At 64.3% G+C, this 53,101-nt stretch carries 63 protein-coding genes and 1 riboswitch (1 of these 64 cut by a window edge); of the genes, 33 read left to right on the forward strand and 30 right to left on the reverse strand.

What is annotated here, in order from left to right; all coding sequences use genetic code 11:
• Nucleotides 1-236 precede the first annotated feature (236 nt).
• The 3 genes from CK230_RS30390 (at nt 237) to CK230_RS30400 (ending at nt 3,831) form a co-directional block, all read left to right on the forward strand.
• A complete protein-coding gene (locus CK230_RS30390) occupies nt 237-2,381 on the forward strand; it encodes an ABC transporter ATP-binding protein/permease (protein ID WP_245430112.1) in 2,145 nt (714 codons plus the stop codon).
• 376 nt (nt 2,382-2,757) lie between these two features.
• Nucleotides 2,758-3,165 (forward strand): DOPA 4,5-dioxygenase family protein, encoded by a 408-nt coding sequence (locus tag CK230_RS30395; RefSeq protein WP_095820473.1) that lies wholly within the window; start codon nt 2,758-2,760, stop codon nt 3,163-3,165.
• Nucleotides 3,166-3,312: 147 nt separating this feature from the next.
• Nucleotides 3,313-3,831 carry a hypothetical protein gene (locus CK230_RS30400; RefSeq protein ID WP_141246156.1) on the forward strand — a complete coding sequence of 173 codons (519 nt, stop codon included), beginning with the start codon at nt 3,313-3,315 and terminating at the stop codon, nt 3,829-3,831.
• A gap of 395 nt (nt 3,832-4,226) precedes the next feature.
• On the opposite strand, the gene CK230_RS30405 is transcribed toward CK230_RS30400, so the two are convergent.
• A complete protein-coding gene (locus tag CK230_RS30405; RefSeq protein ID WP_095820475.1) occupies nt 4,227-4,577 on the reverse strand; it encodes a hypothetical protein in 351 nt (116 codons plus the stop codon).
• Nucleotides 4,578-4,784: 207 nt separating this feature from the next.
• Nucleotides 4,785-5,417, reverse strand: coding sequence for a hypothetical protein (locus tag CK230_RS30410; protein ID WP_095820476.1), 633 nt, complete (start codon nt 5,415-5,417; stop codon nt 4,785-4,787).
• Between the two features lie 133 nt (nt 5,418-5,550).
• Here CK230_RS30410 and xth point away from each other — a divergent pair, with 133 nt between their 5' ends.
• Together xth and CK230_RS30420 are read left to right on the forward strand one after the other, a co-directional pair.
• Nucleotides 5,551-6,321: an exodeoxyribonuclease III gene (gene xth, locus CK230_RS30415; protein WP_095820477.1), complete on the forward strand. Its 771-nt coding sequence runs from the start codon at nt 5,551-5,553 to the stop codon at nt 6,319-6,321.
• 81 nt (nt 6,322-6,402) lie between these two features.
• On the forward strand, nt 6,403-6,726 hold the full coding sequence (locus CK230_RS30420; protein ID WP_095820538.1) for a YciI family protein: 324 nt from the start codon (nt 6,403-6,405) through the stop codon (nt 6,724-6,726).
• Nucleotides 6,727-7,063: 337 nt separating this feature from the next.
• On the opposite strand, the gene CK230_RS32920 is transcribed toward CK230_RS30420, so the two are convergent.
• Together CK230_RS32920 and CK230_RS30430 are read right to left on the reverse strand one after the other, a co-directional pair.
• On the reverse strand, nt 7,064-7,417 hold the full coding sequence (locus CK230_RS32920; RefSeq protein WP_141246157.1) for a hypothetical protein: 354 nt from the start codon (nt 7,415-7,417) through the stop codon (nt 7,064-7,066).
• 3 nt (nt 7,418-7,420) lie between these two features.
• Nucleotides 7,421-7,621: a hypothetical protein gene (locus tag CK230_RS30430; protein ID WP_095820479.1), complete on the reverse strand. Its 201-nt coding sequence runs from the start codon at nt 7,619-7,621 to the stop codon at nt 7,421-7,423.
• A gap of 221 nt (nt 7,622-7,842) precedes the next feature.
• Here CK230_RS30430 and CK230_RS33900 point away from each other — a divergent pair, with 221 nt between their 5' ends.
• Nucleotides 7,843-8,214, forward strand: a complete 372-nt coding sequence (locus tag CK230_RS33900; RefSeq protein WP_245430113.1) for a hypothetical protein — start codon at nt 7,843-7,845, stop codon at nt 8,212-8,214.
• Complete coding sequence (locus CK230_RS30445; protein WP_095820480.1) at nt 8,211-8,435, forward strand: DUF768 domain-containing protein; 225 nt, start codon at nt 8,211-8,213, stop codon at nt 8,433-8,435. The genes CK230_RS33900 and CK230_RS30445 overlap by 4 nt, the downstream gene beginning before the upstream one ends.
• Before the next feature lie 235 nt (nt 8,436-8,670).
• Here CK230_RS30445 and CK230_RS30450 read toward each other — a convergent pair whose 3' ends face one another.
• The 4 genes from CK230_RS30450 to CK230_RS30465 all read right to left on the reverse strand — a co-directional run bounded on the left by CK230_RS30450 (nt 8,671) and on the right by CK230_RS30465 (nt 12,720).
• The gene (locus tag CK230_RS30450) at nt 8,671-8,916 is read right to left on the reverse strand and encodes a MoaD/ThiS family protein (protein ID WP_095820481.1); all 246 of its coding nucleotides are present in this window, start codon (nt 8,914-8,916) and stop codon (nt 8,671-8,673) included.
• Nucleotides 8,917-9,115: 199 nt separating this feature from the next.
• Nucleotides 9,116-11,380 carry a xanthine dehydrogenase family protein molybdopterin-binding subunit gene (locus CK230_RS30455; protein ID WP_095820482.1) on the reverse strand — a complete coding sequence of 755 codons (2,265 nt, stop codon included), beginning with the start codon at nt 11,378-11,380 and terminating at the stop codon, nt 9,116-9,118.
• A 3-nt stretch (nt 11,381-11,383) separates the two neighbouring features.
• Nucleotides 11,384-11,860, reverse strand: a complete 477-nt coding sequence (locus tag CK230_RS30460; RefSeq protein WP_095820483.1) for a (2Fe-2S)-binding protein — start codon at nt 11,858-11,860, stop codon at nt 11,384-11,386.
• Entirely contained in the window at nt 11,860-12,720 is an 861-nt protein-coding gene (locus CK230_RS30465; protein WP_095820484.1) for a xanthine dehydrogenase family protein subunit M, read from the reverse strand. Before CK230_RS30465 ends, CK230_RS30460 begins: the two co-directional genes overlap by 1 nt.
• A gap of 557 nt (nt 12,721-13,277) precedes the next feature.
• On the opposite strand from CK230_RS30465, the gene CK230_RS30470 reads away from it, so the two are divergent.
• A complete protein-coding gene (locus CK230_RS30470) occupies nt 13,278-13,625 on the forward strand; it encodes a VanZ family protein (protein ID WP_095820485.1) in 348 nt (115 codons plus the stop codon).
• Nucleotides 13,626-13,733: 108 nt separating this feature from the next.
• Entirely contained in the window at nt 13,734-14,714 is a 981-nt protein-coding gene (locus CK230_RS30475) for a GlxA family transcriptional regulator (RefSeq protein WP_095820486.1), read from the forward strand.
• A gap of 68 nt (nt 14,715-14,782) precedes the next feature.
• Here the strand turns inward: CK230_RS30475 and CK230_RS34140 are convergent, their stop codons facing one another.
• Complete coding sequence (locus tag CK230_RS34140) at nt 14,783-15,154, reverse strand: hypothetical protein (RefSeq protein WP_176480286.1); 372 nt, start codon at nt 15,152-15,154, stop codon at nt 14,783-14,785.
• Nucleotides 15,155-15,598: 444 nt separating this feature from the next.
• Nucleotides 15,599-16,435 (reverse strand): hypothetical protein, encoded by an 837-nt coding sequence (locus CK230_RS30485; RefSeq protein WP_141246158.1) that lies wholly within the window; start codon nt 16,433-16,435, stop codon nt 15,599-15,601.
• A gap of 886 nt (nt 16,436-17,321) precedes the next feature.
• Here CK230_RS30485 and CK230_RS30490 point away from each other — a divergent pair.
• The 4 genes from CK230_RS30490 to CK230_RS33910 all read left to right on the forward strand — a co-directional run bounded on the left by CK230_RS30490 (nt 17,322) and on the right by CK230_RS33910 (nt 20,641).
• Nucleotides 17,322-17,603, forward strand: a complete 282-nt coding sequence (locus tag CK230_RS30490) for a hypothetical protein (protein ID WP_095820488.1) — start codon at nt 17,322-17,324, stop codon at nt 17,601-17,603.
• A gap of 103 nt (nt 17,604-17,706) precedes the next feature.
• Nucleotides 17,707-18,651, forward strand: coding sequence for an EamA family transporter (locus CK230_RS30495; RefSeq protein ID WP_095820489.1), 945 nt, complete (start codon nt 17,707-17,709; stop codon nt 18,649-18,651).
• 88 nt (nt 18,652-18,739) lie between these two features.
• Nucleotides 18,740-18,985, forward strand: a complete 246-nt coding sequence (locus CK230_RS30500; protein WP_095820490.1) for a hypothetical protein — start codon at nt 18,740-18,742, stop codon at nt 18,983-18,985.
• Nucleotides 18,986-19,087: 102 nt separating this feature from the next.
• Nucleotides 19,088-20,641, forward strand: a complete 1,554-nt coding sequence (locus CK230_RS33910; RefSeq protein ID WP_245430114.1) for an alpha/beta hydrolase — start codon at nt 19,088-19,090, stop codon at nt 20,639-20,641.
• An 18-nt stretch (nt 20,642-20,659) separates the two neighbouring features.
• Here the strand turns inward: CK230_RS33910 and CK230_RS30510 are convergent, their stop codons facing one another.
• From CK230_RS30510 to CK230_RS30545, 8 genes are all read right to left on the reverse strand, one after another.
• A complete protein-coding gene (locus CK230_RS30510; protein ID WP_245430115.1) occupies nt 20,660-21,133 on the reverse strand; it encodes a MaoC family dehydratase in 474 nt (157 codons plus the stop codon).
• Complete coding sequence (locus CK230_RS30515) at nt 21,130-22,401, reverse strand: NAD(P)/FAD-dependent oxidoreductase (protein WP_095820491.1); 1,272 nt, start codon at nt 22,399-22,401, stop codon at nt 21,130-21,132. Before CK230_RS30515 ends, CK230_RS30510 begins: the two co-directional genes overlap by 4 nt.
• 11 nt (nt 22,402-22,412) lie before the next feature.
• On the reverse strand, nt 22,413-23,639 hold the full coding sequence (locus tag CK230_RS30520) for an NAD(P)/FAD-dependent oxidoreductase (protein ID WP_095820492.1): 1,227 nt from the start codon (nt 23,637-23,639) through the stop codon (nt 22,413-22,415).
• A 58-nt stretch (nt 23,640-23,697) separates the two neighbouring features.
• Nucleotides 23,698-24,276, reverse strand: a complete 579-nt coding sequence (locus tag CK230_RS30525; RefSeq protein WP_245430116.1) for an OsmC family protein — start codon at nt 24,274-24,276, stop codon at nt 23,698-23,700.
• A gap of 270 nt (nt 24,277-24,546) precedes the next feature.
• Nucleotides 24,547-24,801 carry a DUF1127 domain-containing protein gene (locus CK230_RS30530; RefSeq protein ID WP_095820494.1) on the reverse strand — a complete coding sequence of 85 codons (255 nt, stop codon included), beginning with the start codon at nt 24,799-24,801 and terminating at the stop codon, nt 24,547-24,549.
• A 163-nt stretch (nt 24,802-24,964) separates the two neighbouring features.
• Nucleotides 24,965-26,284 carry an HlyD family type I secretion periplasmic adaptor subunit gene (locus CK230_RS30535; RefSeq protein ID WP_095820495.1) on the reverse strand — a complete coding sequence of 440 codons (1,320 nt, stop codon included), beginning with the start codon at nt 26,282-26,284 and terminating at the stop codon, nt 24,965-24,967.
• A 3-nt stretch (nt 26,285-26,287) separates the two neighbouring features.
• The gene (locus CK230_RS30540; protein WP_095820496.1) at nt 26,288-28,054 is read right to left on the reverse strand and encodes a type I secretion system permease/ATPase; all 1,767 of its coding nucleotides are present in this window, start codon (nt 28,052-28,054) and stop codon (nt 26,288-26,290) included.
• Nucleotides 28,055-28,066: 12 nt separating this feature from the next.
• Entirely contained in the window at nt 28,067-29,491 is a 1,425-nt protein-coding gene (locus tag CK230_RS30545) for a family 16 glycosylhydrolase (RefSeq protein WP_095820497.1), read from the reverse strand.
• Nucleotides 29,492-29,844: 353 nt separating this feature from the next.
• Between CK230_RS30545 and CK230_RS30550 the strand changes: the two genes are divergently transcribed.
• The 3 genes from CK230_RS30550 to CK230_RS30560 all read left to right on the forward strand — a co-directional run bounded on the left by CK230_RS30550 (nt 29,845) and on the right by CK230_RS30560 (nt 31,268).
• Nucleotides 29,845-30,270 (forward strand): hypothetical protein, encoded by a 426-nt coding sequence (locus CK230_RS30550; protein ID WP_095820498.1) that lies wholly within the window; start codon nt 29,845-29,847, stop codon nt 30,268-30,270.
• Between the two features lie 174 nt (nt 30,271-30,444).
• Complete coding sequence (locus tag CK230_RS30555; protein ID WP_095820499.1) at nt 30,445-30,888, forward strand: SRPBCC family protein; 444 nt, start codon at nt 30,445-30,447, stop codon at nt 30,886-30,888.
• A 140-nt stretch (nt 30,889-31,028) separates the two neighbouring features.
• Nucleotides 31,029-31,268 (forward strand): hypothetical protein, encoded by a 240-nt coding sequence (locus CK230_RS30560; RefSeq protein WP_095820500.1) that lies wholly within the window; start codon nt 31,029-31,031, stop codon nt 31,266-31,268.
• A gap of 24 nt (nt 31,269-31,292) precedes the next feature.
• Here the strand turns inward: CK230_RS30560 and CK230_RS30565 are convergent, their stop codons facing one another.
• The 3 genes from CK230_RS30565 to dinB form a co-directional block, all read right to left on the reverse strand.
• A complete protein-coding gene (locus CK230_RS30565; RefSeq protein ID WP_095820543.1) occupies nt 31,293-31,997 on the reverse strand; it encodes an SDR family oxidoreductase in 705 nt (234 codons plus the stop codon).
• A gap of 321 nt (nt 31,998-32,318) precedes the next feature.
• Nucleotides 32,319-33,569, reverse strand: coding sequence for a patatin-like phospholipase family protein (locus CK230_RS30570; protein ID WP_095820501.1), 1,251 nt, complete (start codon nt 33,567-33,569; stop codon nt 32,319-32,321).
• A gap of 182 nt (nt 33,570-33,751) precedes the next feature.
• Nucleotides 33,752-35,032: a DNA polymerase IV gene (gene dinB, locus CK230_RS30575; RefSeq protein ID WP_245430117.1), complete on the reverse strand. Its 1,281-nt coding sequence runs from the start codon at nt 35,030-35,032 to the stop codon at nt 33,752-33,754.
• A 436-nt stretch (nt 35,033-35,468) separates the two neighbouring features.
• On the opposite strand from dinB, the gene CK230_RS30580 reads away from it, so the two are divergent.
• From CK230_RS30580 to CK230_RS30590, 3 genes are all read left to right on the forward strand, one after another.
• Nucleotides 35,469-35,660: a hypothetical protein gene (locus CK230_RS30580; protein WP_095820502.1), complete on the forward strand. Its 192-nt coding sequence runs from the start codon at nt 35,469-35,471 to the stop codon at nt 35,658-35,660.
• 352 nt (nt 35,661-36,012) lie between these two features.
• Nucleotides 36,013-36,243, forward strand: coding sequence for a polymerase (locus tag CK230_RS30585; RefSeq protein ID WP_095820503.1), 231 nt, complete (start codon nt 36,013-36,015; stop codon nt 36,241-36,243).
• Nucleotides 36,244-36,314: 71 nt separating this feature from the next.
• Nucleotides 36,315-36,545, forward strand: coding sequence for a hypothetical protein (locus CK230_RS30590; RefSeq protein ID WP_095820545.1), 231 nt, complete (start codon nt 36,315-36,317; stop codon nt 36,543-36,545).
• A gap of 84 nt (nt 36,546-36,629) precedes the next feature.
• Here the strand turns inward: CK230_RS30590 and CK230_RS30595 are convergent, their stop codons facing one another.
• Entirely contained in the window at nt 36,630-37,847 is a 1,218-nt protein-coding gene (locus CK230_RS30595; protein WP_095820504.1) for a pilus assembly protein TadG-related protein, read from the reverse strand.
• A 247-nt stretch (nt 37,848-38,094) separates the two neighbouring features.
• On the opposite strand from CK230_RS30595, the gene CK230_RS30600 reads away from it, so the two are divergent.
• The 4 genes from CK230_RS30600 (at nt 38,095) to CK230_RS30615 (ending at nt 40,707) form a co-directional block, all read left to right on the forward strand.
• Nucleotides 38,095-39,378, forward strand: a complete 1,284-nt coding sequence (locus tag CK230_RS30600; protein ID WP_245430118.1) for a pilus assembly protein TadG-related protein — start codon at nt 38,095-38,097, stop codon at nt 39,376-39,378.
• Between the two features lie 17 nt (nt 39,379-39,395).
• Nucleotides 39,396-39,824, forward strand: coding sequence for a TadE/TadG family type IV pilus assembly protein (locus tag CK230_RS30605; RefSeq protein ID WP_245430119.1), 429 nt, complete (start codon nt 39,396-39,398; stop codon nt 39,822-39,824).
• Nucleotides 39,721-40,257 (forward strand): TadE/TadG family type IV pilus assembly protein, encoded by a 537-nt coding sequence (locus tag CK230_RS34060; RefSeq protein ID WP_095820506.1) that lies wholly within the window; start codon nt 39,721-39,723, stop codon nt 40,255-40,257. Before CK230_RS30605 ends, CK230_RS34060 begins: the two co-directional genes overlap by 104 nt.
• 171 nt (nt 40,258-40,428) lie before the next feature.
• Nucleotides 40,429-40,707, forward strand: a complete 279-nt coding sequence (locus tag CK230_RS30615; protein ID WP_095820507.1) for a hypothetical protein — start codon at nt 40,429-40,431, stop codon at nt 40,705-40,707.
• A 111-nt stretch (nt 40,708-40,818) separates the two neighbouring features.
• Here the strand turns inward: CK230_RS30615 and CK230_RS32925 are convergent, their stop codons facing one another.
• Nucleotides 40,819-41,103 (reverse strand): hypothetical protein, encoded by a 285-nt coding sequence (locus CK230_RS32925; RefSeq protein WP_141246159.1) that lies wholly within the window; start codon nt 41,101-41,103, stop codon nt 40,819-40,821.
• Between the two features lie 363 nt (nt 41,104-41,466).
• Here CK230_RS32925 and CK230_RS30620 point away from each other — a divergent pair, with 363 nt between their 5' ends.
• Nucleotides 41,467-42,273: a hypothetical protein gene (locus tag CK230_RS30620; protein WP_095820508.1), complete on the forward strand. Its 807-nt coding sequence runs from the start codon at nt 41,467-41,469 to the stop codon at nt 42,271-42,273.
• 398 nt (nt 42,274-42,671) lie between these two features.
• Here CK230_RS30620 and CK230_RS30625 read toward each other — a convergent pair whose 3' ends face one another.
• On the reverse strand, nt 42,672-43,214 hold the full coding sequence (locus CK230_RS30625) for a J domain-containing protein (RefSeq protein WP_095820509.1): 543 nt from the start codon (nt 43,212-43,214) through the stop codon (nt 42,672-42,674).
• Between the two features lie 244 nt (nt 43,215-43,458).
• Here CK230_RS30625 and CK230_RS30630 point away from each other — a divergent pair, with 244 nt between their 5' ends.
• Together CK230_RS30630 and CK230_RS30635 are read left to right on the forward strand one after the other, a co-directional pair.
• Nucleotides 43,459-43,953 carry a cytochrome b/b6 domain-containing protein gene (locus tag CK230_RS30630; protein WP_095820510.1) on the forward strand — a complete coding sequence of 165 codons (495 nt, stop codon included), beginning with the start codon at nt 43,459-43,461 and terminating at the stop codon, nt 43,951-43,953.
• A gap of 487 nt (nt 43,954-44,440) precedes the next feature.
• A complete protein-coding gene (locus CK230_RS30635; protein ID WP_095820511.1) occupies nt 44,441-44,848 on the forward strand; it encodes a hypothetical protein in 408 nt (135 codons plus the stop codon).
• Nucleotides 44,849-44,898: 50 nt separating this feature from the next.
• On the opposite strand, the gene CK230_RS30640 is transcribed toward CK230_RS30635, so the two are convergent.
• Nucleotides 44,899-45,264, reverse strand: coding sequence for an exopolysaccharide production repressor protein (locus CK230_RS30640; RefSeq protein WP_245430120.1), 366 nt, complete (start codon nt 45,262-45,264; stop codon nt 44,899-44,901).
• A gap of 280 nt (nt 45,265-45,544) precedes the next feature.
• The gene (locus tag CK230_RS30645) at nt 45,545-46,438 is read right to left on the reverse strand and encodes a DUF1236 domain-containing protein (RefSeq protein ID WP_095820512.1); all 894 of its coding nucleotides are present in this window, start codon (nt 46,436-46,438) and stop codon (nt 45,545-45,547) included.
• Nucleotides 46,439-46,687: 249 nt separating this feature from the next.
• Here CK230_RS30645 and CK230_RS30650 point away from each other — a divergent pair, with 249 nt between their 5' ends.
• Both CK230_RS30650 and CK230_RS30655 read left to right on the forward strand, forming a co-directional pair.
• On the forward strand, nt 46,688-46,987 hold the full coding sequence (locus CK230_RS30650; protein ID WP_095820513.1) for a DUF1236 domain-containing protein: 300 nt from the start codon (nt 46,688-46,690) through the stop codon (nt 46,985-46,987).
• A gap of 226 nt (nt 46,988-47,213) precedes the next feature.
• Nucleotides 47,214-47,435, forward strand: a complete 222-nt coding sequence (locus CK230_RS30655) for a hypothetical protein (RefSeq protein WP_095820514.1) — start codon at nt 47,214-47,216, stop codon at nt 47,433-47,435.
• Between the two features lie 147 nt (nt 47,436-47,582).
• Here CK230_RS30655 and CK230_RS30660 read toward each other — a convergent pair whose 3' ends face one another.
• Nucleotides 47,583-47,930, reverse strand: a complete 348-nt coding sequence (locus CK230_RS30660; RefSeq protein ID WP_095820515.1) for a DUF982 domain-containing protein — start codon at nt 47,928-47,930, stop codon at nt 47,583-47,585.
• Nucleotides 47,931-48,221: 291 nt separating this feature from the next.
• Between CK230_RS30660 and CK230_RS30665 the strand changes: the two genes are divergently transcribed.
• The 3 genes from CK230_RS30665 to CK230_RS30675 all read left to right on the forward strand — a co-directional run bounded on the left by CK230_RS30665 (nt 48,222) and on the right by CK230_RS30675 (nt 49,218).
• Nucleotides 48,222-48,521 (forward strand): DUF1236 domain-containing protein, encoded by a 300-nt coding sequence (locus CK230_RS30665; protein ID WP_095820516.1) that lies wholly within the window; start codon nt 48,222-48,224, stop codon nt 48,519-48,521.
• A 127-nt stretch (nt 48,522-48,648) separates the two neighbouring features.
• On the forward strand, nt 48,649-48,858 hold the full coding sequence (locus tag CK230_RS30670) for a hypothetical protein (protein ID WP_095820517.1): 210 nt from the start codon (nt 48,649-48,651) through the stop codon (nt 48,856-48,858).
• A 108-nt stretch (nt 48,859-48,966) separates the two neighbouring features.
• Nucleotides 48,967-49,218, forward strand: coding sequence for a DUF2934 domain-containing protein (locus tag CK230_RS30675; RefSeq protein ID WP_095820518.1), 252 nt, complete (start codon nt 48,967-48,969; stop codon nt 49,216-49,218).
• Nucleotides 49,219-49,425: 207 nt separating this feature from the next.
• Here CK230_RS30675 and CK230_RS30680 read toward each other — a convergent pair whose 3' ends face one another.
• The 3 genes from CK230_RS30680 to CK230_RS30690 all read right to left on the reverse strand — a co-directional run bounded on the left by CK230_RS30680 (nt 49,426) and on the right by CK230_RS30690 (nt 51,519).
• Nucleotides 49,426-49,635, reverse strand: a complete 210-nt coding sequence (locus CK230_RS30680; RefSeq protein WP_095820519.1) for a hypothetical protein — start codon at nt 49,633-49,635, stop codon at nt 49,426-49,428.
• A 353-nt stretch (nt 49,636-49,988) separates the two neighbouring features.
• Nucleotides 49,989-50,333 (reverse strand): hypothetical protein, encoded by a 345-nt coding sequence (locus CK230_RS30685; RefSeq protein WP_095820520.1) that lies wholly within the window; start codon nt 50,331-50,333, stop codon nt 49,989-49,991.
• 97 nt (nt 50,334-50,430) lie between these two features.
• Nucleotides 50,431-51,519, reverse strand: a complete 1,089-nt coding sequence (locus tag CK230_RS30690) for a GSU2403 family nucleotidyltransferase fold protein (protein WP_095820521.1) — start codon at nt 51,517-51,519, stop codon at nt 50,431-50,433.
• 201 nt (nt 51,520-51,720) lie between these two features.
• A riboswitch (TPP riboswitch) is annotated at nt 51,721-51,833 on the forward strand.
• Between CK230_RS30690 and CK230_RS30695 the strand changes: the two genes are divergently transcribed.
• Nucleotides 51,824-52,447 (forward strand): YkoF family thiamine/hydroxymethylpyrimidine-binding protein, encoded by a 624-nt coding sequence (locus CK230_RS30695; protein WP_095820522.1) that lies wholly within the window; start codon nt 51,824-51,826, stop codon nt 52,445-52,447. Its footprint overlaps the riboswitch before it by 10 nt.
• A 152-nt stretch (nt 52,448-52,599) precedes the next feature.
• Nucleotides 52,600-53,101 carry the 5' portion of an ABC transporter permease gene (locus CK230_RS30700; RefSeq protein ID WP_095820523.1) on the forward strand. It continues 365 nt past the right edge of the window, so the window shows 502 of its 867 coding nt (coding positions 1-502); it begins with the start codon at nt 52,600-52,602; its stop codon lies off the right edge, out of view.

Here is a 53,101-nt window from a genome sequence, read left to right on the forward strand (position 1 = left end):
CAGTCTCTCGCCAAACCATCGCCGGTCCTCCCGGCTGGCGAGAAAACTGTCACCCATCTAATCGGTCCATTCTGTTATCTATCTATCCGGTTCGGACAATTGGCGTTTCCTCGCCCCCATGAAATGGGGGAGAGGTGGCTCGGCGCGCAGCGCCGAGACGGAGAGGGGGAGCGCCCTATGCGATTGGCCAGGGCGGCCCGCATGAAACCTTTTGATTTTTGGGCCGTTGTGGCGCGATGCCCCCGGCCAAGCGCAAACCGAAACCGGACGACAGTGCCATTGAGCGCGGTGAAAGCAAGCCGCGCCCGGCGTCGCACGCCAATGCCCCGCGCCACGAAAAGCCGCGCCAGCCGAAACCGCGCGGCGCTGCGAAACCGCGCGCGGATAAGGCTGCGGAAGACAAGCTGAAGGGCGACACGTCGCGGCAAGACAAGCCACCGGCCGGCGGCAACCCGCGCGAGGAAAAGACACCTGCCGACGCCGCGCCCGAGGCCATCGGCCATGCCGGGTCGCCGCCGCCCGAGGCCGCCGAGCCCGGCCCTCAGCTTTCGCCCGAAGAGGCCGCGCGGGCCCGCAAGAAGTATCTTCTGCGGCGCTTCTGGATCAGCGGGCGCGGCTATTGGGGTCTGCACGGCGACAGGCTGGCCTGGCCGCTGACGATCGGGCTCCTGGTGATGATCTGCGTCAATGTCGGTTTTCAGTACGGCATCAACCGCTGGAACCGCGCCATCTTCGACGCCATCGAGCAGCGCGACGCCCACACCGTCTATTGGTTGAGCGCGATCTTCCTGCCGCTGGTCGCCGGCAGCATCAGCCTGGTGGTCGCCCAGGTTTACATCCGCATGACCATGCAGCGGCGCTGGCGTTCCTGGCTGACCACGGCGGTCATCCAGCGCTGGCTGGCCAGCGGCCGCTACTACCAGCTCAACCTCGTCAAGGGCGACCACGCCAATCCCGAGGCGCGCCTGACCGAGGATCTCAGGATCGCCACGGAATCGCCCGTCGATTTCATCGCCGGCGTGCTCAACGCCTTTCTGTCGGCCTCGACCTTCATCGTCGTCTTGTGGACCATCGGCGGCGCGCTGAGTTTTTCGCTGGGCGGCTCGGTCATCACCGTGCCCGGCTTCCTCGTCGTCACCGCCGTCATCTATGCCGCCATCACCTCGACCTCGATGTTCGCCATCGGCCGCCGCTTCGTCGAGCTTTCCGAACAGAAGAACCAGACGGAAGCCGAGTTCCGCTACGTGCTGACGCGCGTGCGCGAAAACGGCGAGAGCATCGCGCTGCTGGGCGGCGAGGAGGAGGAGAATGCCGGCATCGACCGCACCTTCGCCGCCGTGCTCGGCCGCTGGGCGCGGCTCACCGGCCAGCACATGCGCACCGCGCTCGTGTCGCAAGGCTCCAGCCTGTTCGCGCCGGTCGTGCCGGTGCTTTTATGCGCGCCGAAATTCCTCGACGGCTCGATGTCGCTCGGCCAGGTGATGCAGGCGGCCTCCGCCTTCGCCATCGTTCAGGGCGCCTTCGGCTGGCTGGTCGACAATTATCCGCGCCTCGCCGACTGGAACGCCTCGGCCCGCCGCATCGCCTCGCTGATGATGTCGCTCGACGGGCTGGAGCGAGCCGAGGAGAACGACACGCTCGGCCGCATCCAGCGCGGCGAGACCGAGAACGGCGCCATGCTTGCGCTCGACGAGCTCTCGGTGACGCTCGATGACGGCACCTCCGTGGTCAAGGAAACCGAGGTGGCGATCGAGCCCGGCGAGCGCGTGCTGGTCTCGGGCGAATCCGGCACCGGCAAGTCGACGCTGGTGCGCGCCATTGCGGGCCTGTGGCCCTGGGGCAGCGGCAACGTCGATTTCCACCCGGGCAAGCGGCTCTTCATGCTGCCGCAGCGCCCCTATATCCCGTCCGGCACGCTGCGCCGCGCCACCGCCTATCCCGCCGCCGCCGACAACTGGACGGTCAAGGAGATCAATGCCGCGCTCGACAAAGTCGGCCTTGGCTATCTGAAGGACCGGCTGGAGGAAGAGGCGCCGTGGGACCAGACGCTGTCCGGCGGCGAAAAACAGCGCCTGGCCTTCGCCCGCCTTCTGTTGCACGCGCCCGACATCGTCGTGCTCGACGAGGCCACCTCGGCGCTGGACGAGAAGAGCCAGGACAAGATGATGCGGATGGTGATCCGGCAATTGCCCACGGTCACCATCATCAGCGTCGCCCACCGCGCCGAGCTGGAAGCGTTTCACACGCGCAAGATCACGCTGGAACGGCGCGAGGGCGGGGCGAAGCTGGTGAGCGATGTCGAGCTGGTGTCGCCAAAGCGCAAGCGTAGCTTGATCCAGCGGGCGCTGTGGGGAAGTGGCGCGAACGGCGGCAAGGGGTAGGGAGCGCTCCGAAGGTGTGCGCAATCGCGGAGGTCGCTCCCCCTCTCCGTCTCGGCTTCGCCGATCCACCTCTCCCCCGCCTTTGGCGGGGGTGAGGAACCCAAGCTTTCCGAAGCCGCACCCACTGCAATTGGCGTTTCCTCGCCTTCGGCGATTAGCATTTCCTCGCCCCCCGCCAAAGGCGGGGGAGAGGTGGCTCGGCGCGTAGCGCCGAGACGAGAGGGGGCAGCGCTGCCCGATGCGATTGTCCACCACGATTGGCCCGCCAAGCCTCGCCGACCTTGAACGCACCGTTGAGCGGTTCACCGTTTCCATGAAACGAAGAACCACCTAGAGTCCCGCACGACACTGGAAACTCCGGGGAGGGAACACCGAGATGAGCGAAGTAAGGCAGCTCGCCGAGATCGCCAGCTACCACGCCCACATCTATTACAGCGGCGCGGCCGAGCGCCAACACGCCGAATGGCTGCGCGAGCGCATCGGCGAACGGTTCCGCGTTCGCCTCGGCAACTGGCGCGACGAGCCGGTCGGCCCGCACGAGCAGGCCATGTACCAGGTCTCCTTCGCCACCGAAATCTTCGCCACGTTGGTTCCCTGGCTGATGCTGAACCACGGGGGCCTGAGCATCCTCATCCACCCCAACACCACCAACCCCAAGCGCGACCACCTCATCGACCCGATCTGGATCGGCCGGCCGCTGCCGGTGAAGGGCGAGGTGCTGGGCGAAGAGGACGAGGCGGAAGAGGCGCTGGAGGTGAATACGGCGCCGACGCTGGGGGTGTGAGGGGCGCCGAAGTACTGGGGGGCGGGCGCGATGCGGATTTTCTTGATTGTCGCAATGCTGGTAGTGTCGCAATTTGCCGAGGCAGGGCAGGGGCCGCCCTTTCCGCAGTTGGACACGCAAGGCTATTGCACTGCGCTAGTTTCGAAGATGCTCGTCAAGGCCGATCAGCAGGTCGAGAAGGACAAATGCCTAACGGACGAAACGACGCTGAAGGCCAAGCTTGAGCCCTTCTGGTATCTCGTCACGCCGGACGAAAACCAAAGGCTGATGCGCGATTACATGAAGGAGGTCGACTTCCAGACCTATTTCACCGTCGCGTCCTTCGTTGCCTCGGCGCTGGGCCGGGCCTGCATCGATAGGCGCGTGTCCTGCGGCCCCGGCGAACCGACGACAGAAGCCGTGTTTTCAGCCTTGAACAGCGACTCCTACTGCCATGTGAAATTCCCGGACGACAAAGCGAGTGAGCTACGCAATTGCCTGGACGGGGAAAACAAGCGCAAGGCCAATTTGGCCGGATACTGGGCCGCGGTGCGGCCTGAGACAAGAAGCTACTGCCTTCAATTTTTCCAGAGCGGAAAGTTCACACCCTTCCAGGTACTGTCCGGTTGTGTTGCCCGCGACGTTGGCGATCAATGCCTGAAGCAGACGCGCCTGTGCCGGCCTTGAGCATCCTCATCCAACACCACCAATCCCAAGCGGCCACCCGATCGACCAGATCTGGATAGGGCCGGCGTTGGCGGTGCATGAAGAGGCGCTCGGGGAGGAGGACGAGGCGGAAGAGGCGCTGGAGGTGAATACCGGGCCGGCGCTTTACGCGCAGGGCCGCGTTCTGATTGGCCGGCGCCTGTTGCCTGAGAGAGCAGCGCCCCGACGCCGGCCCGGCGAACCTGGGTCCGCCGCATATTCAAGATAGCTAAAGTAGCGGCGCCCCGATATGGCGCGATCGCATAAGCATGGCGGAGGGCCGTAGAGCGGCGTCGGATAGGGCAGCGCTGTCCGCTCTCCGCCCGCCGCGAATAAAATTTCGTGTGGGGGTTGCAGGGCTGCTGTAGGCGGCGTGGTCAGCGCCGTTTCGAAAGCCGGTCGAAATTGCGCCGCACCTGCCTGGCAGCGGGCAACAGGGCGGCCGCCGTGGCTTCCATCGCCGCCGTCCCGTCGCAAAGCGATGGGCTTTTGCCGGAAAGGACGTCAGGCCAGAAGCGCAACGCCGCTTCAAACGTCTTTGCCTGCGCCGCGAACAGCCCTTCCGTCACCGCAAGCGCCTTTTCCTGCACCGCCTGTAGCGCCTCCCGCCCATTGGGCGCATGGCTCACGGCATCCAGCACCAGCAACGGCACCCGCAAGGAGATCACCGCGGGCGCCAGCAAGAGATCACTGCCGGAGTGCTTCCTGCGTTTCCTGCGGATGGGCATGGAAAGCTAGCCTCTTGTGCTGGGGACGACGGCGAGACTACGCGCCAGTGGCGGGTTTGGTTCCACGCGAGAGTGCAACTGTTGCGGGAAAGGAGAGCGTCGATGAACGGTGATCGACAATCCGACCGCGGTCGCCCCGAAACCCACACGATCGTCAAAGTTCTCGACTGACGATCATATCCTGACGGGAGCGCGCTCCGCGCACCGTCAGCGCAAGAGGCCGTCCATATCGAAATCTTCCCAGCCTCTCAGGCGAAGCGCGTCGTCCCGGCCCCCGTCGGCGGGATTTGCGGCCCCGGCGCGCTCTTTTTGGGAGCGCTTCAGAGCCGTCCTTGCGGCGGCGCGTCTCCGGTTCTCGGCGGCTGTCGCGGCATCTTCCTCACGCCAGACAGTGACCAGGTCGCGGTCGAGCACATCCTCGATGTGGCGGGGGTCGAACACGTGGAAGGTAATCTTCCTGGCCCGGCCGCGAAGCTTCACGGTTCGCGTGCCGGCGCTCTGAAGCCGACCGTCCTTCAGCCAGCGGTGCCGCTCGCCGGACGAGATCGTCAGGATGTCCTCGACCTCGCGAGGTATGACCGGCAGGTCTTCGATGTCGCGCATGGCTTTGGAGACGATCGCGGCCGCCGCTTGAACATCGGCATCCGACCCTTCCGGCAGACGCAAGGTGAGCACTCGGGATTCGATGTGGAGGAGCTTTCGAAGGTACGCAGGAAAGCGAGCGCGTATCTCGAGGAAAATGCCCCTCGTCCGCATCGATGATCCTAAGGTGGCCGCCGGCGAAAGCGGCCACTCCGCTATCAGCTTCCCAACTGGGTCACTCTTTCGACGGGCGAGCATACCTCTAGATGAGCCTCCGATCGAGTTCGCTCAAGCCGAAACGCTGGCGAATCCTGTTGGTTGCCACAATAGTTGAACCCACTGGCGGCCCTTGCGTTGCAAGCACAGGTGAAGCCACGCGGGAGAAGCGCAGGTGACCCGGATCGCAACCTTCAACGTCAATGGTGTCAACGGCCGCCTGCCGGTGCTGCTGAAGTGGCTGAACGAGACGGACTATGACGTTGTCTGCCTCCAGGAGCTAAAAACTTCCGACGAAAAATTTCCAATGGAGGCAATACGGGACGCCGGCTTTGGCGCGATCTGGCACGGCCAGAAATCCTACAACGGTGTCGCGATATTGGCGCGCGGGAGGGATCCGGTCGAACGCCGCCGTGGCTTGCCTGGCGATCCCGATGACACGCACAGCCGCTATCTGGAAGCGGAAATCGGCGATATCGTCGTCGGTTGCATCTATTTGCCAAATGGCAATCCCGCTCCGGGGCCCAGATTCGATTACAAGCTCCGCTGGTTCGACCGTCTCGCGACCTACAGCCGATCGCTGTTGAGCGAGCGCGCGGTGCTTTGTGGTGACTACAACGTTGTTCCTACTGAAATAGACGCCGTTGTTCCGGCGCGCTGGCTGGGCGACGCCGTCTTCTTCCCCGAAAGCAGGAAAGCCTATGCCAACATGCTGAGCTTGGGCTGGGTGGATGCGATGCGTCTAATTCATCCGGGCAAGGGCATATACACCTACTGGAACTTTTCCTATCGCGGCGGCTACGACCGAAGCTCCGGCCTGCGGATGGATCATCTGCTCGTAAGCCCGTCCCTTGCGAAGGGCATTCTGGCCGCAGCTGTCGATGTCGAGACGCGTGGGTGGGAAAAGCCGAGCGATCACGCACCCGCCTGGATCGACGTCGGTTGAAAACCTTTTGCGCAATCGCAGGAAGCCTCCTTGGCAGCCGTCGCCCACGCCTCACGTCAAACCCTGAAAGGAGAGCCCGCTATGGCAAAGTTCGTTACGATCCAATACGGCGATCGGGCCGGATATGACCGCACGCCCCAACCCGTCAGGGATGCCGCTCATGAACAGGACGCGAAATTGCGCGCCGAAGGCGCCCTGATAGGAAGGGCGGGGACACCGGTACAGGTGCGCAATCCGGATGCGTCGGGAGTGGAAACTCGCGACGGTGCGTTCATATCGTCAGATCTGCCGATCGCCGGATTTGCCGTGATCGAAGCTGCTGACCTCAGCGACGCCATCGACAAAGTCTCACGCGTCCCCTGCGCGGTCGCGCATGGCGTCGTCGAGGTGTGGCCCCTAAAATGAAATCCAGGGCAGCCTTGCCTGGTATGATCCGGTAGGCGATGCCTGGTCAGCACACTCCGGCCCTCGGCCTACCTCCTCATTGGGGGTTCAACCTCCGGCGCCGGAGCGTGGCTTTTGGCGAATGAGGGATACCCGCTGGCGTCAATGTCGTGCGTGCCTGGCCTTTTCTTCGGCGCTGAGCGAGCCCCAGAGGGTGACGTCGACCAGGTTGACGCAGCACGCCTTGAGTCCTCAATCCTCATCCTCGACCACAAACGACAGCGCGATCAGGTCGTCGGTGTCGATGCCGCCATGGCCGTTGTCCAGCACGTCCGCGACCTTTTGAAAGGCCAGCATGTCATCCGTGCTGAGATTGGCTGCTCTCAGCCTGTCCTGCAAACCCGCCACCCTGGTTTCCAACGACGTAGTGATCATGCTTGGCTCCTTTACTGTCCAACGCCGCGTTCCAGACGCCCAGCATCAGGCATGAGAACACCACCGGCCCGATGAAAAGACCGATCGCCATGCCCGCGGCCGCGGCAATGCTCATGCGCTCCGCTTTCGCGGCTTTCTTTGCAGGTCCGCCATCGGCCGGGATGAAACTGAGAAGGGAAAGGTTGCGATGGTGCAGCGCGCTGTTGTCGTTTGCGGCGGCTTCGAACCGCTCCCGAAAAAGGAACTGCCGCTCGCCAAAGGGATCGCTCAGCCGCATATGTCACGCTCCCGAAAACGTCGCCTTGTGGCGTTTGAAAAGCGCCAGCTTGGCCGAGTAGCCAAGCCTGAGCTTGGTCTTGCAGGCGTCGCAGCGGAAGGTGCTCACCGCCTTGAACCAAGAGCCGTTCCTGATGATCGGCTGGTGGCAGTTCGGGCATTCATAGCGAAGACTTGCGTCCCGCAGCTCATCGGAAATCGACACTGTTCGCCTCTGCCCGGTTGTTGTTATTGCATCAGATGCCCGCCACCTGTGGGCAGGTGGCGGGCCATCCGGCAGCCTGACGATGAAGGGACTGATTGCTCGTCAGCGCAGTCCTAATGAGATCGCCGGGCTTATGTTTCACGTGAGGGACCAATGCGCCGTCGCTTGGGACCTCAGTCCCCATCAGCGGAACCTAATGTTCCCCGCGCGCTTATGGCCAGATGAGCGGGCGCGGTCTCGATTTCTTCGACAGATGGATGGCGGAGCATCTGCCGAACGTGCTGACGGACGATCCGGTCGCGGTGCGCGATCTTGCCGACGAGATGATGAAGGCGGCCGCGCGCGAGGGCATACCGGCCAGCCAGATCGACGAGGAAGTCGACAGCGTCTTCGAAGTGATCTTCGAGGCGTTGCAGCACCGCGAAGGCAGTCTGGGGGAGAGCGACCAGGCTGTCTTCGAATTGCTCTCAGGGCGCCTGGCAAGGGAAACCGGCATTACCCAGGAACAGGCCGGCGAGCTGATCGAGACGATCGGAACCGACTGGGATGCGCTTCTTCGCGAGGCGCATTTTCTGAAAGAGCAGGGCGAATGAGCGAGCGTGGCGCGGCGTTCTTTGGCCGCTGGATCACCGATAATGTGATGCGTGGCAAGGTCGGCGCGGACATCGTCTCGGTGGCCGAGTTGACGAGCAAGCTGTTCGCCGATGCCAGGGCGGCAGGTATTTCCGAGGAGGAGATCGAAGAGGAGATCGGAAGCGCATACGAAGCGATCCTGGCGGCGATAGTCGGCTCCAAGGAGACCGGCAAACCGTAAAGGTCGGACCGCCGTTCATGCCAACCGATCAGCCACCTCGCGGAACATTAGTCGTCGCTAATTATTAGTCCTCCATAGGAGGACATGCCATGCACAGCATTATCTATATTGTCGGCCTCGTCGTCGTCATTCTCGCGGTCTTGAGCTTTTTCGGGCTTAGGCGATAGGTGGTTACGCCCGGGGGCGGTCCGCGCGGGATCTGCGAAACCAGCGATGGCTGCGGGCCGCTCGCTCGCTATCCCCCCGCCAAGCGCGGCAGCAGGAAAATCTCGGCTCCGGGCGGAAGTTCCTTGCTCCAGGTATCCCGATAAATTGTCCCGTCGATCGCGACCGCAATCCCGCGGTCGATCCACGGCTCTATCCCGGGATACTGTTCCGCCAGCTTGCGGAACAGCTCCCTGATGTCCTTGGCCTCGATCTCGTGCCTGGCCTTGCCGCCGGCGACAGCGCTGAGCGAGCCCCAAAGGGTGACCTCGACCATTACCGCCTCAAGCTGCGTCGATATTCAGGTGAGGCCGGCCTGCGAACGACGGCTTCCTGCGCTTCCGGTGCTCACGTACTGCAAGTACGCTCCGCTCCGGTTCTCGGAAGCCACCTTGTCTGGTCGCTTCGCGCCCGTCTTCGACTCCGGCTCGGCCTGACCTGAATCTCAACACACCTTGCCCTAACTCGGATGCCTCTCAGCCTTCCCGCTCCGCGTCGAGCGCCGCGAGGATGCGCGGCGGCGACATCGGGATGTGGGTCATGCGCACGCCCACCGCGTTCGACACCGCGTTGGCGATCGCCGCCAGCGGCGGCACGATCGAGGTTTCGCCAACGCCGCGCACGCCATAGGGGTGGTTGGGGTTGGGGATTTCCAGGATCTGCGTGTCGATCATCGGCAGGTCGGAGCAGACCGGGATGCGGTAGTCGAGGAAGCCCGCATTCTGCAGCCGCCCGTCCTTGCCATAGATATACTCCTCGTTGAGCGCCCAGCCGATGCCTTGCGCCGCACCGCCCTGGTACTGGCCCTCGACATAGGTCGGGTGCACCGCCTTGCCGGCATCCTGCACCACCGTGTAGCGGATCACCCTGGTAGCGCCCGTCTCGGGGTCGACCTCGATGTCGCAGATATGGGTGGCGAAGGAGACGCCGGCGCCGTCGGCCACGAGCTCGCTATGGCCGGCGATCGGCCCCCCGGTGGTGCCGGACTTGGCCGCGATGTCCTTCAGCGACAGCGGCGACAGGTTGCCGTATTTCTCGCCCTTGGCGATGGCATGGCCCTTTTCCCAGACGACGTCGTCGACCGGGATATCCCACATCTGCGCCGCGCGATCCTTGAGGATCTTGATCGCGTTGCGCGCGGCCGAGATCGTCGCCATCGACGAGGAGAAGGTGCCGCGGCTGCCGTCGGTCATGTCGTTGTAGCCGAGCGAAGACGTGTCGGCGACGATCGCCTTGACGTGGCTGTAGTCGATGCCGAGCTCCTCCGCCGCCACCAGCGACAGCGAGGCGCGGGAACCGCCGACATCCACCGTGCCCACGGCCAGCGACACCGAGCCGTCCATGCCGATGTTGAGGTCCGTGCAGGTCTGGCCGCCGAAGTTGAACCAGAAGCCGCAGGCCATGCCGCGTCCCTGGTTGGCCTTGAGCGGCGCCTTCATGTGCGGATGGTGCTTCACCGCTTCCAGCGTCGGCCCGATGCCGATCGGCCCGTAGACCGGGCCGTAGGAGGCGCGGGTGCCTTCCTGCGCGGCGTTCTTGATGCGGAAGTCCACCGCGTCCATGCCGAGCTCGTGGGCGAGCTCGTCGACAGCGCTTTCCACCGCGAAGGCCGCCATCGGCGCCGACGGCGCGCGATAGGCCGCCGTCTTCGGCCGGTTGACCAGCACTTCGTAGCCGACGGTCTTGACGTTCTCGAGCTTGTAGCAGGCGAAGGCCGTCATGGCGCCGATCTCGGCCCAGGAGCCGGCATAGGGGCCGCAGCTATAGCGCAGCGTCGCTTCCGCCGCGGTGATCGTGCCATCCTTGCTGGCGCCGATCTTCACGTCGATCGAGGTGGCGCTGGTCGGGCCCGACGCGCGAAAAACCTCGTCGCGGGTCATTACCAGTTTTACGGGACGCCCGGCCTTGCGGGAGAGGGCAAGCGCCACCGGCTCGGCCCACACATGGGTCTTGCCGCCGAAGCCGCCGCCGATTTCCGAGGAGGTGACGCGCAGCTTCGAGGCTTCGAGCCCAAGCAGCTGGGCACAATGCTGGCGGTAGACGAAATGGCCTTGCGTGCAGACCCAGAGGTCCGCCGTGCCGTCGGGGTTGACGCTCGCCACGCAGGCATGCGGCTCGATATAGCCCTGATGCGTCTGCTCGGTCTTGAACGAGCGCTCGACGATGAAATCGGCCTTGGCGAAGCCGGCATGAACATCGCCATGGCCGAACTGCGTGCGCTTGGTGACGTTGGAAGGCTTTGCCGGCTTTTCCTCCAGCCCCTCGGTGAAGATCTGATCGTTGATCAGCGGCGCGTGATGATGCGCGGCCTCGTCGACATCGGTGACATGCGGCAGCACTTCATACTCGACCTCGATCAGCTTCAGCGCTTCGCGCGCGATGCGGGCATCGATCGCCGCCACCGCGGCCACCGCATGGCCGTCATAGAGCGCCTTCTTGCGCGCCATGCAGTTGTCGAGGATGTCGTACATGGCGGCATCGCCGTCGGTGAGATCCGGCAGGTCCTTCGCCGTGATCACCGCCTTCACGCCGGCGAGCTTTTCCGCCTTCGAGGTGTCGATCTTCTTGATCACCGCATGCGCGTGCGGGCTGCGCAGCACGCGGCCGACCAGCTGTCCGGCCATGTTGAAGTCGGCGCCGTAGCGCGCGCGGCCCGTCACCTTGTCGACGCCGTCGGGGCGGATCGGGCGCGTGCCGACGGAAGCGAACTGGCGTCCTGAAAAGCGCGGATCGAAATTCATGGATCAGGCTCCCTTCATCACGTTCGCCGCGTCCTGGACGGCGCGCACGATCTTGTCATAGCCGGTGCAGCGGCAGAGATTGCCGGCCAGCCCAAAGCGGATTTCCTCTTCGGTGGGCGAGGGGTTCTTCTCCAGAAGGTCCTTGGCCGCGATCAGGAAGCCCGGCGTGCAGATGCCGCATTGCAGGGCCGCATGCTCCAGGAATTTCTGCTGCAGCGGGTGCAACTGGTCGCCATGCGCCATGCCTTCGATGGTCTCGACCTTGCGCCCTTCCGCCTCCGCGCCCAGCACCAGGCAGGAGCAGACCAGGCGGCCATCGACGATGACGCTGCAGGCGCCGCAGTCGCCGGTGCCGCAGCCTTCCTTGGCGCCGGTCAGGCCCAGCCGATCGCGCAGCACTTCCAGCAGCGTCTCGTCGGGCTGGCACAGATATTCGACGGCATCGCCGTTGATCGTGGTTGATACAGCTACACCGGCCATTATTTGCCTCCCGCACGCTTGTAGGCGATAGCGGCGGCTCTTTGCGCCAGCACGCCCGCAACTTTCCGTCTGAATTCGATGGTGCCGCGCTTGTCGTCGATCGGACGGCAGGCGCCGGAGCAGATCTTTGCCAGCCGCTCCAGCGTTGCTTCGTCGAGCTTCGAACCTACCAGCACCTGGCCCGCTTCCTCGACAAGCAGCACCGTGGGTGCCGCGGCGCCCAGCGCCACGCGCGCGGTCTTGATCGCGCCCTTGTCATCCAGCGTCAGGTTGACGCCCGCGCTCACCACCGCGATGTCCATCTCGGTGCGCGGAATGAAGCGCAGATAGGCGTCGCCGGCATGCTCAGGACGCTTGTCGAGCAGGATCGCCTCGATGATCTCGCCCTTGGCCAAAGAGGTGCGGCCCGGTCCCGTCGGCACGGTCTCGACGGCAATGGTGCGCTTGCCCGAAGGCCCGGCGACGACCGCTTTCGCCGCGGCCGCCACCAGAGCGGGCACGCTGTCGGCGGCGGGCGAGGCGTTGCACAGATTGCCGGTAATGGTGCAGCGGCCCTGCACCTGTTTGGAGCCGATCAGGTTCGCCGCCTCGACCACGCCCGGCCATGCCTGCTTCAGCGCCTTGTTCTCGCCCAGCACCGCGCAGGGCACCGCGGCGCCGATCCGGAAGCCGTCGGCCGTCTCGGTGACGTCGCTCAGGCCGCCTATGCGCTTGATGTCGACGATCAGCTCAGGCTCGATGAAGCCGCCCTTCATCCTCACCAAAAGGTCACTGCCCCCGGCCAGGATGGCGGCCGGTCCTACCGCCTTGGCGAGCTCGCCAACGGCATCTTCGATTGAAAGCGGACGTATGTAACGCATCGTCTCCCCTTGGTGATCGCTTTGTCGACGACCGTTATAGAGCGTCTGGTTATAATGGCCATCCCGTTCATGCATGTCCGGGTTGGGCCAGGGCCATGCTCCAGATGCGCCCAGAGGCCGGGCCAGGGCATCACGGCCAATCGCCACTCCCAATGTTCTGCTGCAATCGCAGGTTCCGAGACCTGCTCGCCAACATCACCGGCATTGCAAGAAGGGAGATGGCGTTGCACTTTGACTATCCAGCGTCGGCGCTGCCCCTCATTGCCCTGACGGGCATTTCTCCCCGTATAGTGACGGGGAGAAAGCCGACGCCGCCGATGGTTTCGCTAATCTCTGAAGTTGCAGAATCGGCGCGCCAGCGTCGTGGCCAGCTTCCTTCTCCCCGTCACTTGACGGGGAGAAGGTGCCGGCAGGCGGATGAGGGGCGGCGCCGGCGTTGGTCATCGTCCGTCTCCGCCAAATTGCGCAGCAACGTCGGCTTCGGGCCCCGCGCGGACCGATCCCCGCCGGGCACCGGCAAATATTGTTATCGCGATCGGCGGCCTGTAAGAGCGGGCATGACCTCGATTTCCCGTCTCGCCGCGCTCGCCCTGCTGGCTCTCATAACCTTTGCAACGCTGTCGCCAATCCAGCTGCGGCCGCACCTGGGCGAGGCCAATATCGAGCGTGCTTTGGCCTACGTCCTGCTGGGGGTGGCCCTGGCGCTCGGGTTCCCGTCCCGCGTGACGCAGACCGTGCTGTTCATTTGCGCGGTGGCCGGCGTTCTCGAGGTGCTGCAACTGTTCGACCCCGGCCGGCATGCGCGGGTTGTCGATGCCCTGCTCAAGGCTGCGGCGGGCGTCGTGGGGATTGTCCTGGGGCGCTTCGTCATCGCGTGGGCGGGCCGCGCCGCCGAGCGACGCTAGAGCAATTCCTGGAAAAGTGTTGCGACGCGATGCACGTCGTATTCAGAGGGCTCGCCGCAAGGATTTCCGCATAAGCTGCGGTCGAACGATGGACGATCCCGGAAGCAGATGGCCAAGAAGTTCGCATTCCTGCTGGTGCGCGATTTCACGCTCTCGCCGCTGTCGCTGTTCATCGACACGCTGAGGCTCGCCGGCGACGAGGGCGACCGCAGCCGCCGGGTCGAGTTCGACTGGGAGATCGTCGGCGAGCGCGGCCTGCCGATCCGCGCCAGCTGCGGCGTCGAATTGCTGCCGACGAAGGCGATCGGCAATCCGCAGGATTTCGACAATGTCGTGGTGGTCGGCGGCCTGCTCGACACCAGCCGCAGGCTGAGTTCGGAAAAGGAGGCGTTCCTGATGCGCGCCGCCGAGAAGGGCGTGCCGCTCACCGCGCTCTGCACCGGCAGCTTCGTTTTGGCGCGCTACGGCCTGCTCGACGGCTACAGCGCCGCGGTCAGCTGGTTCCACATCAAGGATTTCCGCGCCGAGTTCCCCGATGTGAGCGCGCATGCCGACAGCCTCTATTCCGTCGACAGAGGCCGCGCGACTTGCGCCGGCGGCACGGGTGCCGCCGACCTCGCCGGCTTTTTCGTTTCTCAATTCATCGGCCAGAAGGCGGCGGAGAAGGCGGCCAAGATCCTGGTGCTCGACCGCATCCGCTCCAGCCGCGACGTGCAGCCGGTCGGCGACCTTTTTCCTGCCGCCGCGAGCCGCGCGGTGAAGCGGGCGCTGCTCCTGATGGAAAGCAATTTGCAGGAGACGCTCTCGGTCGCCGAGATCGCCGCCAGGATGAACTGCTCGCGCCGCCAGCTCGAGCGTCTGTTCGGTACCGAGCTCGGCATCGGCCCGATGGCTGCCTATCTGGCGCTGAGGGTGCATTACGCAAAGTCGCTGCTGGAAGGCAGCGACCTCGCCATCGGCGAGATCGCCTATCGCTGCGGCTTCCCCAATGCCGGCCATTTCAGCCGCGTCTTCCGCCAGCAGACCGGCATCACGCCGACCCATCTGAGGCACCCGAACCGGGCGACGGCGAATGACGTGGCCAGGTAGCGGTCCCTGTGCGCGACATCGGCAGGGCGGTCAACTCTGCCGCTGTCCAGGCCAATGACGGCCGGTTGCTACGTTACCGCGATCACCTTTCCCGCCGCATCGAGGCGACAGAGGACTTTCGCTTGCCGCACCTGGATGCCACCTCGGAGCGCATAATTTATCCGCACCTCGATCGGCGCCGCCAGACCCGCTTTGCGTTGGCGCATCGGACCGGCGCTGACCGCGTATACGCGCACGGCGCCAAGCGGCGTCGCGGCCGACGCGATCGCCACGCGGCACGCGCTCACGACTTTGGGCGGCGTGCCCGGCGTCGCTTTCAGCGATACCAGGGGCGCAAAAGGATAGCCCGCCGTAAACCGCCCAAGCTCACCGCCACCTGTGCTGGAAGGCTTGAGGACGGATGGCAGGCTGATCGCGGTTTTTGCGCCTGTCGCAGACAAAACGGTGGGGTCGTCGGGGGGCGCGGCGTCCGTGGTGCCTGACGTGCCGGTCCCTGTCGAAACGCCTGCGCTTGCGCTGCTTGGAGCACCGCCAACCGAAACGCCCGCGCCGGCTGACCCTGTGTCAGCGTTCGCGGACGCGCCGACACTCGTCCCACCTGCGCTCGCTGACGCACCAACGCTTACGCCTCCTGTGCCCGCTGACGCGCCAACACTTGCGCCGCCCGCACCGCCGACACTTGCCCCCACCCCCGCGGAAACACCTTGCGATCCGGCGCTCACTCCAGCGCCAACGCCAATGCCGCCGACCTTGCCACCGACATCAAGGGCCGCCGCCGGTCCGGTAGCGACTGCGATCATCATGGCGACTGCCACGTATTTGCCCATTTCGGGACCCTCCTGCGGCATGCGTTCGTGCTATCCCAATTGTGTTCCTGGCGATGGTCATTGAGGCGGGAGCGGCAGCAAGGCGTCGGGGAGCCTAATCGTCGTATCCGCCAGATCCCGTTTCGGTGATCTTGCCATCTTCGCTTTGCTTTTGCCCTGCAAGCCTGTTTGACGGACAAGTTTGCCATCCTGGCCGGCAAGGGAAACTGCGGTCGAACGAGTGCTGAGTGCGCGCTCTATTTGCGCCGTGCGGCGCGCACCTTGCGCGTTGACCAGGTCGATCGCCTTTCGCGCAGCGGTAAGGGCAACGGACATGTCGGTCAGTTTTTGACGCGCTTGCTCCAATGCTGCGCTCAAGTCGGCGGATGCTTGCTTTGCCGCGTCTCTTTCCCGACGGGCGCCGTCGAGATCGCTTGCGGCCGAAACCGCGCGGGCACGTTCCAGGTCCAATGCTTCGTTGGCATGCTTTGCGGCAGCGACCGCCAGCTGGAGGTCGGTGGCTCGCTCGGCCACGGCCAAATCTGCGCGTTTCTTTTCGGCGTCGGCGGCCTGGCGGGCCATGGCGAGTTCTTGCTCGGATTGCTCGACCTTATGCCGCTCATCGGCGAGCGATTGGTTCGCCTCGGCCAGGGACGCTTCCATGGCGCTGCGTGCTTCGTTCGAGGAAACGGCTTGTGCTTTCAGGCCTTCGATGACGCGCTGCGCCGCCTCCAGATCGAGTTTGAGGGCTTCGTTGCTCTGGTTCGCCTCATTCAGGGCTTTTGCTTGCTCCGCGGAAGTGCCGGCCAACACCTTTGCCTGCGCGCTCGCCGTACGCTCGGCGTGCTGGCTTAGGTCCAACTGAGCCTTTGTCGACGCCAGTTCGCCCCGTGCCGCAACGATCTGCTGCTGCATTTCGGCGCCATTGTCTGCGGGAGATATCGCCGCCAGGAGGAGGATGCATCCCGGAACGGCGCTCCACCTCCAGTGGCGCATGCTGAAGCGAACCCATGCCGGGCGCGTGTCGAACTCCTCGTAAGATCCATGTGTGAGTGTCACTGGCCACGGTCCTCTGTTTGCTAGGCATTCCTCGCGGTGCTCAAGAAACACGCCATAGTGACTGCGCGTGCGTGGATTAAGATTTTTCCCTGTAGCAGTTTGCCTCAAGTTGAAGTGAATCAACAACCGTGAAAAAATTGCCTTGTTTAGAATTGTTCCGACCGTTTATACCAGATACGTCTTCCGACGTACGTAGCATCATCCAAATGGACTATGTCGAGCGTGGCCGTTCCGATGTGGAACTTGTCGACGGCCGTTGACCAGCGTCGGACGGTCAAAGCGATATCATGCTCTCTTTCATACCCTGGTCGCCTCGCATGCCCGGCCTGGCCGATTGCGCCGGCGCGCAAACCAACCGGAGCTTACTGACGAGCGGCCGTTGCGCCGCCGTTTCAGCCGTCTAAGTCGCCTTCGGAGAGCCATGCCGCATTATCCCGACGCCATGCCCGGATCGAGAACCCTGTTCGAGCGCGCCAGGACGGTGATGCCGGGCGGCAATACGCGCACCACGGTCGCAACATTCCCGGTCGCTAACCGATGCGTTCTGACAAGCCTGAAGGTCTAAGATGCGAGCCTTCGCGTTAACCATCAATTAACTATCCGGTCGCCTTCAATAGAGTTCTGGAGGATACTGAGTCTGGCCGAGAGCGATGGTCTCGCGACGCCGGAATTAGAAAAGAAGCGGCGGTATCGCCGCCATCTGCCGGGGAGGCGCCCAGCATCTTTTGATGAGGAGCGCCGAATGAATATCGAGGAAGCAGTCACTGCGGCGACGGCGGCGTCGGGAGCGCTTCTCTCCTGTCTTGGCCAGCCGGTCGTGGCCTATCACATCACAGCCATCATGCGCGAAACCGACAGGAGTCATGCACGGCAGATGCAGCTCGCTCTGCTGCGCCGAAGCATCGAGGCGCTTGTCGACGACGGCCTCGAAGGCACCGAGGCCGAGCGCTTCGCATCGCAGTTCAACGGTTGCGTCGGCTCGGCCTGGGACCAGCTGCATCCGGCCGGCGACACGTCGCACTGATCTTTGGACGGTGGCCCTCCATCGCCGGCCATATGTAACAACTCCGAGATGAGGTAGAATGCCGCTTACGTCTGGGCTGGCGTTCATCGAACGGGGGCATGCAATGCAGGCGATACCGATAGCGCATCCGGCAGAGCAACCTGCCGCCGCCTTGGGCGGCTATCCCACCGCCGTCTTGTGCTGGCTGCTGTCGGCCGGGGTCTATATCGCGGCCAAATGGGTCGCGCCGGAAATGCCACCCTGGGGGTTGTGCTTCTGGCGGCTCCTGCTGGCCTGCGCCATCCTGTTGCCGATCGTGCACCGCCATCACGGCGCGATGCTGGCGCTTCTCAAATCCCGGCCGCTTGAGATCGTCGCCGTCGGCGCCATCGGCCTGACGCTTTGCCAGGGCATGATCTACCGTGGCCTGAACGACACCGACGCGACCACGGCCGGCATCATCATGGCGATGTCGCCGATCATGACCATGGTGCTGGCGCGCCTCGTGCTGGGCGAACCGCTCGGCCTCTGGAAGGCGCTCGGCGCGGTTGCCGCGCTTGCCGGCATGCTGGTGATCGTCGCGCATGGCAATATCGACGCGCTGGTGCGGCTGCGCTTCAACATCGGCGAGTTGTGGATCGTCGGCAGCGCGTTTTGCTGGGCGCTCTACACGGTGCTCCTGCGTCGCTCCAAATTCGGCCTCGAGCTTCTGCCGCTGGTGGTCCTCCTGCTCGGTGCGGGCGCGTTGGTGGCGCTGCCGTTCCATCTCTGGGAAATAGTCAACGACGAACGCTCCGCCCTGAACGGCAACGGCATGCTCGCGCTCGCCTACCTGGCCGGCCCCGGCGGTGCGCTGATGTATTATCTCTACAACAAAAGCGTCGAGACGCTGGGCGCCAGCCGGGCAAGCATGCTGCTCTATCTGCAGACGCTGTTCGTCGCCATCCTCGCCTATCTGCTGCTCGGAGAGAGCCTGCATGATTACGACCTGATCGGCGCCGCCTTCATTGTGGGCGGGGTCGTGCTGGCGACCGTCATCAAGCCGAGGACACTTCCAGCTAAGGCGTGAAGGGAGCGTCGAAGCAGCTCGCTTAACATATGTGGATGTCCGCGCCGCCGGATCGATCTATCGCCTTGGTGGGGCGGAAAGAATCGACATGGACTGCTTCACCAGGCTCGAAGCGCTGATCGATGCCGGCGGCGCCGACGCGGCCGAGGAAGCGCGTACGCTGCTCCGGCACCTGGCCGCCGGCTCACGAGCCGCTTTCGACGCGGCCGACGAGTTCCTGATCGAGTTGATGACGCTGGCCTTCCTGGTCGAGGCCGGCCTGGAAGCCTTCCATAACCCTGCGCGGCGGCTCGCGCGCCTCAGGCTCTCCCGGCTGAAGCTGCTGCTGGCCTGACGCACCAAGCTTTCCTAAATTAGCCATTTTTGCTATTGGCTGCCCTTCGCAGCGGCGGCCTCGGCCGAAGGGGACCATGGCGATCGACAAGCGCGTGAACGCATGAACGGCTCTCAGCACAGGTTGGAGCTGCGCGTGCTTGGCGATTTTCAGGTGACGCGCGACGGCCAGCCGCTTGACCTTCCGCCGTCGCGCAAGACGCGGGCGCTGCTTGCTTACCTCGCCGTCACCGCCAGGCAGCACCAGCGCGAGCGGTTATGCGAGATATTCTGGGACATCCCCGACGACCCGCGCGGCGCCTTGCGCTGGAGCCTGTCCAAGATCCGCCAGGTGCTGGACGGCGACGAATCCTCCCTCATCGCCGATCGCAACGCCGTGACGCTCAAGCTCGACACTGACTATGCGCGACTGGCGCCGCTGGTGAAAGCCGATCTGTCGTCCCGCTCGACCGAGGAGCTCGAAGCCGTCCTTGCCTCGATCCGCGGCGGCTTTCTCGCCGACCTCTCGCTCGAACGATGCTTCGAGTACGAGTCCTGGCGGCAGGCGATCGCCAGCGAAGTGGAGATCGTCGAGCTCGGCATCCTGCGCGAGCTGGTCGAGCGTCTGGCCGGTGAGCCGCGGCGAGCGTTGCCGCTCGCACAGCGCTTGCGCCGCCTCGCGCCCGGCGAGGCCGGCCTCGCCGCCGAGACAGAGGCGCTGGAGGACAAGGTCCGCTCGGCCGCCGCCCAAGCAACCGGCCGCGCGCCGCAACCTGGTTCCCACACGCCACCACAGGCGCCGCCGAAACCCGGCGCGTCAGCGCAGGATCCCGGCCGCGCCGTGCAATTCTGCCGTGCACTCGACGGCACCAGGCTCGCTTATGCCAGCACCGGCAGCGGCCCGGCGATCCTGCGCGCCGCGCACTGGATGTCGCATCTCACCTTTGACTGGGACAGCCCGATCTGGCGGCACTGGATGCGCGAACTGTCGCGCCACAACCGGCTGGTGCGCTATGACGAGCGTTGCAACGGCCTTTCGCAGCGGCATGTCATCGACATTTCGTTCGAGACCATGGTGTCGGACCTCGAATGCGTGGTCAAGGCTACAGGGCTCGACCGCTTCACCTTGCTCGGTCTGTCGCAGAGCTGCGCGGTTTCGATCGCTTATGCCATACGCCACCCCGAGCGGGTCTCGGGCATGGTCCTTTATGGCGGCTACGTCAAAGGCTGGCGGGCGCGCGGCGACGCCGGCGAGATCGCGACGCGCGAGGCCGTGGCGACGCTGATGCGCGAGAACTGGGGCAAGCCGAACCCGATGTTTCGCCAGGCCTTCTGCTCCATGTTCATCCCCGGAGCCACGCACGAGCATTTCGCCTGGATGGACGAACTGATGCTGCGCACCGTCTCGCCCGACGATGCCTGGCGTCTTCAGAACTCCTTTTCGATGATCGACGTCAGCGACCTGCTCGAGAAGGTGCGGGTGCCGACGCTGGTGTTGCACGCGCGCGACGACAACGTCGCGCCGGTCGAATCCGGGCGCACCATGGCCGCGGGCATTCCGGGCGCCCGCTTCATCGAGCTCGACAGCCAGAACCACATCCTGCTTGAAGGCGAGCCCGCCTTTGAGGAGTTCATAGACCACGTCCGCGCCTTCATCGCCGAGACGGCGGGCGCCTAACTAGGGGCCGAGAACTCTTCAGCCCTTGGCGAGCGGCACGGTGAACACCGTGGCGGTGCCGGTGAGGCAAAGCTCGCCGGCTTCGTTGCGCACCGAGGTCTCCAGCTTGGTGATCGGTTTGTCGGCACGCACTTCCTTGACCTCGACGCGGCCGGTGATCAGTTCGCCGACGCCGACCGCCTTGACGAATTTCCACGACACTTCGAGGAACACCGAGCCGGGGCCGGGGAGGTCCTCCGCCACCACCGCGTTCAGGATGCCGGAGGTGACGCCGCCCTGCACGATGAGCTTGCCGAACACCGAGGCCTCGGCTAGCGCCTTGTCATAGTGCAGCGGGTTACGGTCGCCGGTCATCTCGGCGAAGGCGTCGATATCCTGCGGCTGCGTGCGCCGCGAGCGCTCGGCGAAAGCGCCCACCTGCGGACGCCCCTTGACGACGCCGACCCAGCCGTCCTGCATCAGATGCCCATCCTTCATCAACTGCAAAGTCATGGTCTTGCTCCTGTTCGGTTGTGTGAAAGGTCGGCCGGCGGCCTGTCCTGGTTGGCCGGCGCCCGATAGGTCGAGGGCTTCGAGGCGCGGCGGACGGGCATGGGTTGCCCGGCCAGCGCCTGCACCTCTGCCTTCAGCACGCCGCTGAAGCGGCGATGCCTTTCGCCGATATCGTCGAGCGTCCATTCGAAACCGGCGATCGCGTCGGTGGTATCCAGTATCTGGTTGGCGATCATGTCGCGCTGCCGCTGCCAGATCGCGAATGCCGCCTCCGAGCCGTCGAGGATGGCCCGCGCCAGAGTTTCGGCGTCGCGCAGCGCATCGGAAATGCCATGCGAGGTGATCGGATCGCGGAAGAAGCCGGCATCGCCCACCAGCGCCCAGCCGGGGCCGTGCGGCTGGCGGATATAGCCCGGCACGCCCCGGAACGCCTGTAGCCGCGCATCCTTCGGCGCCCGGGCCGCCTGTTCCGCCAGCGCCGGTGAAAGCGCTTCCAGCACATCCATGCGGGCACGCGCGTGGCCGAGGCGGAAGCGCTGGTCGAACAGGCTCGTCGGCACCGAGGCGACGATGCAGGCGAGGCCGTCATCGGTCGGGATGAACGAGCCGGCGATCCCGTCGCGGAAATACCAGTGGTAGCCGGCGCCGGGCTCGACCGGCGCATAGCCATAGACATGGGCGGCCGACACCGCGCCGCGCCGCAAGGGCTGGGCGTCGACGCATTTTGCCACCAGCGAGCCGATGCCGTCGGCGCCGACCACGATATCGGCGCCGACCCGCAGGGATGTGCGGCCGGCGGCGCGGATCTCGATGCCGCGCACCCGGCCACGGGTGTCGGCGAAGAGATCGCCGACCGCGACTTCGTGCAGGATCTCCGCGCCGGCCTTGCGCGCCGCATCGACCAGGATGCGGTCGAGCACGGTGCGCCGCGGCGCGATCAGGCCGGGAAGCTCCGAACCGGAGGCGAGGGGGATGGTGATCTCGTTGTCGCCGTAATGGAAGGTCGTCGTCTCGATCAGCGGCGTGCCGGCCCTGAGCAGCGGCTCGAGCAGGCCCCAGCGCCACAATTGCAGCACCGCCGGCCGCATCAGCGCATGCGTCGACAGCGTGTCGGAGCCATAGGGCTTGCGGTCGATCGCCAGCACCTTGAGGCCCGCGCGGGCAAGCAGCATCGCGGTCGCCGCACCCGCGCAGCGCGCGCCGACGATGATGGCGTCGTAATGGCTGCGCTTGGGCGCGGTCATGAGAGAGATCGGGTTGCTTGCCATGGTCGTGGTCCTCAGGCCGCCTTGCGGCCGTTGCAGTCGAGATGACGGGAGATTTCGGCGGCGATCGCCTCGGCATCCGCGCCGACGCCGCCGATGAAGTTGGAATCGCGCTTGCGCAGGAAGCGGAAACCGAGCGCGTAGAGGCCGGGCACGCTGGTGATGCCGCCCTGATGCGCAAGCTCGCCATCGGCGCCGAGCGCCAGCGGCTCCAGCCAGCCGAACGAGCGCGCATAGCCGGTCGCCCAGATGATGCTTCGGATCGAACCGTCCTTCAGCGAGAGCCGCTCGCTCGAGGCCGATGGCAGCGCCACCGGCTCGGGCCGGTAGGGTATCGCCCCACCCGCGAAGCGGTCGATCTGGTCGAGCAGGCGCGCCTGCTTCGCTTCGGCTGCCGCGATGTGCTGGCCGAGATCGCCTGCGAAGGCGATCTCGCGGTCGCCGACGCCGCGCACCCGCCCGGTGAGTTCCACGCCAAGCGCCTGCAGCGTGGCGAGATCGACATCGGCCCTGTCCGGCCGGCCGGCGAGTTGCAGCGAAGGCTGGCCCCGGGCGCCTTCCGGATTGGCCAGGTCTTCTGGTCGCTGCGCCATCAGGCCCATTGCGCAGAGCCAGAAGAAGATGTCCTGGCCGCGCCATGTTCTGGGCAGGCGCGTATGCTTGCCGACCGAAAGCACAACGCGCCGCCCTGCGCGGGCGAGCTCGTCGGCGATCTGCACGCCGGAGGATGACGCGCCGACGACCAGCACGCCGCCGCCCGGCAGCTCGCCGGGCGAGCGATAGTGCGAAGCGTGGATGCTGAGCGGTCCGCGAAGGGTCTCCGCCGAAAAAGGGATGAGCGGCCGGTCGCAATGTCCCGTCGCGACGACGACCGCGCGTGCCGACCAGTCGCCGGCGCAGGTGCGCAAGGCGAAGCCGTCGCCGGTTCGCTTGGCGCCGAGGACCTCGACATTGGTCTCGACTGGCGCATGCCATTGCCAGGCGTAGCGCTCCAGGCTTTCGACGAAAGCCCCTTTGCTCATGAAGCCGTCGGGATCGCCGCCTTTGTAAGGCGAGCCGGGGAGCGCATTCAGCCAGTTCGGCGTGAGCAGCCGAAGCGAGCGCCAGCTCTGCGAGCGCCAGCGCTCGCCGATGCGGCCGCGCTCCAGCACGGCATGGTCGATGCCGGCCTGGCCGAGGCAGTGGCTGAGCGCAAGGCCGGCCTGGCCGGCCCCGATGATGACGACGTCCGCGCGTCTCATGGATCAGTTCCGTCTGAGGGAAGAGGCGGTCCGGATTGGCCCCGGACCGCCTGCAGGCTTACTGGATGGTCTTGATGCCGACGGTGACCGGCACGCCCTTGGTCAGCACGTCGAAGACCGCCGAACGGGTGCGCGACTGCTCGACCAGCTGTTGGAGCTTTTCGGCCGGCGCGTCGCCTTCGATCTCGAACGACACATGAATGTTCTGGAAGCCGTTGCGGACCTCGTCGGAAATGCCGAGGATGCCGCGCAGGTCGATGTCGCCGTCGACCGAGCACTTCACCTTGGTGAGCTTGATGCCGCGCGCGGCGGCGATGTTGGCGACGCCCGCCATCAGGCAGCCCGCCAGCCCGTGCAGCAGCCACTCGACCGGGGTCGGCGCATTGTCGGCGCCGCACAGGATCGCCGGATGGTCGGCGTCGGCATAATGCGGCTTCTCGTGCTTCTGCTCGTTGCCGGCGCCGAAGAAGCCGTTCATGACGGTCTTGCTGTGCGTGCCCTCGATCCACTCATTGTGGGCGCGGAACTGGAACTTGGCGAGCTCCGGCTGCCCGGCGACGAAATTGATCGTCGCCATCAGGTTCGGCGTGTCGACCCCGTTGAGCGGAAGCCGTGCAGGTTTGGTGTTGGGTTGCATCTTCATCTCCAAAGGTTGTTTTGCGGCTTGGTTGCCGTGACGGCCTCTGTTTGCCGATGGAGCGTTTGAACGAGAGTGGTTGCGACCGTGGAATTTTTCATACGCACACCGTGGAAATTGGCGTTGGACGTATCGTTTGAAACGAGGTGACTCACCGCTTGAGCCGATGCGCCAGAACGCAAAAACCCCGGGCGTTGGAAGGGCGCCCGAGGCTTCTCGACGGCGTGGCCGCGATCGCTGTCGCCGGTCATCCGGCATTGCGGATGTCCGTCACGTCCGTGTGGAGGCGGCGGAGAGCATGGCGGTGTAGCGGTCGATTTCCGAACGTGCGATGCCCATGTCCTTGAGCAGAAAGTCCGGCATGGCCTGCAAGGCGGCTCGATCTCTGCGCATCCTCATCGCACGGTCGAAGAACCTGAACGCGCGGCCGGCAAAGCCAATCGGGCCGGAGCCCGCACGGCCGGTTTGAAAGGCGGTATGTTCCAAAGTCGTCATCGTCGTCTCCATCTGTTGCGGCGCGACCATTCGCGTCGTCGATGGAGGGCTTGTCGCTTATGACCGGGGGAGCCAGCGTTGGAGCGGGCGTCGAAATTGCCGTGGAATCGAGCTGCTCGGCCGTTTCCACGCCGATGTGGCAAGAGCGTCTGGCCGCCCGAAATACGGCTACGCGAATTGGCGCAAAGCGCCCCTACCGCTCCCTGAACGCCCGCGCGAAGGAGTCCATCATCGGCCGCACCAGATATTCGAAGAAGGTCCGGTCGCCGGTGCTGATGAAGGTGTCGACCGGGGCGCCGGGATAAAGCTGTTCTCTCTTCACGCCGGGCGGTAAGGCGTCAGCGATCTTCAGCCTGGCGCGGAAATAGGGCTCGTGCGTGGTTTCGTCGATCAGCCGGTCGGCGGAAATCTCGCTCACCGTGGCCGGCACCTCTGGCGTGAGCCGCGCGTTGAGCGCCGACAGCCTGAGCTTCGCCTTCTGGCCGACATGCACCTGGTCGATGTCCCGCGGCCTGAGCTTTGCGTCCACCACCAGGCCCGATGACGTGGGCAGGATCTCCATGATCTTCTCGCCGGGCGCGACCACGCTGCCTTGCGCGTTGTAGGTCGAGGACACGACGATGCCCGCCGCCGGCGCGGTGATCGTCGTGCGCTTCAGCACGGCTTCCGCCGCGCGCATCTGCTCCTCGATGTCGGCGAGGTTGGTGCGCACGTCGTCGAGCTTGGTCAGCGCCTCCTCGACGCGCTGCGTGGTGGCGCGCTCGGTCTGCGCCTCGGCCTCCGCGATCTGCGTGTTGGCGGAGGCAAGGTACGCCGCCAGCGCGCCGGCCTGGCCGACAAGGTCGGCCTCCGAGCGCAGCAGCTGCGAATATTCGCTGCGGTTGGTGAGGCCCTTGCTGAGAAGGTCGGTCTTGATGCCGAGCTCCTTCTTCACCACCTCGGCTTGCTGCTCGATCGCCGCCTTCTGCGCGTTCAGGCCCTTGACGGATTCGCGATGCATCGCGACGCGCTGCGCCAGGATCGACTGTTCCGAGCGGAAGCGGGAGAGCCTGGCGTCGAACTCCTTCTGCTGTTCGCGGATCAGGTTCTGGAAATCCTGCTGGAACGGCGCTGGCGCGGGCTCGGTCATCGGCGCCAGCCGGTCCAGCCCGTCGCGCTCGGCCTCCAGCCGCGCCGCGCTGGCCTTGAGCGCGATCCACTGGCGGGTCAGCCGGTTGAGATCGGCCTCCGGAGCGGTCCGGTCGAGCAGGATGAGCTCCTGGCCTTCGCGCACGCGGTCGCCTTCATGCACAAGCAACCTGCTGATGATGCCGCCCTCGCGATGCTGGATCAGGATGTTGCCGCCGGTCGCCGCGATCGTGCCTTGCGTGATCACCGCGCCCGCCAGCGGCGCGCTCGCTGCCCAGTAGCCGAAGCCGCCGACCAGGAGCGCGATTGCCGCGTAGCCGGCAAAGGCCGTGCGGCGGAAGTCGGTGCGCGGGCCGTCGTCGAAGGTGAGGCTTGGCGCGGACATCGTCTACGACCCGTGGCGGATGGTTTGCGAGGCGCGGATGGTCGGCACGAACGAGCCGGTTACCACCGTGTTCTGCCGCGCGCCTTTGCCCTTGTCGACAGTCGACTGTCGCAGCACCTCGGCGCTCGGCCCGAACGCCTCGATGATGCCGCCGCGCAGAACCATCACGCGGTCGCAGGCGGCGGCGATGGAGGGGCGATGCGTGATGACGATCGTGGTGACGCCCGCGGCGCGGGCGGCCGCCAGTACCGCTTCGAGCGCCGTTTCGCCGGCGCCGTCGAGATGCGTGCTCGGCTCGTCCAACACCAGGATGCGCGGATTGCCGTAGAAAGCGCGTGCCAGTCCGATCCGCTGCCGCTCACCGCCCGACAGCGTCCCGGCGACCATCGTCTGGTAGCCGTCGCGCAGCGAAAGGATCAGCTCATGCGCCTCGGCGCGTTTCGCCGCTTCGACGATCGCGGCATCGTCCGCGCCTGCGTCGAAGCGGGCGATATTCTCGCTGACCGAGCCGGGGAAAAGCTCCACCTCCTGCGCCAGATAGCCGATATGCCGGCCAAGCTGGTTCTCGTCCCAGGTCCTGAGCTCGGCGCCGTCGATCCTGACCGAGCCGCCGCTTGGCCGGGCCGCCCCGACAAGCAGCCGGGCCAGCGTCGATTTGCCGGCGCCGCTCGGGCCGACGATCGCCACCGCTTCGCCGGGCTGAACCGCGAAGCTCAGCCGCTTCAGGATCGGCTCGGCGCCGAACGTGGCATCCGGAGCGATGAAGAAAAGATCCTGCGCGGCAATCGCGCCGGTCGGATCGGGCAAGGTGAGTTTGCTTGCTTGTGCCGGCTGCCCCGCAAGCGCGACCTGCAGCCGCGACCAGGCGCGCCTGGCCTCGCCCATCTGCCGCCACGAGCCGATCAGCTGGTCGAGCGGCTGCAGCGCGCGCGAAGACACAAGCGAGGAGGCGAAGATCATGCCGGCCGTCATCTCGCCCTTCAGCACCAGCCAGGCGCCGGCGCCGAGGATCGCCAGTTGCAGCATCATGCGCAGCGCCCTGGAAGCGCCGCTGAAGACGGCGTTGGCGCTGGCCGAACGGTCATGCAGCACAAGTGCGGCCGCCACATGCCGTCCCCATGCGCGCGCGGCGTTTTCCACCATGCCCATGGCGCGCAGCGTCTCGGCGTTGCGGGCAAAGGCCTGCTCGGCCCGGCTGGCCAGAGCCGAGCGCTCCGCTGAAAGCGCATCATTCCTGCCGATGGCAAGCTGGTTGGCCATGACCAGCACGACCAGCAGCGCGGTGCCGCCGAGCGTCACCCAGAACAGCACCGGATGGATGAGGTAGAGCAGGCCGAGGAAGACCGGCGCGAAGGGCAGGTCGAACAGCACCGAGACACCGCGCGAACGGATGAAGGCGCAGATCGAGGCGAGGTCGGCGAGCGGCGACGGCGCGCTTCTGGCGTCGAGCGAGGCGGCGAAGACCGTCGCACCCAACCTGTCGTTGACCATGGCCGCGACGCGCTGCGTGTAGACGGCGCGGATGGCGTCGAGGAAGCCGAGGAAGCCGAGCGCCGCGGCCGCGATGACCGACAGATAGACCAGCGTCTCGACGCTGGAGGAGGGCAGCACCCGGTCATAGACCTGCAGCAGGTAGAGCGGGATCACCAGCAGCAGCAGGTTGATCAGCAGCGAGAACAGGCCGACATCGCTGACTGCGCGCAGGAATACGCGGCGAAGGGAGACCGGCCGCAAGGCGGCCGGCGGGGTCGGAGCGCTCTCGCGCGACATCGCCCCCGCCGCCTAGGCTGTATGCTCGCCCGTGACGCTCAAATGGCTCTGCTGCAGCTCGTCCAGCGTGTAGGCGTGAATGTAGTCGATCTTCATCTGCGCCGGCGTGGCGAGATGGTCCGGCGGCGCGCCGGCCTGGCCGCCGATCGCGAGATCGACCAGCATGTACATCGGCTTGTTCATGTCGGATGGCGTCGCCGCCGCCGCGACCTGCACGCCGTCATAGGTCCAGACCAGCTTGTCCGGCGTCCACAACAGGCCATAGGTGTGGAAGCCGGCGGTATCCATGACGTTCACCGTGGAGCCGACCGTCGTGTGCTGGCCCGTCTGATTGGTGTGCGCCGTCATCAGCAGCGAATTCGGCTTCTGGCCATACATCTCCATCACGTCGAGTTCCGGCGGCCACGATCCGTCTTCCGGCAGCAGCCAGAAGGCCGGCCAGGCGCCGGCGTTTTCCGGCAGGTCGGCGCGCATTTCGAAATAGCCATAGGTCTGCGAGAACGAGTCATGCGTGGTCAGGAGGCCGGAGGTGTATTCGTAATTGTTGATCAGGGGCTTGATGTCGGCCGATGCCTGCGCCGCGGTGATGGTGAGCACGCCATTGTCGATGCTGAACGGATGCACCGAGCTGGTCGGCGCGTAATTGGCGTCGATATACCATTGCAGCTCGTTGTTCCGGACCAGTGTGCTGCCGTTCGCCGCGCCCCACCAGAAGTTGGTGTCCCAGGTGCCGCCCTGGCTGTTGTTAAGGTTCAGCGTGTTGAACTCGTCGCTGAAGGACAGCGTCATTCCGGACTTGTCGATCGGCAGCTGGAACTGGCTGGGCTGGAACTTGTCGATGGTCGTGTTCTTGAATTCGAGGATCTCGCCCGATCCGAGGTTCAGCACAACATTAGGCCCCGCCTGGATCATGCTGTCGTGGATAGCGGCGAACGAAGTGAACCCGTAGCCATCGAGCCGCACGGCGTCGTTCGAGGCGAAATTGAGGATCGAGTCGCTGCCATTGCCCTTGGCGATGATGAAAATATCGGCGCCGCCGCCGCCGTCGATCAGCACATCGTTGCCCGCCCCTCCGTCGATCGTCTGGCCGCCCCCCGTGGCGGTGATGATGTTGTCCAGCGCATTGCCGAAGGCATAGTTGTGAGCGTTGGTGACGACCAGGTTCTCGACATTGTTCGGCAGCGTGTAGCTCATCCATGTGTTGATGGTGTCGACGCCCTGGCCGGCGTTCTCGACCACCTTGTTGCCCGCCGAATAGAGGTAATAGATGTCGTCGCCTTGGCCGCCATACATGGTGACGTTGACGCCGCCGGAGGCCCAGATTGAGTCGTTGCCGCTGCTGCCGTTGAATGTCGGTCCGGACGTTGCCGAAAACCAATGATTGGAGGCGCCGCTGTAATAAAGAGGAACGCCTATCGCGTTGACGACGAAGCCCATCGGACACTCCTTCCTCGGTGGCGGCTGATTTCAGGCCAACCTGCAAAGCCGGCCTATGGTTCCAAGAAATCGCGTCACAGTACAGATAAAAAATTACCGTTCATCGATTAATGATTAGAAATGATTATGATAAGGTGCCTCTAATGCAATTTAAGCGCGATAATTACACCTAGAATTACTCAATTTTACTCAATATTGCGAGGCTCATGCTGAAATATTGGGCAAGATGCTGCTCGTGGCCACAATTGACGTGCGCGGCCGCGCGCGCGATGAACGAGGGCTGAGTCGCCAAGCGCGACGGTGGACATTCGAGCCGGAATGCTATCTCCATTTCCGCTGCTGGGGAGAATGTGATGCGCGTTGAATTTCACGGACTGCAGTTCGAGCTTTCGCAAGGATGGGAAGACATAACCGGCGACTTGGAACGCAGGTGGCCGCCGACATTGGCCGGCCCCCTGGTTGGCGGGGTGCTTCAATTCTCGGTTGCCCGGTATAAGAGCGGCAAGCTGCCCAACGTCACCATCGGTGATTTGCGCCGGATGCTCCTCGGGTATTGTACAAATCTGGCCCGCAAGTTCCATGAGCCGGTTGAGAAGGCTGGACGCATCAACGCAGTTGAGCGCGTGTCCAACGACGGAGAAGAGTTGCTTGCGGTGTGGCATCTGTCGAACGGACGCGACGTCGTTCTCGCCACCTACATCGGAGCGAGTCCGAGGAATCCGCAAACCGGAAATGAGCTGAGCCAGGCTCGGCAGCTGGTGGAGTCGATCGAGTTTTGATCCTTCGGAATTGAATCGTCCGCTGGCGCCTCGCCCATGGCATAGACTTCTGAACGCCGCCGTCAGTCCGCTGGCGACGGCCTCGTCGAGGCAAAAAATCTGACAGCCTCTGTCGGGTCGGCTGGGGGCCGCCCGTCCTTGGGGCATCGATCAACTAGGGAAGGATATCGAGACATGCCGAGCACCATCCACCTGCACCGCGTCCTGGCGACCAAGCCGGAGAAGGTCTACCGCGCATTCGTCGAAGCCGATGCACTGGCCAAGTGGCTGCCGCCGAACGGCTTTACCTGCACGGTGCATGAGTTCGAGGGCAAGGTCGGCGGCGCCTACAAGATGTCCTTCCGCAACTTCACCACCGGCGGCAGCCATTCCTTCGGCGGCGAATTCGTCGAGCTCGTCCCGGGCGAGCGCCTGCGCTACACCGACCGCTTCGACGATCCCAATTTGCCGGGCCAGATCGAGGTGACGGTGACCTTGAAGAAAGTGTCGGTCGGCACCGAGATCAACATCACCCAGGCCGGCATCCCGGACGCCATCCCCGCCGAGGCCTGCTATCTCGGCTGGCAGGAATCGCTGCGCAACCTGGCCAAGCTCGTCGAGCCGGAGATCAATCAATAGCACCGGGCAAACAGGCGCGGCCGCCGCAATCTTCCGGTCTGGAATTGCGTCAAGCCGAAAAAACGTGGCGGCCGGTTTCCCGGCCGCCGCGTTCCCCAAGGTAAGCAAAATTTCACCAAGCGCTGATAAAAGCCGCTGCCATGGATCGCAACAAGAACAACGACCTGTTTGTCCTGATGGCCGCGCTTGCCTCCATCGCGATCTACAACATTGCCTGCGGCATCAAGACAGGCGAGGTCCGGGGCAGGTTGCATTGGGTCGCGCTCTCGGATGATCCGACACGATTCTGGAACATCGTGGTCGGCAATTCGATCGTCCTGGTGGGCTCGATAGCCTTCCTATGCGTTCTGTGGGTGCTCAATTCCCGCAAGCCCGGATGAGCTGAGGCGGCGTCGCGGCCGCCCTCACAGCGCCCTTGTGATGCCCCCATCCACGCGGATGTTCTGGCCGGTGATGTAGGCCGCCCCATCCGAGGCGAGGAACGAGATCGTCGCGGCGATCTCTTCCGAGGTGCCGTAGCGCTTCATCGGCACAGCATGGCGGCGCTCCTCGGTCGCCGGCAGGCTGTCGATCCAGCCGGGCAGCACATTGTTCATGCGGATGTTGTCGGCGGCATAGGTGTCGGCGAAGATCTTGGTGTAGGCGGCAAGCCCGGCGCGCGCCACGGCCGAGGTCGGGAACATCGCGCTCGGCTCGAACGCCCAGGCGGTCGAGATGTTGATGATGACGCCGGATTTCTGTTTCTGCATCACCGGCGTCACCAGCCGGGTCGGGCGCACGGCGTTGAGGAAATAGGTGTCGATGCCCTTGTGCCAGTCCTCGTCGCTGATCTCGATGATCTGCGCGCGCGGTCCATGGCCGGCGCTGTTGACCAGCACGTCGATGCGGCCCCAGCGCGCAATCGCGCCGTCGGTCAGGCGCTTCAGGTCCTCGTTCGACTGGTTGGAACCGGTGACGCCGAAGCCGCCGAGCTCCTTGCCCAGCGCCTCGCCCTTGCCGGAGGAGGAGAGCACGCCGACCTTGAAGCCGTCCGCCGCCAGGCGCTTCGCCGCCGCGGCCCCCATGCCACTGCCGCCCGCCGTCACCAGAGCCACTTTTTCGCCTGCCATGTCGCTGTCCATCCTTGGGTGCTTAGGTTGAAAGCGAACCTGTTAGCATGCGCAGGGCAGGGGAATGAACCAGATTGGATTGCGCCAGCGAGGGTGGTGATTGGCGAAAGCCGCGGAGCTGCCAATCTCCCCCCTTGCGGGGGAGATGGTCGGCAGACCAGAGGGGGGTGCTGTCCCGCCGACGTATCAGCGGCTATCCTTGCCTCCAACTACCAAGAGGTTCGCATCCAACGAGTGTCAGCGCCGCGTTCTGTCACACCCCCCTCTGTCCTGCCGGACATCTCCCCCGCAAGGGGGGAGATTGGCAGCTCGCGCGCCGGCTCAAACCCTGAACACGCTCATCAGGATCCTCGAAACCCTCGCGCAGCGCTCCGGCTTTACATCGCCCGGCTTGAGCGGCACGCCCTTTCCCGGCGCCACCGCCGGCTCGTACCAGCCGCGCAGCGCCTGGTCGGCGGCGCAATAGCCCCAGTTCACCAAATCGACGGTCTCTTCGCTGCCTAGGAAATGCAGCGATGTGCCAATATCGGCCGGCGCGGTCGCGGCGGTCTGCACGAAATTCGGCCCGGTCGCGTCCGGCTTGCTGGCGATCGACCAGAAGACGCCGCGCGTCGCCGCATAGTCGGGCCGTGCCGCGTCTTTGGGCAGGCCGCTATCGTCGGCGTCCTTGGCCGCCTGGAAGCGCGCCACAAGATCCCGTCGCCGCAGTGACCGCACCTGGTTGTCGGTGGTGTCGGCGACGCGTTTCAACTGCGAGAACCAGTTCCAGTAGCCCGCCTTCGAAGCCTGCCACGGCGCGCCGGCATCGCTCACCAGCAGCCAGCGGCAGCGCTTCAGCGCCGGCTCGATGCCGTGATTGTCGTAGACGCCGCCATCGGTGAGCACGGCGCGGGAAGGCGGCACCGGCGCGCCGACCGAAGGGTCGAGCTTGTCGTTCTTCCACGCGAAGGGCGTGAGGTCGAGCCGGAGCGGCGACAGGAAAGGCGGGAAGGCCGAGGAGGCGGCCACCGCGGTCGCGACCGGCAGGTCGGCCTGGTAGGCGACGCCGATGCGGTAATCGGCGATGTAGCGCCGCGACAGCCGAAACAGCGAGCCTGTGCCGAGATTGCTGGAGCAGAAAACGAACCAGGGTTTTTCCGGCAGGCCCCTCAGCATCGGCCTGGAGCCGTCGAACAAATTCCGCTCGTAGCAGGCGGCGACTTCTCGCGCGGCGCTCGAAAACGGGTTGAGCAGGCCCTTGAAGATCGACGGCGCGTCGAGGAAGACCTGCGAGAACTCCAATATCCTGTCGAGATAGATATCGAAATTGGTGGCGACGCCGCCCGCGAAGACGAAGCGTGGCCAAAGCACCGCGAGCAGCCCAGCCGCGATCGAGCCGCCCGAAACCGAGCTCACCATATCGAGTTTTTCGAGCAGCCCGGCCTCGTTCAGGCGGCAGAGCGCGCCGGCGTGAAACAGCATGGCGCGATAGCCGCCGCCCGAGAGGCAGAGGCCGAGATCGTAGCGCTCGGCCTTGTTGTCCGTGCCGGCTGGCGATGCCTCTGCATCCGGCGCTGCCGTCCCGCTGGCCATGATGACTCCGATCGTTCGGCTTCCAGCGCACAATCCAGCCCAGCGCGGGCGTTCTGGCAAGCTGCGGAATCGCGGAATTTCGAAGCGTGGGAAAGCTGTCTGCGAAGCTGACGGAGAGGGGCCCCTCGTAAGGCGCTCTCCATTTCCGTCTCGGCCGCTTTCGCGGGGGCGATGAAAGCCCTCTACAGCTCCTTCTCCGCCAGTTCCCTGAACCCGTCCGGCACCGAGCGCGGGCCTTCCAGCGCCACCGTGCCGTAGCCGACGGCTTGCCTGCCGAAGCGCTGGCGGATCTTGTCGATGGCGCGGTCGGCGCCGAAGCGGGCGAGGCCCTTGCGGCTGCCGGGCTTGCGCTTCTCATCCATCAGGCCGAGCGGCAGTTCGAGCTGCAGCTCGGCATGCTCCTCCAGATGCGAGACGGAGATGGCGAGCAGCGATATGTCCCTCTCGCCGGGATGGGCGGCCAGCACGCCGCGCACCAGCTCCTCGGCGATCTCGGCCAGCATTACCGTCGCCTGGATCGGCTGCTCCAGCGTCACCGAGCGGGTGACGGCGCGCAGATCGGCGAAGCGCACCCGCACCGTCACCGTGCGGCCGGGCCGGTCCTTGGCCCGCAGGCGGCTCGCCACGCGGTCGGCCAGATGCAAGAGCGTCGGCACGAAGACGCGCGGCACCGCCGGCTTCCTGCCCAGCGCCGATTGCGCGCCGGCCGAAATCGCGCGCCGATGCGTCTCGAGTTTGCGCGGGTCGCGGTTCCAGGCGAGTGCGGCAAGCTTCTGGCCGGCGGCATGGCCGATCAGCCGCTCCAGCGCGCCGCTATGGGTGCGCGCCAATTGCCCGATGGTCTCGACGCCGATCTCGGCGAGCCGCGCCTTCGTCGCCGGGCCGACGCCCCACATCAGCGTGACGGGCAGGTCGTGCAGGAAGGAAAGCTCGGTGCCGGGCTCGACCACCACCAGCCCGTCGGGCTTCGCCACCTGCGAGGCGATCTTGGCGAGGTGCTTTGTCCGCGCCACGCCGATCGAGATCGGCAGGCCGAGCTCGGCCTTCACCCGCTCGCGGATTCTTCGCGCGATCTCTTGCGGCGGACCGAACAGATGCGTGCAGCCGGCGACGTCGGCAAAAGCCTCGTCGATCGAGATGCGCTCGACCACCGGCGTGAAATCGTCGAGCACCTTGATCGCGGCGTCGCCGAGGCGCTGGTACTCGGAAAAATGACCGCCGACGAAGATGAGCTGGGGGCAGAGCTCGCGCGCCTTGCGGCCGGGCATGCCGCCGCGCACGCCGAACACCTTGGCTTCATAGGAGGCCGCCAGCACCACGCCGCCGCCGACGGCGATCGGCTTGCCGCGCAATGATGGATCGAGCAGCTGCTCGACGGACGCGTAGAAGGCGTCGAGATCGGCAGCAGGATGGTGGCGGCCGCAGCGTTGTTCGTGGCGGCCATCGCGCGCTCCCATGGCCATTTGTGTGGCATTGCAGCATTAGCTGCGTCTTTTGTAAGGGGAATTAGTAGAACATAAAGAGAACAAAAGTAGCTTTCTGTCAAGCCGCCACGCTTGAGCGTGCAAGTTTCCACAACCTGAAGCTACAGCTGCGGATGGAGCGCAGCTTGCACGATCACCCGCGCGCGGACTTGACAGGAACGCCCCTACGGCGCGCGTTTCCCGCATTGAGCGCTCCCGGCGCTCGAAGATTTTTTTGGCGCCTTATCGGAAGTTAATGCGGAACCTGGTCGCCGGTGCTTTTCTGTTTTTGCGCTGGCACGGCGGTGGTTGAGAGGCCATCCCCATCAGCACATGCCGAACCTGCTCCACCGCTGGCCAAGTGCCACGGCGGCGCAACATCGGCGAGGGGAGGAATCTTTGGGCGGGAATAATCGACAACCACCAGGAGGAAACCATGCTTGATCAAGCCGTCAAAGCCTATTCGCGTCCGCCGGTCATTGCCGCTCGCCGCGGGTCTCCGGCGCTTCGCCAATGCTGCGACAGCTACATCTGTCCGGTCTGCACGCAGGTCGTCGAACTGACGGATTATCGCCAGGTGCTTTGGCACCAGCAGCCCGGCCATCAGCCGATGGACTTCGAGGCCTGAATTCTACGTTGAATTGAAGGAGCAACAGTTGGCGCGGCCTGTCAAAAGGTGAAGCCGTCAGTCGGCGATGTCTTCTCTCCTTTCGCCGATTTCGCTAGCCGGGAACGGCAGCCGAAACCGAATGTTCCGGCCTTCGGGCGACGGTCCGAGGCCTTGTTCAGACTGAAGTCTCATGCGCCAAACGCAGAGGCCCGAGGCGCCGATTTTTGAGCAACAACAGCGGCATCAATGCATTTGACTGGCAAGCCGCCGGACAAAGTCCCTTCATCGGCGGTCTACCAAGGAGTGCCCATCATTCCTGCGATGTGATGGGCACTCCTTTCCCTCTGGAATCCGACTTGGAGTTGCTGCCGTGCAACCCGGCAACATGATCGCGAACCTTTTTGCCGCGCTGCTCCTGGCGCTGTTGATCGGCGGCGTCTTCCTGCTCTTCGGCAGGCCGCTCTGGCCGCAACGCCATGCTCAGATGATAGTCCTTCCAATCGACACCATGGCCACGGCATCGGTGCGCAGGGCCTGTATCGAGCCATGCCTGCCGGCCCGCTTCGATCTCAAGCTCGCGCCGGCAAGGCCGCAAGGATGAGGCCGGCGCGGGAACCAGTCCGCGCGTCACGCCGTTGACTGAGCGAAGGGATGGCGCCAGCGGAGGCCGCCGTGGATAATTTCGAACTCATCGATCTTCTATGCGTCATCGACGCATGCGCGAGCGACCGTTCGGCCGGGCGCGTGGTGCCGATGTCGAGGGCCGTCGAGGAACTGCGCGTGCTGACCGGCGATTTCGTCTCGTCGGACGAGGATGCGGCCAATGCCTTGACGCAGGTCGCGCTCGAGCGCGGCTGCTCGGTTCTTTTCGACGAGCGGCCGGGCGCCGACATTATCACCTAATTCGGCGGCGCGGCTGCTGGGGCGACGGTTCCCGCCAGGGAGATCGGTCGTCGCGGCCCCTGTGAGCCGCTGCCGCTTTCCGCCTCACTTCGCCAGGGTGATCATCCGGCCCGCATACATCTCCCGGTTCCCCAGTTCGGCCGTGCAGTCCGACTTCACCGCGGAGTTTCCCGTCATCGCGACGGTGTCGCCCACCAGCCGCAGGCAGCTGCCCTGGGCGCTCATGTCCGAATTTCCGGTATAGGTGATGGCAGCGTCGGGCGCGTAGATGAAGCCGCTCACCAGCGAGCCGGATCCGCCGTTCAGCGTCAGCGCCTGTGTGTTGCCGTGCGCCTGGTAGATGGTGATGCCTCGATAGGGGCCGCTGGTGGGTGGCGAGAGGTTCACCTGCTCGTTGGCGTTGATGTAGAGCTGCGAGTTTTCCATCAGGAAGATCGTCACGCCCTGGCCGCTCAGGGTGCCGTTGCCGCCAGGCTTTATGGTGACGTTGCGCATGATGTAGGTGCCCGGATTGAGGGTGATCTTTCCATTCAGGGTCTTGTCGCAATAGGTGCCCGGCGAGAGCGTTATCGTCTTGCCGTTGGGCACCGGCAGGCAGAGCGTGTAGGCGGGCGGAACGACATCGGCCAGCGGATCGAACGAGGCATACTGCTTCTCATGCGGGGTGCCGCAGGAAAGCGTGGCGCTGGGCGGCGTCAATCCTTGGGTGGCGCCGACCGTCGAGACACAGGCCGCGCTGACGATAGCCGAGCCGCCGCGGTTGACGGAATCGGCCGCGTCCGAATTGGCCGCGATCACGCAGCCGGTCATCGCCACATTGGTCGAGCCCTGCAGGTTGACCGCGTTGCCGGCATGCTGGTTGAGCGCCAGCACGCAGGCCTGCGCGCCGGGCTTGATCTTGACCGAGGCGGTGCGAGTCGCCTGCCAGGCCGGCATGGCGCCGATGAAGGCCGGCCGGCTGATGCTCGACGACGCCGAAATGAAATAGGCGCTTGGATCGCCGCTGGCGGCGGCCTGGAAGGCAGCGAGGCTGCCCGACAGCTCTTGCGCGTCGGCCGCGCTCATATTGGCCGCGAAGAAGGTCTGGCCCAGTTGCTGCACGTCGCCCGCCGACATGGTTGGCTGGTACTTCGTGCCGATCGCAAGGCCGGCGGCGTCCAGGGAATTCTGCAGCTGGGCGGCGTCGTCGCTGGTGCCGATCAGGTCGACGGAAGCTGCCACGCCAAGCATCAGCGGCACCATGGCAACCGCGGTCGCGACCGCGAAGTTGCCGCGCTTCGAAACCCAAAACTGTCCAAGCATGGTGCCCGCCCTCGTCGTATTTCACCGAGTGTTATGCGTGCCGTCTCTACGGGCGATTTCCAAAAAAGATAAAATGCAGAAAGTGCTAAAATATTAGGTTTTACTGACGCTTACACCTTAAGTCCTAAATCTGTTGGGCCTTAAGTCTGAGTGCGCGCGGCGCAAGATGGGGGCGGAGGCCCGCTGCGGTCCTACAGATGCAAGTCGAGCGAAATAATTAGGCATTCGTTCATAAGGCAATGATGACGTGACCGCCGGGATACCGTGGGTGCGCTCGGCCATGGCCTTTTCAGGTCCATTCTTCAGCAATTTTTTTTCTCGGCTGACCCTTCGGCGCTTTTGCGAAGGCAAGGGCGGCAATGTCGCGACCATCTTCGCGTTCACCCTGCCGGTCGTCGTCGGCGGCGCGGGGCTGGGTGTCGAGACGTCCTACTGGTACTATTCGAGCCTGAAGCTGCAGGCGATCGCGGACGCGGCCGCCTATGCGGGCGCGCTGGAAAAGATCCAGGGGTCCGACACGGCCGCCATCACCGCCGCCGCCACGACGTCGGCCGCCTCGAACGGGCTGGGCGGCGGCACCATCGTCGTCAACACACCGCCCACCTCGGGACCAAACACGGCCAACAAGGCGGTGGAGGTCATCCTCAGCCAGAACCTCGACCGGATGTTCACCTCCATCTTCACCCAGACAAAGGTGCCGCAACAGGCGAGGGCGGTCGCGCTGATCACCGACGCTTCAAAGGCCTGCGTGCTGGCGCTCAACCCCTCCGCCTCGTCGGCGGCGCTGTTTTCCGGCAGCACGAGCGTCAAGCTCACCGGCTGTTCGGTCATGGCGGATTCGATCGCCAGTGACTCCATCAAGGTGCAGGGCTCGGCTGGGTTGCAGACCGATTGCCTGATTACCGCCGGCGGCGTTTCGCTGAGCAATCCGGTGACCATGGTTTGCAAGTCGCCTATGACCCAGGCCCTGCCGGCGTCCGACCCCTTCTCCAACGTGCCGGCGCCCGCCGCGTCCAACCCGTGCAAGAACGTCAACGGCAACAAGGCAGCGCAGACGCTGCAGCCCGGCACCTATTGCAGCGGCATGAGTCTCAACGGCGTTGTCACGCTTTCTCCCGGGGTCTATGTCGTTCAGGGCAATATGAAGATCAACGCCAACGCCGTCGTTGTGGGCGCCGGGGTCACCATCTTCATGTCCGGCAGCAACACGGTCAGCATGAACGGCAACGCAACCGTGACGATGAGCGCGCCGACTTCAGGCACTTATTCCGGCGTGCTGTTTTACGGCGACAGGACGGGCACCGCGGCGCAAAGCACCTTCAACGGCACCGCGACCTCGCTGTTGACCGGCGCGATCTATTTTCCCAGGCAGCAGGTCAATTATCTCGGCAACTTCTCAGGTGTGAACGGCTGCACGCAGGTCGTCGCCGATACCATCCAGTGGTCGGGCAACTCGACCATCAACCAGGACTGCTCGAGCCTCGGGATGAAGGACATCCCGGCCGCCCAGGCGGTTGCGGTCGTCGAGTGAGATCCCTGATCCATCGATTGGTCCGGGCCATTCGCGATGAAACAGGCATCGCCGCGGTGGAGCTTGCCATGGTGCTGCCGGTCCTGTGCGCGGCATTGCTTGGCACCCTCGACGGCTGGTCCTATGTCACCAGCTCGATGTCGATGCGCGCCGGCGTGAAGACGGCCGCCAACCTCGTGATGGCCGGATCCTCCGACGACACGGCGATCCAGGCCGCGGCGCTGGCGAGCTGGGAAAACAAGCCTTCCGATGCCCAGGTCGTTATCACCCGCATCTATCAGTGCGGAACGACCGTCGTCGATGCCTCAACCCTGTGCAGCGGCCCGAAAGCGCCGTCTGTCTATGTCCAGATCCAGGCGACCGGCACCTGGACCCCGCCCTTCACCTTCGGCCCTTTCCCGGATATCACCACGCTCGGTCATTTGCAGGTGGTCCGTGTTCGCTAGGGCAGTTCCAGGAAAAGCGCTGAGCGGCTGGACCCGGCGGCCCCGGGCATTTGCCGGCAACGTGTCCGGCGGAAGCGGCATTGAATTCGCCCTGATCGCGCCCGTCCTGATCATGCTCTTGTTCGGAATCTTCGCTTTTGGCTGGTCAATGAACACCACCTCCAGCGTGCGCTATGCGCTGGAGGCCTCGGCGCGCTCGCTGCAGCTCAACAACACGCTGACGCAGGCCGACATCCAGGCGGTCGCCACGCAGAAGCTGAAGGCGCTCGGCCTGAAGAATGTGAACGTCACCATCAACACCGATCCGGTGAGCGGCGGCTTCCGCATGGCCCATGTCAACGCCAGCTACGCCTTCGTCATCAACTTCCCCTATTTCAGCGATTATCCAATCAGCTACACGACGTCCGTGACCGTGCCGCTGGTCGGCGGCTAGAACGGCACGCGCAAACCAGAGATAGAACCGTCGCTGCGGGCGGTAGCTGCATACGTGCCGTCCCATCCGCTGCGGCCGGTCGGCACGTCATCTTAGCAACCTCTAAAGTCGCAAGCTTGACGCCAGCAAGAAATGCTAGGGGTTTGCCGTCGTCCTATCAGGAGCGCAGCCATGACTTCTCCCGTCGGAAGCCAGCATTCCGCTGGCGTCGTGCATCATTCGAGCAAACCTCAGGGATCGTCGGAAACCTTCCCGGGCAAGAGCGCGCAAAGCGTCGGCCACCTTGCAAAGGCCTCGGTCTCCGATACAGACGCGGGCGAGCCGAACGCGCAAGGAAAAGCCGCGTCCCGCATCGCCCGCATGGATCTGACGGTGCTCTCTTCAACCGGCTCGGCGGAGAGCGAGGACCCGGACACCGCGACCGACGCGCCGGCCACTGGGGGGACGTAGAAGCCGCGTGAAACGGCTAGGCTCGGCGCCTTCGCCGTAGCTTTCCGTCCGCAACTGCGCCAAAACGGGAAGATAGGGCGGTCCGCCGTTTCGGCGGACGCTACCAACGCTCTAGCAGCCCTGTGCTGTTGTTTTCATCTGGCCGGGAGCGTTCGATTTGGCGCTGGTGTCCTGCTGACCGGGGGCCGCCTGCTTCGCAGTGCCCGTCGTCTGTTGTCCCGGAGCGCAATCCTTGGCCGAGTTTGGATTGGTCGAGTTCGTTTGCGTTTGATCCGTGCTGGGCATCGTGGTCGTGGATGAAGAACCCGACGAAGTACCGGACGACGTGCCCGACTGCGCCACAGCCAGCCCCCCGGACATGGCGAACAGGGCGGCGACAAGAAGAATGCGTTTCATGAGGAGTGGTCCTTTGGGTAGCGTCCCTTCAGGTGTTTAACCTCGGCCAGGCCACAGTGTTCCCGCGACCCGAAACGCTCCCGATTTGCCGACTTTCGTGTACCAAAATGACCCTTAGGGACCATGGTCTGGCGAGGCAAGGGCCCTCATTGTTCCAAACGGCCCAAACGCGCTCGGCCCTTTGTATTTCTGTTTTATTTCAACGGGTTAATGTAGTTTTTCGCGAAGAGTACCGGGCAAGGGCCGCAATGCTCTCATTTCGCGACCGCAATTGCCTAAAGTTTATCCGACGCCGTTAGCAAATTCTCATATGAGGCTGCCTAGCGGTTGGGCCGTGTGAAGATTCATCTGCGGAGAAGCACAATGACATTGCGTAAGACACTTCTGGCATCCCTTGCCATTCTGGCGCTCGCGGCGGCCCCGGCGCTTGCCGGCAACGGCCATGGGGGTGGCAATGGCCATGGCGGCGGCAATGGCAATGGCAATGGCGGCAACGGAAACGGCGGCGGCAATGCCGGTGGCAACGGCAACAGCGGCGCCTCGCATGGCAAGTCGGCCTCGGCCCAGGGCCACAACAAGAGCACCGACGACAGCGCGTCGGACGACACGACGACCGACGAAACGACGACCGCCGCCGCGCCGACCGCCGCTACGCCGAACATCCATTCCAAGCTCGGCCGGTTGAACTCGTTGCAGCGCAACATCAACGCCTACATGAATTCCAAGAGCAAGAAGTTCGCCGGCATCCAGTCCTATGTGACCGAGGCTGCCGCGGCCCAGAACGCCCAGGCCGCTCTTGACGCGGCGAACGCCCAACTGGCGGCCGACCAGGCCTCGCTGGCCGACCTCACCACGCAGCTCGCCGACCTCAATGCGACTGACACGACGGGCTTTACGCCCGAACAGCAGGCGGCGCTCGATGCGCAGATCGCCGACGTCCAGGGGCAGATCGACGCTCAGAATACGGCAATCACCGCTGACACCCAGGCGGTCACGGATGCCCAAACTGAGGTTACCAATACACCCGCCCCGGACGACGCGACGTTAGACGCCGCCCTGCAGGACATGGCCAACAAGCCGGTCGATCAGGAGGTGACGGACTGGGCCAAGGGCGTGCTGGCCGGCAAGATCGACCAGGCCGCCGCGGCCGCGGCGCCGACAACGCCATAAGGCCGGCCGAACCGACCAGAGGGTGGAGGAAACGCCGCCGGGCCTCGCCCGGCGGCTTTTTTGTGCGCCATCGCCTCCGCGTGAAGCCGTTCGGCCTATTTCGGCGGCGCGTCAGACCTCAGTCGTCTTGTCTTCGGTGGCGCACGGCGTCTATGTCATCGTTGCGCTCCCTGTTCTTGCCCTTTATGGCGCATGGTTCAGGCTCCGCTCTCCCAGCGGAACCGAGCCCAGATATGGGGAGTTCAGGAGACGACAGTCGATTCCCCCCGGGATGTAGCTGCTCCTTCATCGAGCCCGCCACTGGTTCAGGCACCAGTAGGCGGGCTTTTTGATGGGCCGCGCGACGCAGCCCGGCCGAATGCAGTTCGAGGCCGGTTCCCACTTTCGGGAGACATGCTCTAATCGGCGTGATCGAGCAGGCGGGTGGCGTCCGGGCGGTCCCGGTCTTGTTTGCTCCCGGCGTGGTCGATGCCCTCGACCGTGATGGCGAACGTCCCGTTCTCGGTCCTGCCGATGAAGCCCTTCGCCTTGAGGTACCACAGGTGGAATTCGAGGTGCTCGCGGGGGCAGCCCGACAGGCGTTCGAGCTCCTCGTCGCCGATGCCCGGATTGTTGACGTCGCGTCGGCGCCGCACATAGAGAAGCGACAGCAAATTGGCCTGGATGACGGAATCCCTGGCCAAGCCGCGGGCGTCGCGCGCTTCCTCGGTAAGTTCGTGACGAAGGCCCAGATGTTCGCGGTAAACGATATCGTACTGCGCCCGTTTGACCGGGTCTCGTAGCGTATTGTGGGCTTCGACGATCTCGCTGAAGCGCGCTTCATTGCCAGTTTCCCGATTGTCGGGATGGTAGCGCATCGCAAAGTAGCGGAAAATCCGCTCGATTGTTTCTGAATTGGCCTTCGGGCTAATTTCCAGAGTCTCGTAGTAGTCAATAAACATGTAATCGTGCTTCCGAAATCACGGAAACCACTCCCCCAATCCGCAGCATTGCCTAAATGTCGCGCGCATGCAAGGCGCGGGACCAGGCTTTGAACAGCTATGGCCGGCGCGGGCACTCATCATACGAAACTGTAAGATTGCGGCCACAATTGCGGGAGATTTCGAGCCAAATTTAGCCATGCTCCTCTCACGTATTCAGTAACGCGAAGGCGTGGGACACCTCATATCCAGGGGATTGTATGCAATGAAAACCGGAAGCGGATATTCAACTTATCAAATCACGCTGCACTGGTTGATAGCGGTGCTCGTTTTATTTCAGCTTTTCTTCGGCGAGAGCATGACTGCCGTCGTGGACGCCATTGAAAACGGACAGCCCGCGGCCGCGTCGGACCAGGCGCTCGGATCCGCTCACTACTGGGCCGGCCTGACCATCCTTGCGCTCGTGCTGGTTCGATTGGTCCTCAGGCTCGCATCAGGCGCGCCGGCCCCCGCCAATTGGGGGCCGAGATGGATGCAAATCGCCGCGCATGTATCACATGGTCTGTTCTATGTGCTGTTGTTGGCGACACCCGCAGCCGGGTTGCTGGCATTCTATGTGGGCGACCCCTGGGGCGAGATCCATTCGCTTGCCAAGCCTGCGTTCGTTGTGCTGATCGCCGTCCACGTCCTTGCCGCGCTGTACCACCAGTTCTGGCTGAAGGACGGGACGCTGAAGCGCATGTTTTCGTCCGCTGGCTAAAAGCATGTCTCCCGAAAGTGGGAACCGGTTTCGGAATAAAGACATGCGTAAAATCAAAAATCCAAAGCGCATGGAGCGAATCTGAAAGGTCGCGACGCGCTTTAAAGGAACCCCACTTGGTCTACACTATTCCTGTGGAATAAACCCCGACCTCTGTTACGTTAACCAAGTTTGAAATTCAGGTGGCAACCTGGATGGGAGCCGACCTCAAGCCCGGCTCCCTTTTGGCTCGCCTCGAAAGAGGCGAGCCTTTTTTTCGCGAGGCCGCCTCTCTCTGCTTTCGTCCGAAGGCTTCACCGACCTAAAGCGCGTCGCGATCTTTCGGGTTCGCTCCATGCGCCTTAGTCTTTGGTTTTACGCATGTCTTTATCCCGAAACCGGTTCCCACTTTCGGGAGACAAGCTTTAGGTGCGCCATGGCTAATATGGCTTGCTGGATATAAACTTCACCGAGTCGGGTCCACAGAGGCATTGGGAGGGACAACAGAATGCCACGCGTATCGGAACTCTTCTTCAAGACGGCCATCGTCTTTCTCATCCTGGGCATCGCCGCCGGGCTGCAGATGGCGATTTCGGGCGATCACGGCGCCTTCCCGGCGCATGCCCACATCAACCTTCTTGGCTGGGTCACCAGCGCCATCTTCGGCGGCTACTATGCGCTCAACCCGGCCAAGGCCGAGCGCCGCATCGCCATGATCCATTACGGCCTCTATACGGTCGGCATCGTGATCATGCTGCCGGCGCTCTACTGGATGCTGGCGGCAGGCCATCCGGAGATCGAGCCGGTCGTGGCGATAGGCTCGCTGATCGTCGCCGCTGCGGTGCTGGTCTTTGGCTTCGTCGTCTTCTCGTCGTCGGAGACGGTGCGCTCCGCCTCACCAGCCACAGCGCGCTAGCTTGCGGTTGAGCAGCGGCTTCAGCCTGGACGGGCTGGAGCCTCCGCCGGCTAAGGCAACAGCTTCGGAAACAACAGCGAAATGACAGCCTGGATGATGCCGTCGCGCTCGAACGGGCCAGGCAATTCCGCGGGCGAGGCGGCGCCCTCGTTCGACTTGGCCTCGTCGGTCACGCGGGCCTCGCCATGCACCAGCCACAGCACCGCCGCGAAGTAGCCCGCCTGCAGAATAACCGCGGCAAGGACCGTCCAGCCCAATGCCGCCCAGACCGATCCGGTGGACGCAAATGTCCAGCCGAGGATCACCAGAAGCGTCGCCGCCATTCCCACAAGAAACTGCGGAAAATACATTTGCCCAACCGAGCGCCGCGACCATTTCCAGCCGTCGACGACCTCGCCCATGTCTCTACCCGTCATGACCCTTGCACCTTTTCCGGGTGGACCGCAAGCCGAACAATCTGCGCGGCGGCCAGGTCGCACCATCGTCCGCCCCCGACAGGGACCAAGGATGCAGGACTTCCGTGCAACAACCGACAATTGCGCGGGATCGTTCCATGGGCCTGCACATTCAAGCGACGCCTTATGGAGCGCGATGGAGCGCGCCGGCGGCCGCGCCGGCTTATTTCTAGGCCGCGACGGCACTTGAACGAAAAAGGCCCGCATCGGCGGGCCTTTCTTCTCTTAGTGCTGGTCCCCGTCAGGTCAGGATCAGGACGATCTTGTAAGTGTCGGGGTCGACGATGACGATACGCCCGTCGGCCAGCACGAAATAGTCATAGGATTCATAGGCAGGCACGATCTTGACGATGCGGGCCGGCAGGCGGTGCAGCCGCACCTTATGCCGCGGCACCTCGATGCCGACCGAAATGTCGAAGCTGACGTCGCGGACCGGTTCCACCCTGGTCTCGTGGATGATCTGCGTGATCTGCGTCCTCTGCTCGACGGTCACGTTGTTGATCGAAGCCGTCTTGTCCTGGTCGGTCTGGACGGTGGTGTTGCCCTGGGCATTCTGCTCGGTCTTCGTGCCGGTGTTGGTCTGAGCGTTCTGCTCGGTCTGCATCTTGGTAGTATCCTGAGCATTCTGCTCGGTGGTGGCGCCGACCTTGCCCTGGGCCTGCTGCTTCTTCTTCAGCTGCGTGTTGTCCTGGGCATTCTGGTCGGTCTTGGTGCCGGTGTTGGTCTGAGCGTTCTGCTCGGTCTGCATCTTGGTATTACCCTGAGCGTTCTGCTCGGTGGTCGCGCCGGCCTTGCCCTGGGCCTGCTGTTTCTTCTTGAGCTGCGTGTTGTCCTCGGCGTTCTGGTCGGTCTTGGTGCCGGCCTGGCCCTGGGCCTGCTCATCGGTCTTCATCTTGGCCTTGCCCTGAGCCTGTTCCTGCGTGTTGGCGCCGGCCTTGCCCTGGGCGTTCATCTCGGTCTTCGATTTCGTCTCGCCCTGGGCCTGACCGCCTGCCTTGCCGCCCTTCTGGCAATCGGCCGTGCCGGCCGCGCAATTGTTGTCGCCGCCGCTTGGCTGCGCCGATTCAGTCTGCGCCATCGCGGCGCCGCAACTCACACTGAGCGCAATCATGCTCGTGATCAGCAGATGTTTCATTGGATTTCTCCTCGAAAAAGTCGGTCCCTTCGCATGGGTAACCCCGCCCGAAACGCATTGTTCCGAAATTGCAGCAAGGGCGAAAAGGATGGTTTTGCGGAACAAAGCGGCATCGATTTTTGCAAGGCGCCGGGTCAAATTTCGCAGGAACAACGCCAGGCGATTGGCGTTACGACAATGCCGACCCGCTGTGGAATCGCAGGCGCAGCATCAAGGCGTTTTGAGCCATCCACATAGGAGAGACTAACAATGAAAATGCACATCACCTCCGCCGCCGCCGGCTTGCTGCTTCTTGCCGGCATTGGCGCCGCTGCCGCGCAGGATGTCGTCATCGCGCCGGAGCAGGAAACCGTCATCAAGGAATATGTCCACAAGCAGCCGCTGGCTTCGGTGAAGGTTCCGGGCGTCGAGTTGAACATCGGCAGCACGCTTCCCGACACGGTCGAACTGCATGAGGTGCCGAACGTCAATTACCGTTACGTTGTTGTCGACAACCGGACGGTCATAGTCGACCCCGGCACGCGCAAGATCGTCAAGGTGATCGAATAGTCGTAATCGAATAATCGATACCGTGCCGCAATCAGATGGCCCGTCGTTCTGCGGCGGGCCATTAACCGATTATTATTTGTTACCATATGCTAATGGAACCTTACCGCCGCGCTTGAGTTAGCGGCTCTGGGTTCACGCTGTCTCAGAGACAACACAAATCGATGGCAGGGTGGAGATTCGGGCGGCGGCGAAGGTACGGGCGGGGTCAAGGAGGAGTTTGACCAACATGTCGAAACGAGAAGTCGGAACATCCCGTTCGCTCGGGATGCGCGTCGCCGAGCTCAAAGCCAGGATGCGCGACGCCCGGATCACCGAGCATGAGATGAAGACCTTCCAGAAGGTCGCGGCCATCATGGGGGGCGCCGAGGGCTCCCTACGCATCGAAGCGGACGACCTGATCGCCGCGTCCTTCGTCACCGAGGCGCTGGGCGAGTCGGCGCCGACCTGACCGCGCGGCCACCAGCCGAAAGATCCCCGATCGATCCAGTCGACCGCCAGCCGCCAGGCGGCGGTCCGCGGGCGCCAGGCGGACCGCTCGTCGGGTATTTCGTCGGCCAGATCCTGAAAGCTGCAGGCAACGCCAACGCGGCGGCCGTCAGTGCGCCGGCCGCTGCTGCGCCCGGCTTTCGCGTGCCCGGTTGCGTCTGATCTTCGCCTCGCGCAGCACCGCGACCGGATCGGCCCCGGTCCACTCGATCCCCGCCTTCTTCGCAAAGGCCAGGAACGCCTGGCGCGCCTTGTCGAGATCGATCTCTCCGGCCCGCGCCGCCTCGCAGGCGTGCAGCGCCGTTGCGTGGCTCTCGCCCCGCGAGGCCGGCGGCCATTCCTTGAGGAAATTCTGCATCCCGGTGAGCGTGGCGATCTCGCGCTTGAACCCGGCGCCGACGGCGATCGCCACGGGGGCGCGAAGTTCGATGTCGCTTCTGATGTAACCTTCTTGCATGACGGCGGCGCCCTTTGGATTTCAAAGTCTTGGGGAGTTTCAATGCCTTCCAATGCAGAGCCGATGCGAAGGTTCCGCCACATCAATTAGTCGTCGCTGACGGAACAACACCTCGCCGGGGACGTTTGCCCCGGGAGCTCAACTATTCGACTTGCCGATGTTTCCGCCCCCGCGGAGGCAGGGCGGAGCTCGCCAACACGCGATCCGAAGGATTGTCGTGAGTACGCGATCCGAAGGTCGTCGTGAACACGCGATCCAAGGATCGTCGTGAACGCAAACAGGAGAGAAACGATGAAAAACACCCTCATTCCAGCTGTCGCCGGCCTGGCTCTGATGGCCGGCATCGGCGTCGCGGCCGCGGACGAGGTGATCGTCACCCCCGAGCAGCAGACCGTGGTCAAGGAATATGTCCACAAGCACCCGATCGCCTCGGTCAACGTGCTTGGCCTGGAGCTCGGCGTCGGCTCGACCGTGCCTGACACCGTCGAGTTGCAGACGGTTCCGGACGTGCAGTATCGTTATGCGGTCGTCAACGACCACACGGTGCTGATCGATCCTGGCACGCGTCGCGTCGTCCAGGTGATCCAGTAACATTTAGTTCCGAAGAGCCCGATCCTTGGCCGAGCTTCGGTGAGGGATCGGGCTCTTCTCGCATCGGGGCACAAGGCCTAGAATAGGCAGCGGTTTGGGAGGCAACGAAGCGGAAGGAGTCGTTGCCATGCATCATCCACATGTCGAATCACCAAGTATCGCCGCCATGGTCGACAAGCTGCTGGCCGAGCACAGGACTGGCCTGCTGACCATGCAAGAGGCAATTGCCCTGCTGCGGAAGCGCACGGGGACCGACCGCTCTGACGCGGATTTAGCCGGACTGATCGCAAAGAAGGCAGCGCATCTGGGCATCGCGGTCGTCGTCGACGGACACTGAGCGAATTTGCCGTCTAAGTCGGTCGCATCTGCTTGATACCGAAGACGCCGCGTGAAAATTCCGCTACTGTTCTCGCCGGGGAACCCGTCCCAACATCAGGAGGCGACAGTGACGGACGACAGGCACGAACGTATTCGCCAGCGCGCGCACGAACTCTGGGAGCAGGCCGGCCGGCCCGAAGGTGCTCATATGGAGCATTGGGAACAGGCGGCCGCTGAGATCGACGCGGCAGGCAAGCCGAAGAAAGCTCCCAAGAAGGCAGCTGCCGCCAAGGTCGAGAAGCCGAAAGCCGCCAAGGCGGAAAAGCCCGCCAAGGCCCCCGCCAAGGCAAAGGCGGCCAAACCGAAAGCCAAGGCCTGAAGCTCCGGCGGCGCGCCGCCGCCGGCTCATCCCGACAACGATCTCCGACAACGACCGGACGTGGCTGGCCCACGCCCGGCGGTTTGTGATGGCTCCCGTTAAAGGCGCGCCGCCCATGTCGACGACATCGACAACCGCATCACCCGCGCCAATGCGGGGCTGCAGCTGGTAGGAAGATCAAGAAGAGGAAGGCGTGCCGCCGAACCGCTAGCGCCCTCCCTGCTTGCTGGCGTATTGCGCGACAGCGCAGAGAAGGGCAAGCGCCGCGGTATCGCAGGCGGCCCGCGACGGCGATGGGCCCTTGGCGAAAAGCACCGCATCCGCGACCGGAACCGTCAGTCCGTGCTTTCTGGCAAATGAGGTGATTTCGTAGGGCTGATCCTCGGGCAGTGCGCCGATGTCGATTTGCGGTTGCATCAAACGTGTTCCTCCCTGGTATGCGTCTAGTCCCTCCTTCGCCTGGGAGGAATTAACGCCCGTCCACTCACCCGCGTCCACCAATTGGCGATTGTGTGAAACGATGCATTTGCCGGGGCGGCGAGCCAAGGGTTGCAGAGGCTGGCTGGAGGGCGGAAGTGCGCCCCTTCTCCCCTTGTGGGAGAAGGTGGATCGGCGTGTAGCGCCGAGACGGATGAGGGGTGTTCCAGCTTGACGGCGACTTTCGTCACCGCAGGCATATAGTGCTAGATCTTCGGCGCCTCACCAGCACCCCGCATCCGACCTCGCTTCGCGAGCCCACCTTCTCCTATAAGGGGAAAAGGGGCGTTAGATCACCACGCATCGCTCGACCTGGCGAACCTCACGCCCGCCGCGATCATCGCGCTTTCGCACTCGCTGATCAGCCTGAGGTTTCGCAGATATCGCGCCAGCGTTTCCGGCAGCCAGGCGGCGCAGGCTTCGACATAGGCGCGGCCGTGCACCAGCGTGCCGGTCGAAAGCCGCTCGTCCTTCTCGGCGATCACTTTCAGATATTGCCGGATGAAGCGGATGTCGTCGGCGATGTCTTGGCTCGCCATGCGCCAGGATCCGGCGAGGCGTTCGCGCTCGGCGAGCGGCAGCGGCGACAGCAAGGGGCGGGAGAGGTCGGCAAAAGCGGCATGGTTGGCGGTGTTCAAGCAGATTCCCTCAAAGGAAGTATCGTACTTTATGTACGAAACTCGGTCAAGCGAATTTCGTACAATTTGAACGATATGCTTCGTCTTGGGGTAAAGATCAAGCGATCCGCATCGGAAAGCCTTCGAGCTGCGCGCCGATTTCGCCAAGCGCCCGCCCCAAGACCGACTGGACCATTTCATGCCTGTCCGGCTTCAGCAGGCTCAAGCCCTTCCGCAATGCGTCCCGCCAGGCATCGCCGCGCTCCCACGCTTCCGCGAAAACCAGTGCAAGGTCATCCTGTCGGCGCGTCGTATCCAGCGCCTCGACCAGCAGGCCCGCCTGATGGAGGTCCTTCTCCCGCTTCGCCGCCGCGCCTCGCTCGCGGCGGGTCGCCACGATCAGCTTGTGGACGGCGAAGCGTTCGGGCGAGGGGACAAGCACTGGCACGCCGGAGCGATGCAGCAGCACCGTCCGCACCGGATCGCGGATCAGGAAATCGAGGAAGCGCAGCGGCTGCGCCGAGGCGCCGCCGAGCGAGGGCATCGGGCTGGCGCGATCAGCATGCTCGTCGCTGCCGCGGTTCGGGGTGAGGAACTCGATCCGGTAGCGCGAGGCGTTCTCGTACTGCGTCGTGCGGCCGGCATCGGTCCGGTGCGGGATTTCGCGAAACGTCGGGTCGACGGCCTTCAGCACGTCGATGACCGGCGGCATGCTGTCTTCCACTTCGGCCGAAACGGAATGGAACTGCGCGAAATCGGCGTCGCCTGTCTGCAGCGCGGCACCCGGCAGTCGCACGCCGAGATGCCCGGCATAGGTCTGGAAGGCGACGGTGCCCACCAGCACCGCGCGCAGCCGGAAGAGCCCCGCCTTTTCCAGCGCCTCGACGACATCGCCGGTGAAAGTCTCGGGCGCCGTAAGGCCGGCGTCGCGCACCAGCGTTGAGACCAGCTTGCGGCGGCTCCTGAGATCGTCCTTGATCTCCCGGAAGGCCGCAACCCGCCTGGCGATCTCGGGATCCTCGGCCGGACCGACATAACGCCGCGTTTTCTCCGGGCGGGTTTCCTCGAAATACCAGTAGTCGCGGCCCTTCACCGGCACGCGCACGAAATTGCCCGCCGTCGAGAAATCCGTCTCGAAGGAAGCGTCGAGGCTGCGCTGCACCAACTCAGCGTAGAGAGTGCGGTAGGCGAGGTCGATGGTCTTCATGGGCGCTGTCGGTTCATGGGCGTTATAAGATTCCTGCAGTTTTCTTATAATTGCGCGTCGCCGGATCGATTGCAAGTTTGTTATAAGAAATTCGTGAAAATCTTATAACCACCGGCATCTCCCCTAGGGGAGATGAGACTCGTGGCCCAATTGGCCCCGCAAAAAACCGCTTCCCCAACCTGGCAAACAGTGCTTTAACGCGCCCATCCACAGGGGTGCTCCGTACGGTCGGGGCTGAGATGGTGGCGGCAAGCCTCCGGACCCTAAAGCTGATCTGGATAATACCAGCGGAGCGAGGCGGGCCATGTTTTCCGGCGCACAGATTTCCCTTTATCCCATGGCCGACGATTTCGTCGGCGTCATCCTCGGCGCGTTGGGCGCGCTCGATCCTTACCGCGACAGGCTCAGGATCGAGACCGACGACATCTCGACGCTGCTGGTCGGGCCGCCCGAAGTGCTGTTCCCGGCCATGCGCGACCTGTTCGTGGCGGCGGCCAAAAGCGGCAAGCCCAAAAGCGGCAAGCATTGCGTGCTGTCGGCCGCGGTCTCGCGCGGCTGCCCCGGCGAGCCGGACGATCCGATCTGCCGTTCCGACGAGATCGGCGGCCCGGCGATCCCGCTCGACGAACGCAAGCGCGCGGCGCTCGGCGCCGTGCGGTCGACGCCTTCGACCGATCAGCCGGTGGCGGCGCAATTCTCGCTCTATGTGATGGGCACCGGCGACCACATGGACGAGATCTACGGCTGCATCGACTTCCTGAAACAGTCCGGCGTGTTCGACCGTTCCAAGAACTTCTGCACCAGGCTGCGCGGCGATGCCGGCGCGGTGTTCGCCACGCTCAACGAAGCCTTCTGCCGCTTCGGACCCGGCGCGGGCCACGTGACCCTCGACATCACGATTTCGGCGAACAGCCCGACCGCGGTCTGAGCCCGCGCGCTCGAACGTCGTTCGTCGAGGAGAGTGTCGTGGCTATTGGCGAAAGCATCGGTGCCGGCGAATCTCCCCCCTCGAGGGGGAGATGCCCGGCAGGGCAGAAGGGGTCCCAGCGCGTAGAGCGCCTACGTCCTCTGCGAAGCAAGATGAGGTTGGCGATCTACGTAAGACGACCCCCTCTGGCCTGCCGGCCATCTCCCCCGCAAGAGGGGAGATCAGCTGTCATCGCCGCTTTCGCCAAGCTCGCTCCCGCCACCCTCGCATTCGCCTTGCTCCTCCTTGCCTGGGAGCTTTACGCCAGTCTCGGCGGCATCGCGCCCACCGTGCTTCCCGCGCCGTCCCGCGTGCTGGCGCAGGCCTGGGAAAACCGCGCGGCGCTCGCCGAAAACACGCTGCCCACCATCCGCGCCACGCTTGCCGGCTTCGCCTGCTCGCTGATCGCCGCCTTCGTGCTTTCGGCGCTGGTCGACTTCTTGGCCCCTCTGCGCCGCGCGCTGTTTCCGCTGCTGATCGCCAGCCAGACCTTGCCGCTGGTGGCGATCGCGCCGCTGGTGGTCTTGTGGTTCGGCTTCGGCCTCTTGCCGAAGATCCTGCTGGTCGCGCTGGTGACCTTCTTCCCGATGATGGTGGCGCTGGTCGAAGGCTACG

It is taken from the genome of Mesorhizobium sp. WSM3859 (assembly GCF_002295065.1).
Lineage (GTDB): Bacteria > Pseudomonadota > Alphaproteobacteria > Rhizobiales > Rhizobiaceae > Mesorhizobium.

What these genes read in the sequence shown, in the direction of transcription:
- CK230_RS30390 (WP_245430112.1), top strand. Translation starts at nt 237, where the DNA reads ATGCCCCCGGCCAAGCGCAAACCGAAACCGGACGACAGTGCCATTGAG.
- CK230_RS30395 (WP_095820473.1), top strand. Translation starts at nt 2,758, where the DNA reads ATGAGCGAAGTAAGGCAGCTCGCCGAGATCGCCAGCTACCACGCCCAC.
- CK230_RS30400 (WP_141246156.1), top strand. Translation starts at nt 3,313, where the DNA reads ATGCTCGTCAAGGCCGATCAGCAGGTCGAGAAGGACAAATGCCTAACG.
- CK230_RS30405 (WP_095820475.1), bottom strand. Translation starts at nt 4,577, where the DNA reads ATGCCCATCCGCAGGAAACGCAGGAAGCACTCCGGCAGTGATCTCTTG.
- CK230_RS30410 (WP_095820476.1), bottom strand. Translation starts at nt 5,417, where the DNA reads ATGCTCGCCCGTCGAAAGAGTGACCCAGTTGGGAAGCTGATAGCGGAG.
- CK230_RS30420 (WP_095820538.1), top strand. Translation starts at nt 6,403, where the DNA reads ATGGCAAAGTTCGTTACGATCCAATACGGCGATCGGGCCGGATATGAC.
- CK230_RS32920 (WP_141246157.1), bottom strand. Translation starts at nt 7,417, where the DNA reads ATGCGGCTGAGCGATCCCTTTGGCGAGCGGCAGTTCCTTTTTCGGGAG.
- CK230_RS33900 (WP_245430113.1), top strand. Translation starts at nt 7,843, where the DNA reads ATGAGCGGGCGCGGTCTCGATTTCTTCGACAGATGGATGGCGGAGCAT.
- CK230_RS30445 (WP_095820480.1), top strand. Translation starts at nt 8,211, where the DNA reads ATGAGCGAGCGTGGCGCGGCGTTCTTTGGCCGCTGGATCACCGATAAT.
- CK230_RS30450 (WP_095820481.1), bottom strand. Translation starts at nt 8,916, where the DNA reads ATGGTCGAGGTCACCCTTTGGGGCTCGCTCAGCGCTGTCGCCGGCGGC.
- CK230_RS30455 (WP_095820482.1), bottom strand. Translation starts at nt 11,380, where the DNA reads ATGAATTTCGATCCGCGCTTTTCAGGACGCCAGTTCGCTTCCGTCGGC.
- CK230_RS30460 (WP_095820483.1), bottom strand. Translation starts at nt 11,860, where the DNA reads ATGGCCGGTGTAGCTGTATCAACCACGATCAACGGCGATGCCGTCGAA.
- CK230_RS30465 (WP_095820484.1), bottom strand. Translation starts at nt 12,720, where the DNA reads ATGCGTTACATACGTCCGCTTTCAATCGAAGATGCCGTTGGCGAGCTC.
- CK230_RS30470 (WP_095820485.1), top strand. Translation starts at nt 13,278, where the DNA reads ATGACCTCGATTTCCCGTCTCGCCGCGCTCGCCCTGCTGGCTCTCATA.
- CK230_RS30475 (WP_095820486.1), top strand. Translation starts at nt 13,734, where the DNA reads ATGGCCAAGAAGTTCGCATTCCTGCTGGTGCGCGATTTCACGCTCTCG.
- CK230_RS30485 (WP_141246158.1), bottom strand. Translation starts at nt 16,435, where the DNA reads ATGCAGCAGCAGATCGTTGCGGCACGGGGCGAACTGGCGTCGACAAAG.
- CK230_RS30490 (WP_095820488.1), top strand. Translation starts at nt 17,322, where the DNA reads ATGAATATCGAGGAAGCAGTCACTGCGGCGACGGCGGCGTCGGGAGCG.
- CK230_RS30495 (WP_095820489.1), top strand. Translation starts at nt 17,707, where the DNA reads ATGCAGGCGATACCGATAGCGCATCCGGCAGAGCAACCTGCCGCCGCC.
- CK230_RS30500 (WP_095820490.1), top strand. Translation starts at nt 18,740, where the DNA reads ATGGACTGCTTCACCAGGCTCGAAGCGCTGATCGATGCCGGCGGCGCC.
- CK230_RS33910 (WP_245430114.1), top strand. Translation starts at nt 19,088, where the DNA reads ATGAACGGCTCTCAGCACAGGTTGGAGCTGCGCGTGCTTGGCGATTTT.
- CK230_RS30510 (WP_245430115.1), bottom strand. Translation starts at nt 21,133, where the DNA reads ATGACTTTGCAGTTGATGAAGGATGGGCATCTGATGCAGGACGGCTGG.
- CK230_RS30515 (WP_095820491.1), bottom strand. Translation starts at nt 22,401, where the DNA reads ATGGCAAGCAACCCGATCTCTCTCATGACCGCGCCCAAGCGCAGCCAT.
- CK230_RS30520 (WP_095820492.1), bottom strand. Translation starts at nt 23,639, where the DNA reads ATGAGACGCGCGGACGTCGTCATCATCGGGGCCGGCCAGGCCGGCCTT.
- CK230_RS30525 (WP_245430116.1), bottom strand. Translation starts at nt 24,276, where the DNA reads ATGCAACCCAACACCAAACCTGCACGGCTTCCGCTCAACGGGGTCGAC.
- CK230_RS30530 (WP_095820494.1), bottom strand. Translation starts at nt 24,801, where the DNA reads ATGGTCGCGCCGCAACAGATGGAGACGACGATGACGACTTTGGAACAT.
- CK230_RS30535 (WP_095820495.1), bottom strand. Translation starts at nt 26,284, where the DNA reads ATGTCCGCGCCAAGCCTCACCTTCGACGACGGCCCGCGCACCGACTTC.
- CK230_RS30540 (WP_095820496.1), bottom strand. Translation starts at nt 28,054, where the DNA reads ATGTCGCGCGAGAGCGCTCCGACCCCGCCGGCCGCCTTGCGGCCGGTC.
- CK230_RS30545 (WP_095820497.1), bottom strand. Translation starts at nt 29,491, where the DNA reads ATGGGCTTCGTCGTCAACGCGATAGGCGTTCCTCTTTATTACAGCGGC.
- CK230_RS30550 (WP_095820498.1), top strand. Translation starts at nt 29,845, where the DNA reads ATGCGCGTTGAATTTCACGGACTGCAGTTCGAGCTTTCGCAAGGATGG.
- CK230_RS30555 (WP_095820499.1), top strand. Translation starts at nt 30,445, where the DNA reads ATGCCGAGCACCATCCACCTGCACCGCGTCCTGGCGACCAAGCCGGAG.
- CK230_RS30560 (WP_095820500.1), top strand. Translation starts at nt 31,029, where the DNA reads ATGGATCGCAACAAGAACAACGACCTGTTTGTCCTGATGGCCGCGCTT.
- CK230_RS30565 (WP_095820543.1), bottom strand. Translation starts at nt 31,997, where the DNA reads ATGGCAGGCGAAAAAGTGGCTCTGGTGACGGCGGGCGGCAGTGGCATG.
- CK230_RS30570 (WP_095820501.1), bottom strand. Translation starts at nt 33,569, where the DNA reads ATGGCCAGCGGGACGGCAGCGCCGGATGCAGAGGCATCGCCAGCCGGC.
- dinB (WP_245430117.1), bottom strand. Translation starts at nt 35,032, where the DNA reads ATGGCCATGGGAGCGCGCGATGGCCGCCACGAACAACGCTGCGGCCGC.
- CK230_RS30580 (WP_095820502.1), top strand. Translation starts at nt 35,469, where the DNA reads ATGCTTGATCAAGCCGTCAAAGCCTATTCGCGTCCGCCGGTCATTGCC.
- CK230_RS30595 (WP_095820504.1), bottom strand. Translation starts at nt 37,847, where the DNA reads ATGCTTGGACAGTTTTGGGTTTCGAAGCGCGGCAACTTCGCGGTCGCG.
- CK230_RS34060 (WP_095820506.1), top strand. Translation starts at nt 39,721, where the DNA reads ATGTCCAGATCCAGGCGACCGGCACCTGGACCCCGCCCTTCACCTTCG.
- CK230_RS30615 (WP_095820507.1), top strand. Translation starts at nt 40,429, where the DNA reads ATGACTTCTCCCGTCGGAAGCCAGCATTCCGCTGGCGTCGTGCATCAT.
- CK230_RS32925 (WP_141246159.1), bottom strand. Translation starts at nt 41,103, where the DNA reads ATGAAACGCATTCTTCTTGTCGCCGCCCTGTTCGCCATGTCCGGGGGG.
- CK230_RS30620 (WP_095820508.1), top strand. Translation starts at nt 41,467, where the DNA reads ATGACATTGCGTAAGACACTTCTGGCATCCCTTGCCATTCTGGCGCTC.
- CK230_RS30625 (WP_095820509.1), bottom strand. Translation starts at nt 43,214, where the DNA reads ATGTTTATTGACTACTACGAGACTCTGGAAATTAGCCCGAAGGCCAAT.
- CK230_RS30630 (WP_095820510.1), top strand. Translation starts at nt 43,459, where the DNA reads ATGAAAACCGGAAGCGGATATTCAACTTATCAAATCACGCTGCACTGG.
- CK230_RS30635 (WP_095820511.1), top strand. Translation starts at nt 44,441, where the DNA reads ATGCCACGCGTATCGGAACTCTTCTTCAAGACGGCCATCGTCTTTCTC.
- CK230_RS30640 (WP_245430120.1), bottom strand. Translation starts at nt 45,264, where the DNA reads ATGACGGGTAGAGACATGGGCGAGGTCGTCGACGGCTGGAAATGGTCG.
- CK230_RS30645 (WP_095820512.1), bottom strand. Translation starts at nt 46,438, where the DNA reads ATGAAACATCTGCTGATCACGAGCATGATTGCGCTCAGTGTGAGTTGC.
- CK230_RS30650 (WP_095820513.1), top strand. Translation starts at nt 46,688, where the DNA reads ATGAAAATGCACATCACCTCCGCCGCCGCCGGCTTGCTGCTTCTTGCC.
- CK230_RS30655 (WP_095820514.1), top strand. Translation starts at nt 47,214, where the DNA reads ATGTCGAAACGAGAAGTCGGAACATCCCGTTCGCTCGGGATGCGCGTC.
- CK230_RS30660 (WP_095820515.1), bottom strand. Translation starts at nt 47,930, where the DNA reads ATGCAAGAAGGTTACATCAGAAGCGACATCGAACTTCGCGCCCCCGTG.
- CK230_RS30665 (WP_095820516.1), top strand. Translation starts at nt 48,222, where the DNA reads ATGAAAAACACCCTCATTCCAGCTGTCGCCGGCCTGGCTCTGATGGCC.
- CK230_RS30670 (WP_095820517.1), top strand. Translation starts at nt 48,649, where the DNA reads ATGCATCATCCACATGTCGAATCACCAAGTATCGCCGCCATGGTCGAC.
- CK230_RS30680 (WP_095820519.1), bottom strand. Translation starts at nt 49,635, where the DNA reads ATGCAACCGCAAATCGACATCGGCGCACTGCCCGAGGATCAGCCCTAC.
- CK230_RS30690 (WP_095820521.1), bottom strand. Translation starts at nt 51,519, where the DNA reads ATGAAGACCATCGACCTCGCCTACCGCACTCTCTACGCTGAGTTGGTG.
- CK230_RS30695 (WP_095820522.1), top strand. Translation starts at nt 51,824, where the DNA reads ATGTTTTCCGGCGCACAGATTTCCCTTTATCCCATGGCCGACGATTTC.